The sequence below is a fragment of the Enterobacter sp. ku-bf2 genome (assembly GCF_001742765.1).
In the GTDB taxonomy this organism is placed as follows: Bacteria; Pseudomonadota; Gammaproteobacteria; order Enterobacterales; family Enterobacteriaceae; genus Enterobacter; species Enterobacter quasiroggenkampii.
This window is the reverse complement of record NZ_MDVW01000001.1, coordinates 1,362,532-1,419,457: the sequence shown is the minus strand read 5'-3', so window position 1 is coordinate 1,419,457 and position 56,926 is coordinate 1,362,532. Positions and strand designations below refer to the sequence as shown.

The following is a 56,926-nucleotide window of genomic DNA, read 5'->3' as shown; positions in this document are numbered from 1 at the left end:
ATCTCACCGGCGCCTTCCGTATCGGACGCGGTGATCAGCGGGGTAGACACCCAGAAATAACCCTGCTCATCGAAGAAACGATGCAGCGCCTGCGCCAGCGTATGACGTACGCGAGCAACCGCACCAATCAGGTTGGTACGTGGACGCAGGTGCGCCACTTCACGCAGATACTCAATGCTGTGACGTTTAGCCGCCATCGGATAGGTATCCGGATCTTCAACCCAGCCGGTGACTTCAATGGCAGAAGCCTGAATTTCGAAACTCTGACCCTGACCCGGGGATGCCACGACCACGCCGGTGACAATAACGGAACAGCCCGTCGTCAGGTGCAGAACGTCATCATTGTAATTGGGCAGAGAATTATTAATGACGGCCTGTACAGGATCAAAGCAGGAACCGTCATAGACGGCAAGGAAGGAGATGCCAGCTTTAGAATCTCGGCGGGTACGCACCCATCCGCGCACGGTGACTTCCTGGTCAACGGCGACACGGCCCTGGAGTACGTCGGCTACAGGCACAACGCTCATAATATTCTCTCTGTTAATAGTCGGAAAAAATAAACACTTGTCCACCCTTATGGGGGGATATCTATGTTACCTGCCATCCGCTATCAGACAAGTAAATTTCGCAGTCAAAAGAGAAGAATTGAGAAATAAATAAGAAGAGGGGAGCCATGACGGCTCCCTTAAGCGCTTAACTGGCTTTTTTGATCTGGGGAAGATCGAAGGCTTTGCGCAATGCGCGGACAAACGCCTTGTCATGGCAGATGGTTTTGCCCGGGCTGTCGGAGAGTTTCGCCACCGGCTTGCCGTTACATTCCACCAGCTTTATCACGATATTCAGAGGTTTTACCTGAGGAATGTCGCAGGTTAACCGGGTACCAATCCCGAAGCTCAGGTTCACTCTGGCGTTGAAATGGCGATAGAGTTCGACGGCTTTTGCCAGATCGAGGTTATCGGAGAAGACCAGCACCTTGCTCATCGGGTCAATGCCCAGTTTCTCGTAATGGGCAATGGCCTTCTCGCCCCACTCAATCGGATCCCCTGAATCGTGGCGTAGTCCCTGATAACGCTCCGCAAATTCAGGTCCAAAGTCGCGCAGGAAGGCATCCATCGTAATACAGTCGGTGAGGGCGATCCCGAGTTGATTCGGGTACTCCTCAAGCCATGCAGCCAGTGCCGCGCGCTGGCTGTTTGCCAGGTCAGGACTGATCTGCTGATGCGCCTGGAACCACTCGTGTGCCTGGGTACCCATTGGCGTCAGGTTGAGGCGACGGGCCAGATCGTAGTTACTGGTGCCCACGAACCATGGCTCCTGTTGCAGACGTTTAACGATGGCCTCCTGGACGTCGCGCGAAAAACGGCGACGGGTGCCAAAGTCCATCAGGCGGAAGCGGGACATGTCCAGCCCTGCGGTCAGCGTGGAGAAGTCAGCGAGCTTATTTTCCAGCGAGGCGACCGCCTGCGCTACGCCCGTTTCCGGTGAGCGATAGCGGTGAGCCAGTTCACTGATCACCGCCAGAAGCGGCACTTCCCACATGATCACTTCCCGCCACGGACCTTCAAGGCGAATATCCAGCTTGCCGTTATCGTTAACCACGGTGACCTGCTCCGGTCTATAGCGGAAATCGCGCAGCCAGTTCAGGTAGTCGGCTTTGAAGAAAGGCAGGCCAGAAAGCCACTGATATTCCTCGTCCTGCAGCGTCAGATGCTGCATAGCATTGACCTGTTCACGAATGGCGTCTGCGTAGATACCGAGCAAGTCGTCGCCACGGCAGCGGAATTCCGCCGCGACATGAACGTCATAGTAATGGTGGAAAACGGCTTGCTGCATATGCAGTTTATACGCGTCGGTATCCAGCAACGTATGCAGAACTGGAGAAGCGAATTGAGTCATAGGTGCGCAGTAGCATCCTCTCACAGGAGCGTTTAGTACAATAAACAACTCCGGAGTATACCTTGTTTAGTGATTTATTGAACCCCGATCACAACATAAGCGCGTTTTATGGTCGAGGGCATTTTGTGCCCCGTGTTATACAAATGTAGCAAAAAAAGGTGTTGACCCTGAAAAGATGAACATTCTGCATAGCGCGTTTTGCGCAACAGGAATATATTGAAACGTTACTCGACAAACGATGCATAAGGTTTTCTATGACACAACAGCCACAAGCCAAATACCGCCACGACTACCGTGCGCCGGATTATCTGATTAGCGAAATCGATCTGACTTTTGACCTGGATGCCACTAAAACCGTTGTCACGGCGGTGAGTCAGGTGACGCGCCACAGCGCAACTGCCGTGCCGCTGCGTCTGGATGGCGAAGACCTGACGCTGGTCTCCCTGCATATTAATGATGAAGCCTGGCCGGACTATAAAGAAGAAAACAACCAGCTGGTCATCGACAACCTGCCGGATCAGTTTACGCTGCGCATCGTGAATGAAATCAGCCCGGCCGCCAATACCGCGCTGGAAGGGCTGTACCAGTCTGGCGTGGCGCTGTGTACCCAGTGTGAAGCGGAAGGGTTCCGCCACATTACCTGGTATCTCGACCGCCCGGATGTCCTGGCGCGCTTCACCACTAAAATCATCGCCGATAAAACCCTGTATCCCTTCCTGCTCTCCAACGGCAACCGCGTAGGTGAAGGCGAACTGGAGAATGGCCGTCACTGGGTTCAGTGGCAGGATCCGTTCCCAAAACCGTGCTACCTGTTTGCGCTGGTGGCGGGCGATTTCGACGTGCTGCGCGACACCTTCAAAACGCGCTCAGGCCGCGAGGTGGCGCTGGAGCTGTTTGTTGACCGTGGTAACCTGGACCGCGCGCCGTGGGCGATGACCTCGCTCATCAACTCCATGAAGTGGGACGAAGAGCGCTTCGGCCTCGAATATGACCTCGACATCTATATGATCGTCGCCGTTGATTTCTTCAACATGGGCGCAATGGAAAACAAAGGCCTGAACGTCTTTAACTCCAAATACGTGCTGGCGCGCACCGATACCGCCACCGATAAAGATTATCTCGATATCGAACGCGTCATCGGCCACGAATATTTCCACAACTGGACCGGTAATCGCGTCACCTGCCGCGACTGGTTCCAGCTGAGCCTGAAAGAGGGCCTGACCGTCTTCCGTGACCAGGAGTTCAGCTCCGATCTGGGGTCACGCGCGGTGAACCGCATCAACAACGTGCGAACCATGCGCGGCCTGCAGTTTGCGGAAGATGCCAGCCCAATGGCGCATCCAATCCGCCCGGATAAAGTCATCGAAATGAACAACTTCTACACCCTGACGGTGTATGAGAAAGGCGCTGAAATTATCCGCATGATCCACACTCTGCTGGGTGAAGAGAACTTCCAGAAAGGGATGCAGCTCTACTTCGAGCGTCATGACGGCAGCGCGGCCACCTGCGACGATTTTGTGCAGGCAATGGAAGATGCCTCTAATGTCGATCTTTCCCACTTCCGCCGCTGGTACAGCCAGGCCGGTACGCCGATTGTTACCGTCAAAGACGATTACAATCCAGAAACCGAGCAGTACACCCTGACCATCAGCCAGCGCACGCCGCCGACGGCAGAGCAGGAAGAGAAATACCCGCTGCATATTCCGTTCAGCATTGAGCTGTACGATAACGAAGGCAAAGTCATTCCACTGCAGAAGGGTGGCCACCCGGTACACCACGTGCTGAACGTGACCCAGGCCGAGCAGACCTTTATCTTCGATAACGTCTATTTCCAGCCGGTGCCTGCGCTGCTGTGTGAATTTTCCGCGCCGGTGAAGCTGGAGTACAAGTGGAGCGATCAGCAACTGACGTTCCTGATGCGTCACGCGCGTAACGACTTCTCCCGCTGGGATGCCGCACAAAGCCTGCTGGCGACCTACATCAAGCTCAACGTAAACCGTCATCAGCAGGGCCAGCCGCTGTCGCTGCCCGTTCACGTAGCTGACGCGTTCCGCGCGGTCCTGCTGGATGAGAAAATTGACCCGGCGCTCGCCGCTGAAATTCTGACCCTGCCGTCAGCAACGGAAATCGCGGAGTTGTTCGAGATTATCGATCCGATCGCGATCGTGGCGGTGCGTGAAGCGCTGACCCGTACGCTGGCTGCTGAGCTGGCGGACGAGTTCCTCGCCATTTATAACGCCAACAAGCTTGACGCTTATCGCGTTGAGCACGCGGACATCGGTAAACGTTCTCTGCGCAACACCTGCCTGCGCTATCTGGCGTTTGGTGAAACCGAGCTGGCGAACACCCTGGTGAGCAAGCAGTATCACGAAGCGGATAACATGACCGACGCGCTGGCCGCGCTGGGCGCAAGCGTTGCCGCCGAACTGCCATGCCGCGATGCGCTGATGCAGGAGTACGACGACAAGTGGCATCAGGATGGCCTGGTGATGGACAAGTGGTTCATCCTGCAGGCGACCAGCCCGGCGGCCGATGCGCTCAGCAACGTGCGCAGCCTGCTGAAGCATCGCTCCTTTACCCTGAGCAACCCAAACCGCGTGCGTTCGCTGATTGGCGCGTTTGCCAGCAGCAACCCGGCCGCGTTCCACGCCGAAGACGGCAGCGGTTATCAGTTCATGGTGGAAATGCTGACCGAGCTGAACAGCCGTAACCCGCAGGTGGCGTCGCGTCTGATTGAGCCGCTGATCCGTCTGAAACGCTACGATGCGAAGCGTCAGGCGAAGATGCGTGCCGCGCTTGAGCAGCTGAAAGGGCTGGAAAACCTGTCTGGCGATCTGTACGAGAAGATTGCTAAAGCCTTAGCGTGATGTAGAAAAAAAAGCCCGGTGGGCAGGTAAACGCAAAACGGCAACCTCGGTTGCCGTTTTTAGTGTTTCCTTCCTCTCCCCGTGGGAGAGGGCCGGAGTGAGGGTGTCAGACATTAGCCTTAACTCGCCGCAACTCCGTTTCCCCTCGCTTCATCACCCGATCCAATACCTCAGCCTCCAGCTCCGCCAGTCTTGCCGAACCCACGCGACGAGGCCGCGGAAGATCCACCGTCAGATCCAGACCGATTTTCCCTTCCTCTATTAACAGCACCCGGTCGGCCATTGCGACGGCTTCACTCACGTCATGCGTCACCAGCAGTACCGTAAAGCCGTGCGCCTGCCAGAGGGATTCAATCAAATCCTGCATTTCGATTCGCGTCAGGGCGTCGAGCGCGCCCAGCGGTTCATCGAGCAACAGCAGGCCCGGACGGTGAATTAACGCCCGCGCCAGCGCCACGCGCTGCTTCTGTCCACCCGAAAGGGCAGCAGGCCACTCATCGGCGCGATTTTCCAGCCCAACGGCGGCCAGCGCCTGGCGGGCTTCATCCCGCCAGCTGCCCTTAAGGCCGAGCCCGACATTATCGATAACCGTTTTCCACGGCAGCAGCCGCGCGTCCTGGAACATCATGCGGGTATCGTCCTGAATATTCGCAAGCGGCGTTGTCCCTGCCAGAATGTCGCCGCCGTTGGGGGCTTCCAGTCCGGCCAGCAGCCGTAGCAGCGTACTCTTGCCGCCGCCGCTGCGTCCGACAACGGCCACAAACTGTCCGGCGGGAATATGCAGATCCAGCCCGTTAAGAATGGTGTTTTCGCCGTAGCGTTTGGTGACGCCGTTCAGCAGTAACGGGGTCCCCTGATTCAGTCGTGCCGTATTCATGCTTTCGCCTCCTGAAGGGTATAGGCCGGGTTCCAGCGCAGCCAGCTGCGCTCCAGCCACTGGGCGCTGACGTCAGCGAGTTTGCCGAGCAGGGCATAAAGAATAATGGCAACCACCACCACGTCCGTTTGCAGGAATTCACGGGCGTTCATCGCCAGGTAGCCAATCCCGGAGTTAGCTGAGATGGTTTCCGCCACAATCAGCGTCAGCCACATCAGGCCGAGCGCAAAACGCACGCCGACCATAATGGAGGGCAGGGCGCCCGGCAGAATCACATGAATAAAGAGGGAAAAACCCGATAAGCCGTAGCTGCGCGCCATCTCCACCAGACCACGATCGATATTGCGGATGCCGTGCCAGGTATTGATGTAAATCGGGAACAGCGTGCCCAGCGCCACAAGGAAGATCTTGGCACTCTCATCAATTCCAAACCACAAAATGACCAGCGGGATCAGCGCCAGATGCGGCACATTACGCAGCATCTGGATGGAGGTATCCAGCAGCCGTTCACCCCAGCGTGAAAGGCCGCTGATCAGGCCCAGGACCAGCCCGATGCTGCCGCCGATGGAAAACCCGATCACGGCGCGCCAGGAGCTGATCGCCAGGTGCTGCCACAGTTCTCCGCTAACGCTCAGCGACCAGAACGCTTCTACAACGCCCTCCGGAGAGGGCAGAATGCGGCTCGACAGCCAGCCGGTAGACGATGCGAGCTGCCAGAGCGCCACAATGCCGACGGGTAAAAACCACGGCGCGGCGCGCAGCAGCCATTTTTGTGAGGTGGCAGACATGGTCACTCCTTAGCTCTGTGCGGCTTTGCGTGGAATGAATTCGTTCGCCACGGCTTCGCCCTGAAGCTGAAGCCGCTGCGGCTGCGGCACCTCCGGAATGGCGACATCCAGGTGCGGGAACAGCAGTTCGCCCACCTTGTACGCCTCTTCCAGATGCGGATAACCGGAGAGAATAAAGCTGTCGATGCCCAGTTCGGCGTATTCATTGATACGCGCGGCCACGGTCGGGCCGTCGCCGACCAGTGCTGTGCCTGCACCGCCGCGCACCAGACCGACGCCCGCCCACAGGTTCGGGCTGATCTCCAGGTTCTCGCGCTTGCCATTGTGCAGGGACGCCATCCGGTGCTGCCCGACGGAGTCGGTTTTGGCAAATGCGGCCTGGGCTCTGGCGATCGTTTCATCATCCAGATGGGAGATCAGGCGGTCCGCCGCCTGCCAGGCTTCTGCATTGGTCTCGCGCACAATCACATGCAGACGGATACCGAAGCGCACCTTGCGGCCATGGGCGGCCGCCTTTGCGCGAACCTGGGCAATTTTTTCTTTTACCAGTTCAGGCGGTTCGCCCCAGGTCAGATAGAGATCGACCTGCTCTGCGGCCAGATCCTGCGCCACATCCGACGACCCGCCAAAATAGAGCGGCGGGCGCGGCTGCTGCACCGGCGGAAAGTAGAGCTTCGCGTCGCGAACGTGAATATGCTTGCCTTCAAAGGTGACGGTTTCCCCTTCCAGCAGACGTCGCCAGACGCGGGTGAACTCGGCGGAGGCTTCGTAGCGTTCGGTATGGTCGAGGAACACACCGTCGCCCGCCAGCTCCTGCGGATCGCTGCCCGTCACCAGGTTAAACAGGGCGCGGCCGTTGGACAGTCGGTCCAGCGTTGCCGCCTGACGTGCCGCCACGGTAGGAGAGACGACGCTCGGGCGTAACGCCACCAGGAACTTCAGACGCTGGGTGACCGGGATCATCGATGCGGCGACCAGCCACGCATCTTCACATGACCGTCCGGTCGGGATCAGCACCCCGGTGAAGCCGATTCGGTCCGCCGCCTGTGCAATCTGCTGCAGGTAGCCATGGTCAACCGGGCGTGAACCCTCTTCTGTGCCAAGATAGTGTCCATCACCGTGGGTGGGTAAAAACCAGAAAAGATTCAGACTCATGATTTAGCTCCTTCTTTGCCTGCGGGTTGCCAGATGCGTTCGCGAATAGTGACCTGTTTTGGAACCAGGTGGTTTTGATAGAAGAGGTCGGCCGTTTGCTGCTGAAGCGCGGCGACGTGCGCGTCAACGGGCGTAATGGTGGTCGGCGGACGGTGGTTGAGATAGCTCGCGATCACCGGCTCAGGTAAGCCCATGGTTTTCGCCAGCAGGGCAATGCTCTCCTGACGCTGGCTCTGAGTCAGGGCATCGGCCTGGGTAAAGGTATCCAGCACGCCCTGAATAAATGCGCCGTTCTTTTCCGCATAAGGGCGCGCGGCCAGATAGAACGAGCCGGTTTGCTTCAGCGTGGTACCGTCTTTCAGCACGCGAACGCCGCCCTGCAGTAATGCGGCGGAGTAGTACGGATCCCAGATGGCCCAGGCATCAACGTTCTTCTGCTGGAACGCGGCGCGCGCGTCGGCAGGCGTCAGGTAAACAGGCTGAATGTCAGTGAACTTGAGCCCGGCCTCTTGCAGGGCACGCAGCAACAGGTTGTGTGAGCTGGAACCTTTCTGGAATGCGACCTTATGGCCTTTGAGATCGGCGACGCTTTTGATATCGCTGTTTTCAGGCACCAGGATCACCTCGGCCTTCGGCTTGGGCGGCTCAACGCCTACATAGACGAGGTCCGCTCCCGCCGCCTGGGCAAATATCGGCGGAATATCGCCCGTGCTGCCGAGATCGATACTCCCCACGTTAAGGGCCTCCAGCATCTGCGGGCCGGCAGGGAACTCCACCCAGGAGAATTTGGTGTCCGGGAAGCGTTTTTCCAGAAGCTGGTGGCTTTTTGCCAGCACCATGCTGACGCTGCCTTTCTGATAGCCTATACGTAAGCTTTCCGGAGCCGTTTCTGCGGCATGGGCCAGCGAGGTAAATGCCATCAAACCGGCCAGTCCGATGCGGGTTAAGATTTTAAACATGGGCGACTCCTTGAGGCTGACCAAACGCCGGGGCCTGGATATCCCGGCGATGCAGGGCATGCCAGAAGGTTTCCAGAGCGTTATCGAGGCGGGTTTGCAGGTTGGGCGTAAAGTGGGGTTTGTGCTGATAGTCGATAACCTGTGAGTCATCGGCGAAAACGCCGTGGAGGATCTCCTGCGCTTTCAGCGCGTTCAGCACCGGCTTCAGGGCATAATCCACGGCCAGTAAATGGGCAACCGTACCGCCCGTTGCCAGCGGCAGCACCACCTTTCCGTCCAGCGCGCGTTCCGGAAGCAGATCGAGCAGGGTTTTGAGCGCCCCGGAAAAAGAGGCTTTATAAATCGGCGTTGCCACGATCAGGCCGTCCGCGCCGTTAAGTTGCTCAATAAGGGTTTTCAGGGCGGGGCTGTCGAAACGGGCGTAGAGCAAATCTTCAGGTTCGAAGTTATGCAGGTTCCAGTGGCACACTTCCACATCCAGAGCATTCAGTTTTTCACGGGCATATTCCAGCAGGGCGCTGGAGCGCGACGGGAATCGTGGACTTCCGGCCAGGGTAATGACGCGCATACTTCCTCCTTATAACTAATTGTTTGCTTTTATCTAACATTCATAACAATTTTAAGGAGTGTGACACCGCGCGTTTATTCCACTAAATGATTTATCTGCAATTAAAATGCGAAAAAGTGCATAAGAAATAGGCGGGGAGGTAAACGATTGCGTTTTGCGCTGATTTTTTGCCGCAGGTCAATTCCCTTTCGCGCCGGGATCGCCCATAATCCCCTCCCGGTTTGCACACCGGGAATCCAGGAGAGTTCATGTACTACCCCTTCGTTCGTAAAGCCCTTTTCCAGCTCGACCCTGAGCGCGCTCATGAATTGACATTCCAGCAATTACGTCGTATTACCGGAACGCCTCTGGCCGCGCTGGTGCGCCAGCATGTGCCGGTAAAACCTGTGCAGTGCATGGGGCTGACCTTTAAAAATCCGCTGGGTCTGGCGGCCGGTCTGGACAAAAACGGCGAGTGCATTGATGCCCTGGGCGCGATGGGCTTTGGCTCCATTGAAATCGGCACCGTTACCCCGCGCCCGCAGCCGGGAAATGACAAGCCGCGCCTGTTCCGACTGGTGGAAGCCGAAGGGCTGATCAACCGCATGGGCTTCAATAACCACGGTGTTGATCACCTCGTCGAGAACGTTAAAAAAGCCCACTTTGACGGAATTCTGGGCATCAATATCGGCAAAAATAAAGACACGCCGGTCGAGCAGGGTAAAGATGACTATCTGATTTGTATGGAAAAAGTCTACGCCTATGCCGGTTATATTGCGGTGAATATTTCGTCTCCCAATACCCCGGGGCTGCGATCCTTACAATATGGTGAGGCGCTGGACGATCTTCTGAGTGCCATTAAAAATAAACAAAATGAACTCCAGTCGATCCATCATAAATATGTTCCGGTCGCGGTTAAGATCGCGCCGGATCTTTCTTCCGAAGAATTGATCCAGGTTGCCGACAGTTTAGTTCGTCATAATATTGATGGTGTGATTGCGACCAATACCACCCTCGATCGCTCCCTCGTGCAGGGAATGAAAAACTGTGACGAAGCGGGTGGGTTAAGCGGCCGTCCGGTGCAATTAAAAAGCACCGAAATTATTCGTGCTCTGTCTGCGGAATTAAATGGCCGTCTGCCGATTATTGGCGTCGGTGGCATTGACTCGGTGATTGCTGCGCGCGAGAAGATGGCAGCGGGTGCGTCACTGGTGCAAATCTATTCCGGCTTTATTTTTAAAGGGCCGTCGCTGATTAAAGAAATCGTTACTCATATCTAATCTTTTCTCCTAATCAGACAACCAGGGCTTTATTTCCAGCCCTGGTTGTTTTATATTCCGTCACTGTTGCTTATTTAGACATTATAGTCTTTTATTAATGGTGTTATAAACGAAGCGGCGATCAGGACATTTTTAGTACAGGACGTTTCGGGGACGGGAGAGAAACATGCGAATTAAACCTGACGATAACTGGCGCTGGTATTTTTGCGACGAGCATGACCGAATGATGCTCGACTTAGCCAATGGCATGTTGTTTCGCTCTCGTTTTGCCCGCCGAATGTTAACCCCGGACGCCTTTTCCCCGTCAGGCTTTTGCGTTGATGACGCTGCGCTGTATTTCTCCTTTGAGGAAAAATGTCGCGATCTGGTGCTCTCGAAAGAGCAGCGTGCCGAGCTGGTATTAAATGCGCTGGTGGCTATCCGTTTCCTGAAACCGCAAATGCCAAAGAGCTGGCATTTCCTGCCGCACGGCATGAACTGGACCCCGGCAACGGGTGATGCGGCCAGCGTCAATCTGAGCGATACCGCAGAAGAGGTGAGCCTGCTGGTGGTGGAGCCCGGCGAAAATGCCGCGCTCTGTTTGCTGGCCCAGCCCGGCGTGACGATTGCCGGGCGGACAATGCAGCTTGGAGATGCCATTAAGGTTATGAACGACAGGCTGAAGCCCCAGCTTCGCGTGGATGCCTTCAGCCTCGAGCAGGCGGTTTAAGCTTCCAGCTGTACGGACGTTTTCGGGACGCAGCTACAGCACAGAATTGTGCCGTCATTTCCAATTGCCGATTTTTTCAACGCACTCACTTCGCCATCCACCAGCCTGATGCGGCAGCATCCGCAAATTCCCGCGCGACAGGAGTAGGGGATGCGGATCCCTGCTTGTTCCAGCTGCTCAAGCAATACCTGCTGGTTATTACCCCGGATCACGTTGCCCTGCCAGTGAATCTCTACCGCAGCGGCGACGTTTGTCTCAACGTCGACAAACTCCTCTTCCTGACCCGAGCCGTAAACCCTTGCTGGCCCACGGGCGAGCACTTCTACCTCATCACCGACGCGGATCGCGCCGCTGGAGCGCGGGATCAGGTTCTGGCCGAAATCGACATCACCGTTATCCTGCGCGGTGCGGAATGACTGCAGCGTCTTCAACGGTTCGCCGGAAGGGTGCTTCTGGCCTTTCTCCGGGCTGACCGTCGTGAAAATGCAGCGGCTGCACGGCTTCACCACGTCAAAAATGACGCTGCCAATGCGGATCACTTTCCAGGTATCTTCGTCCCAGGCCTCTGCACCCGTCACCACCAGATTCGGACGGAACTGTTCCATCTGAACGCTGGCTTTGCAGCGGCCTTGTAAATCACGCAGCGAGGCTTCGTTGGTCAGCAGGAACGGGAAGCCATCGGCGAAGGAGAGAGGAACGGCGTCGTGGCGCTTCACGCGACGCGTCAGTTCAGGCCCAACCCAGCGCAGCTGCACGTCACGGGAAAAGAAGCCGCTCAGCCAGCGGTTAATCTCATCCGGGGCGATGCGCGCGGTAAAATGGTTACCCCACACTTCCGTAGGCGCATCGACGGGCGCAAAATCAGCAAAGCGAATCACCGCGCTGGAACCGTCCGGCGCGGTAAGGTGCAAACCGTCGTGAAGCGGGGAAGGGGTAAAGCGAACCATCTGAGGGAACTGGCGTGCGGTAATGAACGTACCGTCAGGCTCGGTGACCATAAAAATACGATCGAAGGCAAATCCGCTCATGTCGGCCAGCGCGTGAGAGACACCGATGCCGCGCATGGATTTCACCGGATGAATAAAAAGCCTGGATAACGTCGCCACTGCACACTCCCTCGAATGAAAATAAGCCTTCAACTTTATGACATACACGCCATATTAGCTATAATGCGCGACAATTTTCTAAGAGTAAAAGTGACGATATGAATTCTCTGTTTGCCAGTACGGCCCGTGGGCTGGAAGAGCTGTTAAAAACTGAACTGGAAAGCCTGGGCGCGCAAGAGTGCCAGGTGGTTCAGGGTGGTGTCCATTTTGAGGGCGACACGCGGCTTATTTACCAGAGCCTGATGTGGAGCCGCCTGGCGTCGCGCATCATGCTGCCGATGAAGGAGTGCAAGGTCTATAGCGACCTTGATCTCTATACCGGCGTACAGATGATCGACTGGACAGAGATCTTCACCCCGAATGCCACCTTTGCGGTGCATTTCAACGGCGTGAACGACGAGATCCGCAACAGCCAGTACGGTGCCCTGCGCGTAAAAGACGCCATTGTGGACTGCTTCACGCGTAAAAATAAGGAACGTCCCAACGTCGATCGTGAAAACCCCGATCTGCGTATTAACGTCTGGCTGAACGGCGACACGGCGAGTATCTCCCTCGATCTGAGCGGCGCGGGCCTGCACCTGCGCGGCTACCGCGATCGTACCGGCATGGCACCCATCAAAGAGACCCTGGCGGCCGCGATTGTGATGCGCTCCGGCTGGCAGCCGGGCACGCCGCTGCTCGACCCGATGTGTGGTTCCGGTACCCTGTTGATTGAAGCGGCCATGCTGGCCACCGACCGCGCGCCGGGACTGCACCGCGGCCAGTGGGGCTTCAAGGGCTGGGCGCAGCACGATGAAGCGCTCTGGAAAGAGGTCAAAGACGACGCGCAGACCCGCGCGCGGAAGGGGCTGGCGGAATATACCTCTCATTTCTACGGCTCCGATAGCGACCCTCGCGTCATTGAGCGTGCGCGCAGCAACGCCCGCCGTGCCGGTATCGGCGAGCTGGTCACCTTTGAAGTGAAAGACGTGGCGAACCTGACCAACCCGCTGCCAAAAGGCCCGTACGGTACCGTCATCAGCAACCCGCCATACGGCGAACGTCTCGATAGCGAACCGGCGCTGATTGCCCTGCACAGCCTGCTGGGCCGCAATATGAAGGACCACTTCGGCGGCTGGAACCTGTCTCTGTTCAGCGCCTCGCCGGAACTGCTGAGCTGCCTGCAGCTGCGTGTCGATCGCCAGTTTAAAGCGAAAAACGGCCCGCTGGACTGCGTGCAGAAAAACTACCATCTGGCGGAGAAGGCGGCCGACAGCAAGCCGTCCGGCGTGGCGGAAGATTACGCCAACCGCCTGCGCAAGAACCTGAAGAAATTTGAGAAGTGGGCGAAGCAGGAGGGCATTGAATGCTATCGCCTGTACGATGCCGACCTGCCGGAATACAACGTGGCGGTTGACCGCTACGCGGACTGGGTGGTGATTCAGGAATATGCGCCGCCAAAAACCATTGATGCGCAAAAAGCGCGTCAGCGCATGCTGGACGTCATTGCCGCCACCATCGCCGTGCTGGGTATTGCGCCAAACAAGCTGGTGCTGAAAACGCGTGAACGTCAGAAAGGCAAAAACCAGTACCAGAAGATGGGCGAGAAGGGCGACTTTATCGAAGTGGGCGAATACAACGCGCGCCTGTGGGTCAACCTGACCGACTATCTGGATACCGGTCTGTTCCTCGACCACCGTATCGCTCGACGCATGCTGGGCCAGATGAGTAAAGGCAAGGACTTCCTGAATCTCTTCTCCTATACCGGCAGCGCCAGCGTGCATGCCGGTCTGGGCGGCGCGCGCAGCACCACCACGGTGGATATGTCCCGTACCTATCTGGAGTGGGCGGAGCGCAACCTGCGTCTTAACGGCTTAACCGGACGTCAGCATCGCCTGATGCAGGCTGACGTGCTGGGCTGGCTGCGCGATACCGACGAGCAGTTTGATCTGATCTTTATCGATCCGCCGACCTTCTCCAACTCCAAGCGTATGGAAGATAGCTTTGATGTACAACGCGATCACCTGCGCCTGATGACCGACCTGAAGCGCCTGCTGCGCAAAGGCGGCACCATTATGTTCTCGAACAACAAACGCGGCTTCCGTATGGATCATGACGGCTTAGCAGCCCTGGGACTGAAAGCACAAGAAATCAGCCAAAAAACGCTGTCTCAGGACTTTGCCCGTAACCGTCAAATCCATAACTGCTGGTTGATTACCGCGGTCTGAAAGGAAAAATAAATGTCTTTAATTAGTATGCACGGCGCGTGGCTCTCTTTCAGCGACTCACCGCTTCTCGACAATGCAGAACTGCACATCGAAGATAACGAGCGCGTCTGTCTGGTGGGCCGTAACGGCGCGGGTAAATCCACGCTGATGAAAATCCTTAACCGCGAACAGGGGCTGGATGACGGGCGTATTGTTTACGAGCAGGATCTGATTGTCTCCCGCCTGCAGCAGGATCCACCGCGTCACGTGACCGGCAGCGTTTACGATTTCGTGGCGGAAGGGATCTCCGAGCAGGCTGAATACCTGAAGCGCTATCACGAGATATCGCATCTGGTGATGACCGATCCGAGCGACAAAAACCTCAACGAACTGGCGAAAGTGCAGGAGATGCTCGATCACCACGGTCTGTGGCAGCTTGAAAACCGCATTAATGAAGTACTGGCGCAGCTCGGCCTGGAACCCGATATGGAGCTGTCGGCGCTCTCCGGCGGCTGGCTGCGTAAAGCGGCCCTGGGCCGTGCGCTGGTCAGCGGGCCGAAGGTGCTGCTGCTGGACGAACCGACCAACCACCTGGATATCGAAGCGATCGACTGGCTGGAAGGTTTCCTGAAAACCTTCAGCGGCACCATCATCTTTATCTCGCATGACCGTTCGTTTATTCGCAATATGGCGACGCGCATTGTCGACCTCGACCGCGGCAAGCTGGTGACCTATCCCGGCGATTACGATACGTATCTGCTGGAGAAAGAAGAAAACCTGCGCGTGGAAGAGCTGCAGAATGCCGAGTTCGACCGCAAGCTGGCGCAGGAAGAGGTCTGGATCCGCCAGGGCATCAAAGCCCGCCGTACCCGTAACGAAGGCCGCGTGCGTGCCCTGAAGGCGATGCGTCGCGAGCGCAGCGAACGCCGTGAAGTGATGGGCAGCGCCAAAATGCAGGTGGAAGAGGCGTCCCGTTCCGGCAAGATTGTCTTTGAAATGGAAAACGTCAACTATCAGGTTGACGGTAAAGTGCTGGTCAACGATTTCTCCGCGCAGGTCCAGCGCGGCGACAAAATCGCCCTGATTGGCCCGAACGGCTGCGGTAAAACCACGCTGCTGAAGCTGATGTTGGGCCAGCTGCAGGCCGACAGCGGACGTATTCACTGCGGAACCAAGCTGGAGGTCGCCTACTTCGACCAGCACCGCGCGGAGCTGGATCCGGACCGTACGGTGATGGACAACCTCGCCGAAGGTAAGCAGGAAGTGATGGTGAACGGCAAGCCGCGCCACGTGCTGGGCTACCTGCAGGACTTCCTGTTCCATCCGAAACGCGCCATGACGCCGGTGCGTGCGCTGTCCGGCGGTGAGCGAAACCGTCTTCTGCTGGCGCGCCTGTTCCTGAAGCCAAGCAACCTGCTGATCCTCGATGAACCGACGAACGACCTGGATGTCGAAACGCTGGAATTACTCGAAGAGCTGATTGACGGCTATCAGGGCACCGTGATGCTGGTCAGCCACGATCGTCAGTTCGTTGATAACACCGTGACCGAGTGCTGGATCTTCGAAGGTGAAGGGCGAATTGGTCAATATGTCGGCGGTTATCACGATGCAAAAGGGCAGCAGGCACAGTCGCTGGCGACGAAGCAGTCAAAGTCCAAAATAAGTTCTGAACCTGCTGTAACAAAAGCAGAAACTGTCAAGAAAACCTCGGCTAAACTAAGCTATAACCTGCAGCGCGAACTGGAGGGGCTACCGCAGCGTCTTGAAGAGCTGGAGGCCGCGCTTGAGGATCTGCAAACACAGGTTGCTGATGCGTCATTCTTTACTCAATCGCATGACTATACTCAGAAAGTACTGTCAGAACTGTCCGCGGCTGAAAAAGCCCTGGAAGAAGCATTTGAGCGCTGGGAGTACCTTGAGTCTCTGAAAAACGGCGCATAAACAGGGATAACATATGTGTGACCAGCACCATGCCGACAGGCATATTTTATGCTCGCAATGCGATATGCTCGTGGCGTTGCCAGAGCTTGGTCACGGACATAAAGCCCTGTGTCCACGTTGCGGTGCGACGTTGACAACCGAGTGGGACGCGCCGCGGCAGCGTCCCACTGCTTACGCTCTGGCAGCCTTGTTTATGCTGCTGCTCTCCAATCTCTTCCCCTTCATCTATATGAAGGTGGGGGGGATCACCAGCCAGGTGGATTTGCTTGAAATCCCGGGCGTGATGTTCTCGGAAGATTACGCCAGCCTGGGGACCTTTTTTCTCCTGTTTGTCCAGATAGTCCCGGCTTTTTGCCTGGTCGTCATCCTTTTGCTGGTGAACCGCGTCAGGATGCCGGCACCGCTGAAAATCCGACTGGCGCGTATTCTTTTTCAGCTCAAAAGCTGGGGGATGGCCGAGATCTTTCTGGCGGGGATTCTGGTCAGCTTCGTGAAGCTGATGGCGTACGGGGACGTGGGGATTGGCAGCAGCTTTATTCCCTGGTGTCTGTACTGCGTTCTGCAGCTGCGCGCCTTCCAGTGTGTGGACAGGCGCTGGGCGTGGGACGATATCGCGCCAGCGCCGACGCTTGCACAGACGGTGAAGGTCGGGGTGCCCGGCATTCGCCAGGGGCTTCGCTCGTGCCCGTGCTGTACCGCCGTGCTGCCCGCCGATCTCGACGTCTGTCCGCGCTGCGAAACAAAGGGGCACGTACGCCGTAAAAATAGCCTGCAGTGGACGATGGCGCTGCTGGTCACGTCCGTCATGCTGTATCTGCCAGCCAATATTTTGCCAATCATGATCACCGATTTGCTCGGCGACAAAATGCCCTCGACGATCCTCGCCGGGGTGATACTGCTCTGGGGCGAAGGTTCCTATCCGGTCGCTGGCGTCATCTTTATCGCCAGTATTATGGTGCCCACCTTAAAAATGATCGCCATCGCCTGGCTCTGTTGGGATGCGAAAGGGCATGGGAAACGCGATAGCGAACGCATGCACCTGATTTATGAAGTGGTCGAGTTTGTCGGACGCTGGTCAATGATTGACGTGTTTGTCATCGCCGTTCTCTCTGCGCTGGTGCGGATGGGCGGTTTGATGAGTATTTATCCTGCGATGGGGGCTTTAATGTTTGCACTGGTCGTGATCATGACCATGTTTGCGGCCATGACCTTCGACCCTCGTTTATCGTGGGATCGTGAGCCTGAATCAAGCCATGAGGAAGAGTAAGAGCATGGAAAATAAGAGTGGAGAGGCGAAAGTGCAGAAGGTCAAAAACTGGTCTCCGGTGTGGATTTTTCCCATCGTGACTGCGCTGATCGGTGCCTGGATCCTGTTTTATCATTACAGTCATCAGGGACCGGAAGTGACGCTGATAACCACCAATGCCGAGGGGATTGAGGGCGGTAAAACGACCATCAAAAGCCGTAGCGTGGATGTGGGCGTGGTCGAAAGCGCAACCCTGACGGACGATTTAACCCATGTGGAGATTAAGGCGCGCCTTAATGCCGGCATGGAAAAACTACTGCACGGCGATTCCGTTTTCTGGGTCGTCAAGCCGCAGGTGGGGCGCGAAGGGATCAGCGGCTTAGGGACGCTGCTTTCGGGCGCCTACATTGAGCTGCAGCCCGGCGCTAAGGGTAACCAGCCAGCCAAATACCAGCTCCTGGACTCACCGCCGCTTGCGCCGCCTGATGCCAAGGGTATCCGCGTGATCCTCGACAGTAAAAAAGCAGGTCAGCTCACGGCGGGCGACCCGGTTCTGTTCCGCGGCTACCGGGTCGGGTCGGTTGAGAAAAGCACGTTTGATCCGCAGAAACGCGCGATCAGCTATCAGCTCTTCATCAATGCGCCAAACGATCGCCTGGTCACCAGCAACGTCCGTTTCTGGAAAGACAGCGGGATCGCGGTGGATCTGACTTCGGCAGGTATGCGCGTTGAAATGGGTTCGCTGACCACGCTGTTTGGCGGCGGCGTGAGTTTTGATGTGCCAGAAGGCCTGGATTTGGGCCAGCCGGTTGCAGAGAACACCGCTTTCCGTCTCTTTGACGATCAAAAAAGCATTCAGGATGCGCTCTATACCGATCACGTTGACTTCCTGATGTTCTTTAAAGACTCCGTTCGCGGCCTGCAGCCGGGGGCGCCCGTTGAGTTCCGCGGTATTCGCCTCGGTACGGTTGGGCAAGTGCCGTTCTTCGTCCCGGGTCTGAGCCAGATGCTGGATGATGACTATCGCATTCCGGTGCTGATCCGCATTGAGCCGGAGCGTCTGCTAAACCAGATTGGCGAAAATCAGGATATTGCAGCCCATATCTCTCAGCTGATGGAACGCGGTTTGCGCGGGTCGCTGAAAACCGGCAACCTGGTCACCGGTGCGCTGTATGTGGATATGGACTTCTACCCGAAAGCACCGCCGATTACCGGTATCCGTGAATTCGGTGGCTATAAGATCATCCCAACGGTGAGCAGCGGCCTGGCGCAGATCCAGCAGCGTCTGATGGAGACGCTGGATAAGATCAACAATCTGCCACTGAATCCGATGATTGAAGCGGCGACCGGGTCGTTACATCAGAGTCAGGAGACAATGCAGCGCCTGCAAACCACGCTGGATAACATCAACAAGATCACGGCGAGCCAGAGCATGCAGCAGCTGCCGCAGGACATGCAGAAAACGCTGCGTGAGCTGAACCGCAGTATGCAGGGCTTCCAGCCGGGTTCAGCAGCCTATAACAAGATGGTGGCAGATATGCAGCGTCTTGATCAGGTCCTGCGTGAACTGCAGCCTGTTCTGAAAACGCTCAACGAGAAGAGCAACGCGCTGGTGTTCGAAGCGAAAGATAAAAAGGATCCTGAGCCGAAGAGGGCAAAAGAATGAAAAAGTGGCTATTGATGGTTGGCGCTCTGCTGTTAACGGCGTGCAGTTCAGGGGTAGAGAATAAAAGCTACTATCAGCTGCCTGTGGCGACCCACAGCGGCGGGCAAAGCACGGCGAGTCAGGGAAACCGTCAGCTGTGGGTTGAACAGGTTGCCGTGCCGGATTATCTGGCAGGAAACGGCGTGGTCTATCAGACCAGCGACGTTAAATATGTGATTGCGACCAACAACCTGTGGGCCAGCCCGCTGGATCAGCAGCTGCGCAACACGCTGGTGGCCAATCTGGGTAGCCAGCTTCCGGGCTGGGTTGTCGCGTCGCAGCCGCTGGGTAACGATCAGGATACGCTGAACGTCACCGTAACGGGCTTCCACGGCCGCTATGACGGTGCAGTGGTGATCAGCGGGGAGTGGTTGCTGAATCATCAGGGGCAGCTGATTAAGCGTCCTTTCCATCTGGAGCTGAAGCAGCAGAAGGATGGCTATGACGAAATGGTGAAAGTCCTGGCTCAGGGTTGGGCGCAGGAGTCGGCCAGTATCGCGAGAGAGATTTCCCGGCTGCCATAAGTAAAATTCATCATCAAAAACCGCAATCGGTCTGTTGCTGATTGCGGTTTTTTTTCGTTTTCACTTCAGGTTGTTACTTGTGCCACGTCACAATTTTTGTACAAATGATCTTCCAGGTAGCTCACAAATATGACACCCGTATGAATTTTGAACATTGACGATGCGACTAATTCGGGGTATTCGTTATCTGTGCCTGTGCAGATAGTGCAGACACTGTTTTCTTTCCACCAGACAAAAGAATGAGGGAAACGAGGCATGAAGAGACAGAAACGAGATCGCCTGGAACGGGCTCATCAACGTGGTTATCAGGCCGGCATCGCTGGACGTTCTAAAGAAATGTGTCCTTATCAGACGATAAATCAAAGGTCACAATGGCTTGGAGGCTGGCGAGAAGCCATCGGCGACAGGGCACTCATAGCCTGATAACGTCTCTTTTAAAAAAGAAACCTCCGCAATGCGGAGGTTTCGCCTTTCCGGGGGTGCAAAAAGCACGATCAGAACGCGGACGTGTCCTGGAACAGGCCAACCTTGAGGTCGCTTGCGCTATAGATCAGACGACCGTCGACCAGCACTTCGCCATCTGCCAGGCCCATAATCAGGCGGCGGTTAACGATGCGCTTGAAGTGAATACGATAGGTCACTTTCTTCGCTGTAGGCAGAACCTGGCCGGTGAATTTTACTTCGCCTACGCCCAGCGCGCGGCCTTTACCTTCACCACCCAGCCAGCCCAGATAGAAGCCAACCAGCTGCCACATCGCATCCAGACCCAGACAGCCAGGCATTACCGGATCGCCGATAAAGTGGCAACCGAAGAACCACAGGTCCGGGTTGATATCGAGTTCTGCTTCTACGTAACCCTTATCGAAGTTGCCGCCGGTTTCGGTCATTTTCACGACACGGTCCATCATCAGCATGTTCGGGGCCGGTAACTGTGGGCCTTTCGCGCCAAACAGTTCACCGCGACCAGAGGCAAGAAGATCTTCTTTTGTATAGGATTCGCGTTTATCTACCATGTTCTCAGTAAGCCTTATTTTAGTGAAGGACGCAGGATAGCTAACACGTGTACGCTGAACAAGTCCGATCAGTTCGAACTAAACCAGCCCAGCCAGCGTAACGGCCATGGATAACGATGACGAGCATCCTGCTGTGTCGCCTGAGCAATACGCTCCTGGATAGTCTGCATCAGGGTGGTTTGCCCTTCGCCATCCCATACCAGGTTTGTCAGTAAGGGTAGTGCATCCTCAATCCCTTCGATGGCCCAGATAGCGAACTGCTCTTGTTCAACCGCATCCAGGATCTCCTGACTGAGGCTTAAATGGCGTGCGTTGGGAGCCGGAATAATCACACCCTGCTTGCCGTTTAAACCGCGCTGCTGACAGATTGAGAAGAAGCCTTCAATTTTCTCGTTGAGACCACCCACAGGCTGCGCACGACCAAATTGATCCACCGAACCGGTGATCGCAATGTTCTGATTGATGGGCACTTCCGCCAGGGCGCTAATTAAGGCGCACAGTTCAGCCATAGAGGCGCTATCGCCATCCACTTCGCTGTAGGACTGCTCAAAGGTCAGCGAGGCGGAGAAGGGGATCTGTTGCTCAAGCTGCAGTTCAGACATCAAAAACGCCTGCATGATCATCATGCCTTTGGCGTGAATGTTTCCGCCCAGCTCGGCTTTGCGTTCGATATCGGTAAACTCGCCATCGCCAATATGCACAACGCAGCTGATACGAGACGGCTCCCCAAACGCGCGCGGATGGCCAGGAAATTCAATCACCGACAGGGCGTTAATCTGCCCGACGCGTTCGCCTTCGGTTTCCACCAGAATTTGTTCCAGCAGAATTTCATCCTGCATACGGTCAGCAAGATAGCCTTCTCGCCACTCTCGCTGAGCCAGCATCTGGGTGAGTTGTTCTCCGGTGAACGCACCGTTACCGCTAATCACACCTACTTCACGCAGCTGCTTGCCGATCCAGAGCGGGCAGAGTGGCAGCGTTTCCTGGTCACCGGTATAGCGCACCGCTTCGCGGATCAGGCCTGGCCACGCGTCAGCCGCAGGCGTTGGCAGCGCAAAACGTTCGGCAACGGCCATCACCCACTGACACCACTGCGCCATATCGTCGGCATCGGCAATCTGGATATTGTCTTCGTATTCGCTATATACCGCCTGCTCAGCCAGTTCCGGCTCCATTTCCTGGAAGTCCGCCAGCGATTCACGATCGCCCGTCAGCACGACGGTTAACGACAGCGGCATAGACGGAACAGAGACGGGCAGAGGACGGGACTCATCGTAGCCGACCCAGTCGAAACGCTGCTGGTGCACGATGGTTTTCAGACGCATCCACAGCAGCGGCTGCGAGAGCAGGGTACGCAGTGAGATAATCAGAACACCGCCATTTGCGCGATGTACCAGCCCCGGCTGCAGCGAAAGCTCGCCGTTAAACTGGCGCAGACAACCAAAGAGTTGTTCTGCCTCGACCCAGTTCGCGGTAATCACCTCGCCCTTGGCGGCAAAACGACCGTCGGCCTGTGCCGCCGGTTCGAAAGTGACATCATGTCCCGTAATACGATACTGGCCGCCAAAAACGGCATTCGCTTCCGGCTTTAACTGACGCACGGCATCCCCGAACAACGTCAGGTATTCCGCTTCTTCCGGGGCTTTGAGCAGCATAAAAGGCGCAGTTGCCCATGGGCTTAATGCCTGCTCCAGCGCGTAATGCAAACGGGGCTGCGTATCGCTAAGGATGAATTCGTGTTCTTTTGCGAGATCTGGCTGTGCAAACAGTTCCTGATAACTTTCGGTATCCGGAACAAGGTCACGCCATGCAAGTTTCGTAATGGTCAAAGTTGATGTTTTTTAGTCAGATGTAAAAGCGTGGAGTATACCGTAAGCGGGGGGCTGTACCCAAGCAGGATTGGGGATTTCGACAGGGTGATTGGCTGCATTCACTCACAGGATATGATTTCTTTTCAGCAGATTGCTAAAAAACTGATATTCTGAACAGAGTTACGTGGTAACACTGAGATCGCAATGAAATATCAACAACTGGAAAATCTCGAAAGCGGCTGGAAATGGAAGTACCTGGTCAAAAAGCACCGTGAAGGGGAGCTGATCACCTGCTACATCGAAGCCAGCGCTGCACAAGAAGCCGTGGATATTTTGCTGACCCTCGAAAATGAACCGGTACAGGTTAACGGCTGGATTGAGAAACACATCAATCCTGCCTTGTTAAACCGGATGAAGCAAACTATCCGTGCGCGACGCAAACGGCATTTTAATGCTGAGCATCAGCACACGCGCAAAAAATCAATCGACCTGGAATTTGTTGTCTGGCAGCGCCTGGCCGGGCTGGCACAACGACGGGGCAAAACGCTGTCGGAAACCATCGTGCAGCTGATTGAGGATGCAGAACATAAAGAGAAATACGCCAACCAGATGTCGACACTGAAGAACGACCTTCAGGCGCTGTTGGGTAAAAAGTAGATTTTTTTACTTTTCTTCAGACAATAAAAAAACCCCGCATTGCGGGGTTTTTTTTATAAGACGATARCTTATGCCGCTGGCTGAGTTACAACGTCTTTGATGCCTTTAACTTCGATCTCTACGCGACGATCTGGAGCCAGGCAGTCGATCAGTGCAGCGCGAGCTTTCACGTTGTCACAGGTGTTGCCAGTAACTGGGTTAGATTCGCCCATACCACGTGGGGAGATCTTGTTAGCTGGGATACCTTTAGAGATCAGGTAATCAACAACAGACTGAGCACGTTTCTCAGACAGTTTCTGGTTGTAAGCGTCAGAACCGATACGGTCGGTGAAGCCCAGAACCACTACAGAACCGTCTTTAGGATCCAGGTTGCTCAGCTGGGTGTACAGCTGATCCAGTGCCTGCTGGCCTTCTGGTTTCAGAGTCGCTTTGTTGAAGTTGAACAGAACGTCAGACTTCAGAGTGAAGTGCTTGGTCTGTACTTCTGGAGCTGGAGCCGGCGCTGGAGCAACAACTGGTGCTGCTTCTTCCTGCTGGCCGAAACGGTAGGAAACACCTACGCTCAGCATGCCGTTGTCTGGACGAACACCAACGGTGTTGCCGTCGCCGATGTTGTTAACCCACTGGTATTCCAGACGGGTAGCGATGTCACGGGTCATAGCCCACTCAACGCCACCAGCGAATACTGGGGAAACACCGGTGTCATGGTCGTCGCCAGCGATGCTGTTGCTGGAGTCAGCGCGCCATACCATGCCGCCCAGACGGGTGTACACGTCCAGATCGTCAGTTACTGGGTAACCCAGTTTAGCGGTCAGCTGAACGCCCTGTGCTTTGAAAGCGCCGTTTACGGTGTCGCCTTTGTATGGCATACGACCTAACCAGTCGTAACCCATTTCAAAACCAACATACGGGTTAACCTGATAGCCACCGAACGCACCTGCACCAAGCTGGCTCTCGTGAGTTGGGCCATCATTGTTCAGGCTGCTGTTGTACCAGCCAGTGTCGTGGAACTGAGACCAGCCCAGTTTACCACCTGCATACCAGGTATTATCTTTCGGAGCGGCCTGCGCTACGGTAGCGAAGCCAGCCAGTGCCACTGCAATCGCGATAGCTGTCTTTTTCATTTTTTGCGCCTCGTTATCATCCAAAATTCGCCATGAAAGTCTCAAGAGAGAATCACGGTTAAATCCTTCACCGGGGGGCGTGGTCAAATATAAATCTACCGATATCTTCGGCTTAGGCCGAGCACCCCTGGCGATGTAAAGTCTACAACGTAGCTGAAAACTTACAAGTGTGAAGTCCGTCAGGCATATGAAAAAAAAAGTTCCGTATACCGATTATTTAACATTTTTCGAACGAATTTTGTGCAATAAAATTAAGGAGAACCGCACCAGACAAGCCTTGCCGCAATTTTGAGGTCGGGAACTAAAACCTCATCTTGCGGTCAAAAAAAATTCCAGGAAAAATCTTAATTTCACTCAATGATACAAATTTGAGTGAATTTTTAGCCCAGAAAGTTGTCCTCTGCGGTAAGAATCCGATCGAACCGGACGCATAATGAACCCGATCGCATTCCCTTCTTCAGCAGCTTCAGTCAGGCGGAAATGTTCCTCTTCCGTCAACTCTTCCGGTAACCAGCCAATCACCACGCTGTAATTCCCTGTGCGTAACGCGCGGATCATCGACTCAACGGTATCGCAAGGCGAGAGCTGATTAATCTGCATGACCTTGGTCAGCGGAAGGCCAGCGGACTGAACCCACTCGCGGCTCAGCTTTTGCTGTGGCGTGAGCCAAAGCTGCCAGCGCGATTGCTGACCAAGCTGTTGTAATAACGGCAGTAACAGAAGTTGCGTTAACAAGGGCTGGTCTTCACGATAAACCACTTCACTGATAAGCCCTGTGGAAACACGCTCGACGGAATTCTGCGCGACATTGCCTGCGGCAGAAGAGAGAGAGATTGCGCGATTTGCATAGCCTGAAGTGTGCATATTCATTCCAGCCCTGTAGTTACTGTATGGATATACAGTAACCCCTGTATGCCCAAAGATCAACCTCATTTTCGGAAAGCGACTCGCAAAATTCATTCAATCTTGATGCCCCTCGAAAAATCATCTTGCTCAACGACAATAAGTTGCCTATTTTCCTGCTAACGGATCCGCTAGTAAGAAATTTTGTTGTTAGTCTATGATTCTGAAGGGAAATATCATGAAAAAGATATCTTATGAACGGATTTATAAATCCCAGGAATACCTGTCCCCGTTGGGCGAGATTCATCATCGCGCGCTGTTTGGCGGCTACACCCTGGCGGTGGATGATGCGGTCTTTGCCATGGTGTCCGATGGCGAACTTTATCTTCGTGCGTGTGAGGAGAGTGCAAAATACTGTGTAAAAAACGCCTCCTCCTTTTTGACGTTGATGAAGCGAGGCAGACCGGTGCTGCTCAACTATTATCGTGTGGATGACGGATTATGGCAGGACAGGGAGCGGTTGCTTCAGCTCTCCTCGTTTGCGCTCAGTGCAGCAAGGAAAGAGCGCTACCAGCGTCATCAACGAAACCGTCTTAAGGATCTGCCGAACCTGACCTTTCAGCTTGAAGTCTTGCTCTTTGAAGCCGGTATCACCAATGAAGAAACGCTGCGGGCGCTGGGCGCCAGAGCGAGCTGGCTGAAGATGCGGGCAAAGAATAAAGCGCTCAGTATTAAAGTTCTCTTTGCGCTGGAAGGGGCTATCGAAGGGCTGCATGAGGCGGCACTCCCGGCAGGCATCCGCCGGGAGCTGACGGAGTGGTTTAATGCGCTGCCTGAGCCACAGGAGAGTCGTTCCTCCAGGTAGCGATGTGCTGTTGCAGCCGGCAAATTTCAGGCAGCAGAGCGATAAGCAGGCCTATCTGCTGAAGAACCAGCGGCGCTTTGCTGTCGTTTCCCGGATCAAGATGCGCAATGCGTTGAGCCAGTTCATCCAGAGCCTGTTGCACACGCGGTTCATCGGCTGGGCGGTGATGCAGTGCATCATCGACATAGCAGACGGCGTCATCAAGAAGGTTGAGAATTCCCGGGTTGGTGAGCTTCTCACGGTGGGCCCCCAGCGTCGAAATATAGCTGGTGAACGTATGGTTAAGGCAAAGCAGGCGAAACGCGGTCTCACGAATCTCAGCCGTGGCGCGCGGCTCCGTTGACATGTTAGACACAACGGAGGCCAGTTCAGCATCACTGTTATGCGCGTCGCGACGTGCTATCCGGTAAGCCAGACGGTTATCACGGCCCTGGTGATACTGCTCCAGAATAGCGTCAAGGTAACGACAGTTGGCATTCATCGCCCTGTCTACCACGCGCGGCAAATTGCGAAAACGCCAGTCCGGCCAGATAAAGCTGACCGCGGCCCAGGCGATCGCGCAGCCAATCAGCGTATCAATCACGCGGGGCAGGGCGACTTCAAACCCTTCACCCAACAGATTAAAGCAGAGCAGCACCAGCAGAGTGATGAACATGGTGGCATGGGCGTACTGCACGTTGCGAAACGCGAAAAACAGCACGCCGGTGATCACGATCAGAATCAGCTGCCCTTCGACGGAAGGCACGAAATAGAGCACTGGTAGGCCGATTGCGACGCCGACCAGCGTGCCGATAATGCGCAGCGCAAGACGGTGCCGGGTGGCGTTATAGTTCGGCTGACAGACGAACAGGCTGGTCAGCAGGATCCAGTAGCCATGATGCAGCCCGGTTATCTGGATAAAGGCATACCCCACGCAGAGCACCAGCGACATTCTCACCGCGTGGCGGAAGAGAGCCGACTCCGGGGTAAAGTTGCGGCTCAGGCGAAGCCACATATCGCTAAAACTGTGCACGCTGTCATCAGCAAGCTGATTGTCCACTTCACTGCCCGGAAGCGCCATCGCCTGCTCGGACTCAATGGTCGCCAGCTGTGCGTCAATCGCCCGCAGGTTGTTCAGCAGAAAGCCCAGCGCTTTGATATGTTCCGGTGACGTTCCGCTGGCCTGAACGCGGTCGAGCGCGGCGTCAAGATGGCTGAAGACGCGTTCAAAACGTGGGTCATGCTGATAGGGCGTGCGCAGCAGAATGGAGCGCGAGAGCTGCTGGCACGCCTGGGACTGCATGGACAGCAGGCGCTGGAAGCGGAACATCACGTCGCTATAGCGGAACTTCTCGCGCAGGGCGGCATATTGAACGTGCGAGGAGCTGGCACGTTCATGAATGTCCTGAGCGGCAAAATAGTAGTGTAAGGTTCTTCGCGTTCCGCGCTGACCGCGATCGCCGCGCAGACGGGTCAGCAGAGAGGCTTTTGTCTGGTTAAGGGTGGCGACCAGTTGGCCATTTGCCAGCGCCAGATCGTAGAGCGGCGCCTGGCTTTCTTCCTCGATATCCGGGTCGAACAGCCGGGATTTCAGTTCCAGATAGTGGGCTAGCTGCTCAAAGCTGCGGGCAAGGTTGTCCTGCAGAGGGCGGACCGGGAAGAGCAGATGACCGGTTAAGGTCAGCAGGTTATACCAGATGGCACCGAGCAACAGCAGAACCGGCTGCTGGTACCACTGGTCGTAGAGGGATGCGCCCAGCATGGTGTAGATGGCGATCAGCAGGGCGCCAAACGCGATAGTGGCATAGCGCTGCCCAAGGCCGCCCAGCAAAATAAACCCGCTGGTTGAGAGCGTCAGACCCAGGGCAAACAGCCAGGGCCAGGGGAAAAGTAACTCAACGGATGCTGATGCAATAAAAAAGCAGATGAGCGTGATGACAAGGTTACGTAAACGCCCGGCCAGACGATCGTCCAGGTCCGCCAGCGCCCCGGCCACGACGCCCAGCGTGAGTGGGATGGTGAGCTTGACATCATTCAGCCACCAGGGCAGGGCAACCGTGCCGCAAAGCGCGATAAATATCCTGACGTTATAAAGCCAGGTGCTGTTCCAGGTATAACGGCGAAGCAGTGGGCTTAGCATAAACGCGGCCAGTCCTTAGTTACTGAAAACGACGACGCGCATTGGCTTCACGCGCCGCCTGGGCCACTTCGACCGGAACAACCCTGCGCCCGACGGGCCAAAGAGCGATCGCGGCGATCTTAAAGTTCGCGATCCCCACCGGAATACCAATAATCGTGATGCACTGCGCAATACCGGCAAAAATATGCATGATGCAGAGCCACCAGCCGAAGAAAATCAGCCACAGAATGTTCAGCAGGGTTCCGCCCGTATTCATCAGGGCGTTTTTGTTCTCCGGATTCAGCTCGTCAACGTGGATGGCTTCATTCCCGTAGGGGACGAAGGAGAGTTTTGTGATTTCCCAGCAGGAGCGGGTCAGGGGGAGCGTAAAAATCAGGACGATGCTCACCAGCGTGGCAAAAAGCCAGGAAAGGGTGGTGGCAAAACCGCCCAGCACAAAATTCAACACATTCAGAACGGTACGCATAAACCCTCACTTCCTTTCGATAAAATTAACGCCCAATGATTGTAACGTTTTTTTAGGCTGGAGCACCTTAAAACTGGCAGTTACACTGTCAGGTAAATTATCTCTTCGTGGATTTGGCGGAACATGGAACTGAAAGCAACGTCGTTAGGCAAACGTCTGGCGCAACACCCATACGACCGGGTGGTTCTCCTTAATGCCGGGGTGAAAGTCTCCGGAGAACGCCACGAATACCTTATTCCGTTTAATCAGCTTCTGGCTATCCACTGCAAACGCGGGCTGGTGTGGGGCGAACTGGAGTTCGTACTGCCTGACGATAAAGTCGTGCGTCTTCACGGCACCGAGTGGGCAGAAACCCAACGTTTTCATCATCACCTGAACGCGCTCTGGCAGCGGTGGAGTCAGGATATGAGCGTGATTGCCGCCGGGGTGCTTCAGAAGGTGCTGGACGATATCGCGCAAAGCAACGCGCAGCATTCTTGGCTCACCCGTCAGCAGACCGCCGGGCTACAGCAAAAAATCCGGCAGGCACTCTCGGCGCTGCCGATCTCCGTGACGCGTCTCGAGGAGTTTGACAACTGTCGCGACGCTTGGCGCCAGTGCCAGGCCTGGTTGAATGATAAGGATAAAAGCCGGCTCGCCCATAATCAGGCCTGGACGGACGCCATGCTCACCCAATACGCCGACTTTTTCAGTACGGTGGAGTCTTCGCCGCTCAACCCAGCCCAGGCGCGCGCGGTGGTTAACGGCGAGCAGTCGCTGCTGGTGCTGGCGGGGGCCGGTAGCGGTAAAACGTCGGTGCTGGTGGCCCGTGCCGGCTGGCTGCTGACCACCGGGGAAGCGGTCGCCGATCAAATTCTGCTTCTGGCCTTTGGTCGCAAGGCGGCCCAGGAGATGGACGAACGGATCCAGGAACGTCTGCATACCCGGGATATCACGGCCAGAACCTTCCATGCCCTTGCCCTGCATATTATTCAGCAGGGCAGTAAAAAAGTGCCTGCTATCAGTAAGCTGGAAAACGACGCGCAGGCGCGTCAGGCGCTGTTTATCAAAACGTGGCGCCAGCAGTGCAGTGAGAAAAAGGTGCAGGCGAAAGGATGGCGTCAGTGGCTCGAGGAGGAGCTCAACTGGGACGTGCCGGAAGGCAGCTTCTGGCAGGATGACAAACTGGCGCGTCGGCTGGGTTCACGGCTTGACCGCTGGGTCAGCCTGATGCGAATGCACGGTGGAACGCAGGCAGAGATGATTGAAAGCGCGCCGGAGGCGATCCGCGATCTGTTTTCGAAGCGGGTCAAGCTGATGGCACCGCTGCTGAAGGCCTGGAAAACCGCGCTGAAAGCGGAAAATGCCGTTGATTTTTCCGGCCTGATCCATCAGGCCATCATCATTCTTGAGAAGGGGCGTTTTGTCAGCCCGTGGAAGCATATTCTGGTGGATGAGTTCCAGGACATTTCTCCGCAGCGCGCAGCATTGCTCTCAGCGCTGCGGGCGCAAAATAAGCATACCTCGCTGTTTGCGGTGGGGGATGACTGGCAGGCCATCTATCGCTTCAGCGGGGCACAGCTTTCGCTGACGACCGCATTCCACCACTATTTTGGCGAAGGCGATCGCAGCGATCTGGACACGACCTACCGCTTCAATTCACGGATTGGTGAAATCGCCAACCGCTTTATCCAGCAGAACCCGCATCAGCTGGCAAAACCGCTCAATAGCCTGCGGCAAGGGGATAAAAAAGCCGTGACCCTGCTGGCGGACGATCAGCTGGAACCGCTGCTGGACAAGCTCAGCGGTTACGCCAAGCCCGATGAGCGTATCCTGGTGCTGGCGCGTTACCATCACCTCAAACCCGAGGCGCTGGAAAAAGCGGCCACCCGCTGGCCGAAACTGCAGCTTGAATTTATGACGATTCACGCCAGCAAAGGGCAGCAGGCCGACTATGTGATTGTCATGGGGCTGAAAGAGGGCAGCGACGGTTTCCCGGCTCCGGCCCGCGAGTCGGTCATGGAGCAGGCCTTGCTGCCGGTGCCGGAAGACTTCCCGGATGCCGAAGAGCGGCGTTTGCTGTATGTGGCCATGACCCGCGCGCGCCATCGCGTGTGGCTGCTGTTCAATAAAGAGGAGCCATCCGTGTTTGTCGATATTTTGAAGAGTATTGATGTGCCGGTGGCGCGGAAGCCTTAACGAAGACGGGCAAGGATGGTTAGGCCGGGTAAGGCGTAGCCGCCACCCGGCAAAAAAAGCTACTTCAATCTCTCTGAAAGATAACGCTGATAGTCCGGAATAAGGATATCTACCGGTGAGTTAAACTGCTGCGATTCGATGATGAAATCCGCCGTCGAGAGGTTTGTCGCCACCGGAATATTCCACACCGTCGCCAGACGCAGCAGGGCTTTGACATCCGGGTCGTGCGGAACCGCGTTCAGCGGATCCCAGAAGAAGATCAGCACATCAATCTTCCCTTCGGAGATCTGCGCGCCGACCTGCTGATCGCCACCCATCGGGCCGCTCAGCATGGCGTTCACCTCCAGACCCGTTTCGCGCTGGATCAGGTTACCGGTGGTGCCGGTTGCCGACAGGGCGTGCTTTTCCAGCAAAGACTGATGGCGGCGAACCCAGTTAAGCAGCATTTGTTTACAGTGATCGTGCGCCACCAGAGCAATGTGTTTGCGTTCCGGGAGCGTGCGTGTTGTCAGTTCCATAATCATATCCATCAGGTTAACTGCCTACACGATGACGGGAACCGTTTGACGCTGCAAGAGAAAGGCGTAAAAAATGTGGCTTATGATGAAGGTTGTTGTTTTGCCCACTGTAAAAACCGGGCCCGCGTGTCGGCATCGGCCTGCTGGAACCAGAATTTAAGGCGTTGTTCCGTCAGGGTCTGGGACTGGGGAGGAATGACGTCCAGTTCTGAGACGCCGGAAAGCAGCGTACTGTCGTCAGCCATCATGGTGGCAAACTGAGGAAGCGACGCGCGTTTCCCCGCTTTGTTATAGGTCTGCGTCGCGGCCTCGTAGTCCGGACCTTTCGGTGAGGTCGTCAGCGCCAGAATATCCAGCTTCACCGGAATCGGCATCGCATCCCCGTCCAGCAGTTCAATGCGGGGAGACGCGTCGAAAGCCGCCGATTCCTTCTCGGTTTCAAGACGAGGCAGGGTAATGTTGACCTGACTGATTTGCCGGGTATTAAAGCTGACAATCAGCGGCGGGGAGATATACATCCTTTGCTCGTGATTCGCCAGACCGATCGATTTTTCCACCCGGAATACCAGCTGATGCGGCCCGTTATCCAATTCGATGCTGTCCGCACCGCGCAATAAGGAACTGGAGACCTTTTTTCCGTCCAGTACCAGGAGATCAATATCGGTAGAGAGCCGGAGCGTGGTAGCAAAAACGCAGACCGGCATCACTAACGCAATCAGAGCAGTGGCAATACCGGTTTTCATAGAAGGCTCCCGTCAGAAATCCTGTCGCCGCATTAATGTATCTAAATTTTTCGAGAATCATGTTTACTAACATATAGACATATTTCGCCGTTTTGCCCTCATGCGTCGGTATGGGATGGATGGTTGAGATGTGCGGTTTGGCGTACACTTTTAAAAAAGCCAGGAGAAAAACCATGAAAGAGAACGATATTGCCGAGATTCTGACATCCACGCGTACCATTGCGCTGGTGGGCGCGAGCGATAAACCCGATCGTCCAAGCTATCGGGTGATGAAATACCTTCTCGATCAGGGCTACCACGTCATCCCGGTCTCGCCAAAAGTGGCGGGGAAAACCTTACTGGGCCAGCAGGGTTATGCCACGCTCGCTGACGTGCCGGAAAAAATTGATATGGTTGATGTCTTCCGAAACTCCGAGGCGGCGTGGGAAGTGGCGCAGGACGCTATTGCCGTCGGGGCGAAAACGCTGTGGATGCAGCTGGGCGTGATTAATGAGCAGGCTGCGGTGCTGGCGCGGGATGCGGGGTTAAAGGTCGTCATGGATCGCTGTCCGGCGATCGATATCCCCCGTCTGGGGCTGGCGAAGTAATAAAAAAAAGCCCGTTCATCGGGCTTTTTTTACACGCTTAGTTCCGCAGGCGCGGAGCCTGTAACTGTTTGCGGATAGTCTGAGCAAGTTCATCCATAGTGGGTTGCTCCGGATGCTCTTCCTGCAGCTCGCTGCTTAGCTGCGCTTCAGCAAGATAGGTGTGAACGGGTTGTCCATCATCCCCCTCCATCACCACATGGTACCAGGGCGCGGCGCGAAGCTCTGCGTTCACCGCCAGTTCGTCTGCTGACGGTTCATCAAGGGAATACTCCGGGTCGATATCCACGACCACACCCAAATACCCGAGCAAAGTGTGGCGGACCTGCTGGCCGATACCGAATTTGCTGGCAATCATAGTCACCTCCCGGGAAATACGACTTACACGTTATGTGCGGGCAATATTTCTCTTTTCAAGTTACATGACGCGACAGGCAAACCCTTTCAGATACAGTCCTTCCGGGTAGGTAGCAATCACGGGGTGATCGGCTGCCTGACGGAACTGCTCTATAAATTGTACATCACGGCCAGCATCTATTGCGGCATCGGCGATGATTTTCTGAAATAAATCTGTGGTCATCAGGCCGGAGCAGGAGAAGGTGAGCAGAACCCCGCCCGGGTTCAGCAGCTGGATGGCCAGCATGTTAATATCTTTATACCCGCGGCAGGCGCCCATCAGCTGGCTTTTGTTCTCCACAAACTTTGGCGGATCCATCACGATGACGTCGAACTTCTCGCCCTGATCGCGGTATTTACGCAGCAGCTTGAAGACGTCGTCGCGTATAAATTCGGCTTTGCTCAGATCCAGCTTGTTCAGCTCGACGTTTTGTTTAGCCACGTCCAGCGCTTCCTGCGAGGTATCCACGCTAACCACCTGGGCACAGCCGCCCATCAGCGCCGAAACGGCGAAACCACCGGTGTAGGAGAAGCAGTTCAGCACGCGCTTGTCGGCAACGTACTGACGCGTAGCCAGGCGGCTGTCGCGCTGGTCAAGGTAGTAACCCGTTTTATGCCCGCCCTGAATATCTACCAGCAGCTTCATGCCGTGTTCTTCAATCGGCAGCAGGGCAGGCGGCAGCTCACCCGTGACCGGGCCCTGCGTCAGCTCCATGCCCTCTTTTTTGCGCACCGCCACGTCGCTGCGGTCGTAAATAGCACATTCCGGGAACAGGGTTTGCAGGGCGCTAATCAGCGCGGCACGCTGGTATTCCGCCCCGGCGCTCAGGAGCTGTAGCACCAGGAAGTGGCCGAAGCGATCGATGGTCACGCCCGGCAGACCGTCGGACTCACCGGCAATCAGGCGATAGCTGTCCAGCCCGTCGCGTTTTGCCAGCCACTCACGCCACTGCTGCGCCTGCTGCAGACGACGCACGAAGAAGTCGATGTCGATGGTTTCGTCTTTATCGAAGGTCCAGACGCGGGCACGGATCTGGGACGCTGGCGAGTAGGCGCCTCGCGCTAACCATTTCCCCTGGTGGTCCACGATATCAATGGTTTCACCGAGGCTGGCTTTGCCTTCCATACGGGCAACCGCGCCGGAAAAGACCCAGGGATGACGGCGCAGTAATGATTTCTCGCGCCCTTTGGCTAACACTAAACGTACACTCATAATTTGCTGTTCTGTCGATTTCAGGGAAATGGCGCGTAGAGTAGCACATCAAAACGGATCAGAGCTTGTTGAAATCATTTTCTGTTGTTCCTGATCGCGTCGCACATAAAATAATCAAAGCGATGGAGTAATTAAGCTCGTTACCGTTAAAAAGCCGGAGGGAATCAAAATGGATATTGCGTTACTAAATAAGGGAAGAAACAGGGCATGGTCTGAGACCATGGTTAATCTGGAGGCGCGTAAGCTCGTTGATACAGCCAACCAGTTATCAGCCTTCTACCTTCAGGACGGGCTTTGTCGTATCAAGTTTGTAGAAGAAATAAAACAGGTCGTTGAAAAGGAGTTTGCAACAGCGCGTCGTGCCAGAACAGATGAAGAATGTATGGTTTGCATCAAGAATCTTCGAGCTGAAACGGAAAATCTTCGTGAGCAAGAGCATCTGCTAAGAACCCGCGCCGCGCAGCTTTATGCAAAAGTCGAGTTTGTCAGGGAAAATAATAAAATTGTCGGATATGTCATTTCGGCAGTGAATGTTGTGCTATCAGGCGTCGTTTTGTTTGGTGGATTTGTGATGTTATCCACTATGGGGCCGATAGGCATGTTTGCAGGAGCTGTCCTTATTGCTGATGGAATTAACGGGTTGACCCGGGAAGTACTCAACTTTGATCTACCAGCAGGACAAAAACCTTCACAGGGAATGATTGCTGATACCGTTATGGAAACAGCTCAGTTTATGGGGTTCAGTCCCAACTCAGGATTGGCTTTTTATAACGGTGTTACTCTTGGTGCCAGTGTCTATAGTATCGCTGGACTAGCCCGAAAAACGGGAGCGTGGAGATTGTTTCGATGGCTTCCACACGATTACTATCGCAAAGTCAGTACGATGGGCGCGCCTAAACTCACGATGAAGATTGTCGGATATGGCGTTAAAGCCAAGGTCATTTTTGATCTGATAACAACAGATAACGGAATCCGTTAATCTCTGGTGCTTTTTCGGTAACGCCAGGATTTATACGACAGTACAGGAGGCTGTGCGAGAGTCATAATGCTTACCCCTATGATAATCGCCAGCCCCCACGCCAATGCTTTGAGAGGTGAACTGAAAACGACAAGTATAATCAGGATCGTGAAGCATACACTGGCTACCCAAAGTAAGGTATTAAATCGACGGGCGAGATCGTAAATCGCCTTTTCAAGCGTTCCACCGTATCTCTCAACGTTATTTTTTATCTTCTGCAAGTCAGACAGTGTGAAACCAGAACGCAACAGAGCTTCATCAGTGACATTCATATCGTTTTCCTTTCACGCAAAAAATCCCATTTACTGTTTGTACACGTACATACTCACGGTGCGTAGAGTAGCACATTCAGCAAGGCGCAATCATCTGCGGATGCCGTTGAGCGTTTCGGCACAAAATCAAATCGCTTAGGCACATTGAGGCATTGTTGCGTGCTTTATCTTAGGGCTTCCGGTTCAGCAAAGGAAATACCCATGAAAAAGCGCAGTGTCATCACAATAGCCGCTCTGACGGCAATGAGTTTTCAGGTTTTCGCAGCAACGTCTTTCAGCGTGACCAGCCGGGATATCTCCGGCGATCGGCGGTTAGCGTCACCGCAGGTGTTTGAGGGATTTGGCTGCCATGGTGGGAATACCTCAGCGCAGCTGGCGTGGACAAATCCGCCAGCCGGTACGAAAAGTTTTGCCATTACGGTCTATGACCCGGATGCGCCTACCGGCAGCGGCTGGTGGCACTGGACCGTAGCCAACATTCCCGCGAAGACAATGACGCTGCCCGCTGGTGCCGGTAACTCAAATGGCGAAAAATTACCTGCTGGTGCTGTGCAGGGGCGTAATGATTTCGGTTATTCTGGATTCGGCGGCGCATGTCCCCCTGCCGGGGACAAGCCTCACCGCTATCAGATGACCGTCTGGGCGCTGGACGTGGATAAACTGCCCGTCGACAAAAATGCCAGCGGCGCGCTGGTCGGTTTTATGCTCAATAGTCACGTTCTTGCAAAGGCTCAGTTAACAGCAACCTACAGCAGATAAGGATGGCGGGGTGCAGGAGTTCCATTTTCGACATAAACATCTCACGGCGGGTGAAGTGAGTGCCAGCAAAATGCATCGCCTGCACCAGGTTAAGCTCTTTTTCCCGGCCATTTGCCATATCACTCAAGGCAGTAAGGTGATTGTGCAGGACGACAACCGCCTGGTGGCAACCCGGGATGAGCTCATCATTATTCCTGCCAATACGGCGATGGAGATCATTAATCAGCCTGCAAACGGTCTGTTTCACTCGGACTTGCTGATGTTATCGCCGGAAATTGTTGCCGAGTTTAAAGCGCATTACCTGAAATCATGGCCGCGCACGACGCTGCATTCGCTCTGCGCTCCGCTGAGCGAGGGGCTGGCGTTTATGTGGGATAACATGCTGCACGCCGTGCGTCAGGAGTTACCGGAGGCGCTGCAAAAACATCAGGCCTTCGGTCTGTTGCTGGCATTGCTGCATGACGGCGTGGCAGGTCCGCTGCTTATTGAGCGAAACAATAACCTGACCGAGCAGGTGCGACAGTTCATCATGCTGTCGCCCGCCAGAGCCTGGACCGCGCAGGATGTCGCCAGCCGTCTCGCATTAAGCGTGCCGACGCTGCGCAGGCGGTTACGCGAGGAGTCACAGAGTTTTCGCCAGATTGTGGAGGAGGTGAGGATGGGCGTTGCGCTGTCACAGTTACAGTCAACCCGATTACCGATCGGCGAAATCGCATTACAATGTGGGTATCTGTCCAGCTCTCGTTTCACCGCCCGTTTTCGGCAACACTACGGCTGTTTACCGAAAACGCTACGTTAAGGAGAAGAAGAATGTCTAAAGTCTGCACTATTGCCTGGGTTCACGGCGTCGTTCAGGGCGTCGGGTTTCGCTACAGCACGCAGCGCGAGGCTGTTCAGCTTGGGCTAACGGGATACGCGCGCAACATGGATGACGGCAGCGTTGAAGTGGTCGCCTGCGGCGAAGCGGAGCAGGTCGACAAGCTGGTGGCGTGGCTGAAAGCGGGCGGGCCGCGCAGCGCGCGGGTTGATAAGGTACTAACGGAACCGCATCAACCCGGTCGGGAGTACGTTAACTTCGGTATTCGCTACTAAATGCACTTCACCGGTTTAGGCAGGCCGGCAATTTTGGTGGCCTGTTTTGCCGGGCCTTTTGGGAACAGACGATACAGATAGCGGCTGTTGCCTTTCTCTTCACCGAACTTATTGGCCATCGCCTTGACCAGCATGCGGATGGCCGGAGAGGTGTTGAATTCAAGGTAGAACTCGCGGACAAAACGCACCACTTCCCAGTGTTCGGGGGAGAGGGTAATGCCTTCGTTTTCCGCAATTTTCTCCGCCAGCGGTTCGCTCCAGAGCGTCGTATCTTTCAGATAGCCTTCGCTATCGGTCTCAATTTCCTGGCCTGCAAAAATGAACATAATCTTCTGTCGTAGGTGAAAAATCGGCGACAGTGTAGCAAAAAAGCGGGCTCAGGATAAACCGTGACCTACAGGAGCAGCTGAAGCAGGTTGTTGGCATTGAGCTTCTTCAGCGCGTTGCATTTATGGGTTGAAACCTGTTTCTCCGACATGTGCGTCACGATGGCAATGTGGCGGACCGGCAACCCGGTCAGCATCAGATCGAGCACGTTGAATTCAGGAACGGTCAGACAACAGTCCAGGCTTCGAACGCGGCGCGGCTCTTTTGCCAGCAAATACGCCGCATCGGCAACGGCGATCCTGTCGTCGATGATATAAAGCGTTAGCGTACCGAAACGCTTGCGTAAATGCGTCGCCAGCGCCCACCCCTTTTCGTTGCAGACCAGATAAAGGCTGCCTTTCCAGCGGGCGGCTTCCAGCCTGAGCAAAATGTTGATCAGCGCCTGATGCGTCGCCGCCACGGAAAAACGGCAGCGGACGACCACCACGCGACGGGTAAGCAGCGTTGGCTGCCATTGTACGGTATCGCTTATGACCTCTGGCTGGACGCCCCGACGCAGCAGCGCATAGCGCAACCCTTCGGCGTAAAATCGATTATTGTCGAGAATGGCGTAACTCACGGTGACCTCGTTATAACGTGCTGGGCGTATAGATAACGCGCAGCGTGCCGGTATAGTCGCCTGCGTTTTTGCTGCTGGCAGCAAACGCAGGCGTTTTCAGGATAATCGGCGCAGGAATGCACAGTACGCTTTCGCGTCCGCCCGGCAGCACGACCTGACGCAGATACTGCGGATCGTTAGTGCCCTGCCAGACCAGGGTTTTACCGTTCGCGACCGTTTCGGTTGCGCCTGTGATGGGATTAGTGACGGAGACCCGATAATCGAGTCGATCCCGCGCGTCGGTCTGGCTTCCACCGCGCCGCCGGATAGAAAACGCCCCTTCGGCACGCCCATCTGAGGGAAGCCCGTCATCCTCAAAGCGCAGATAGGCGCGGGTGCTGGTGCTGTTTTTGCCGTCGTACAGGCACATATCCAGCGTGTTTTCCCCCTGGATCTCGCTGCCCCCGGGGCGCCCCGGGAAGTTGGTCAGGTTGAGGTTAACGATGGGCGTGGAGTGCGGAAAGGCCGGCAGATAGATCTGCTGGTTTCCTGGGTCGACCACCTCAATGCGAATATTGGCCTGCCATTTGGCGATGGTGAGATAGCCAGGACAGCCGACATTCACGTCATTGAAGTTCCCGCCGCAGTCGGCGCTTCCCCACTGGCGCAGGTTCTGCTTCAGCGTGGCGGTCCAGATCCCCGGCAGGGCGAGCTTATCCAGTTCGCTTTTCACGATATAGAAATCGAAGTAGGGCTCTCTGTTCCACGCCGGGAGGTCGACCGTTCCTCCGGTCACGAAGCTGGCGAAAATAAACACTCTGTTGTTGATAAACATGTAGTGATCGCCATACACCTTGATATCCACCGTCTTGCTGGTGAGGGCATGCGTAAAACGCAAGTTGATGGCATAAGGCGCAGCTGGGTTCGCCGAGAACCAGACCGGGGCGTTCATGCAGGCGCCGTTCGTGGTGTCAGTCCGGGACTCACAGGTCAGGGTGTTACGCCCCCACTTTTGCGGATCGGCGGGGTCATAACCACCCGATTCATGAAACCAGATGTCAAAACGCGCAGGCGGTGCCATACGATCGAAACTGATCCCAACGCTGGAGTTTCGTCCCGCGGGGGCGCCCGCCAGCGTCTGGCCGGCCCACAGGCTTAATAACAGTAAAATAAAGAGGCACTTAATCACATCATTTCCCTTTAGTGAGGCTATCGGTGTTCATGGCAGTCGGGCCAGCAGGGACCGACCGTCCGGCCAGCATCAGCTGCGCCTGCTGCTGGACGGCATCCGGCAGGGCGGAGAAGGTTAATTCCTTACAGGGAATCGAACCGACGTAACGCACGACGTCGCGCATACTCTTCACGTTCAGCGCACACTGATAAAATTGCTGCTGACGCACCAGGTAGAGGTTATGCAGCAGGGCGTCGCTTTGCGCGCTAAACCCGCCGTTGCCAAGGTCGCTCCAGCCGTTCACGTTCAGCGGCACGCCGCCGATAAACGGCGAATGGTGCTCGTCGGTTAACTGGCCAAGCCAGGTGTAGCTTGCGGTCGTTTGCACGTCCCGGCGCAGCAGTTTGCCTGGCACCATAAACAGCGTTCTGCTGCCTGACCCTTGCGTGATTTCACTGCTGGCTCCCCGGGAGACGTCCAGCGATTCGTTAATCGTCAACGTCGTCTGCTGATAGCCCGGTACCGCGAAAAGCGCGCGGCTGTTGCCCGGAATGTCTGCGCTGCCGCCGTTATCCAGCGACACGGCGACGCGCGGATCCTGAGCATCTTCCGGCGTCGCCACGTTCACCGCGACGGCGGAAGCAGGGCGGCCGTCGCTCCAGCGGCCCAGCCACAGGCCAGAACGGGACAGCGCGAGCGTTGAGCTGTAGTTGCCGCTGCTGCTCAGCGTATGGCGGCGGTCCTGACGATCCCAGGCGTCGCTGACCGTCAGGCTTCCGTTGCCATATCGTCCGCCCTGGCGCGTATAGGCTGAGGTATTCAGCGAGTCGCTGTTAATGCCCGACGCGCTGAGGCCATACTCATTTTCACCGCGGGCATCGGCATACCAGTTATGCGCCACGCTGTAGCTCAGCTGGTTTTTTTCACGCTGCTGATGCTGCCATGTCGCGCCCAAAGAGGTGTAGCTTGAGGCATCGCCCTGACGGTTATGCGCCATGGACAGGCTCACGCTCAGGTAGCCGCCTTTATCCCTGCCTTCGCGGGCGTCATCGTTACGCATAAACAGGTTAATGCTGCTGTTAATGTTCAGGCCTCGGGTGCTAAAGGCATTGCTCAGGCCAGCCTGCCAGGCCCGCGTGCGCGAGCGGGTCATATAGACCGATTCCCACGGCAGACCCGCATCGTGGCGATCGTCACTGTCCGGCAGCTCCCGGCGTGAAACGTACCGGCCTTCGTTGCGGTTATCCGAATACCCCAGGCTCGCATACCAGGCGCCGACCGGGACGGAGAACATCACCGAGAGGGTGCGATAACAGCCATTCACGGCGTCAAATCCCGCGCTTTGGGTGTTGCAGTTTTCAGCGGATAACGCGTTGCGATAGACGCTCAAAGAAAAACCGTCGTTGTAGCTGATTTGCTGAATATTGCCGCGCTGGCCTTCGCTGCCGTAGAGGTAGCTAAACCGGGTACTCAGCACGCCATCGATCGGGCCCGCGTTGAAGCCCCGGCTCCAGTCGAGCGCGTTCTCCAGGAAACGCTGGTTTTTCTTGAACGTTGCCCCGCTGGTCAGCGCCAGCGTCGGGGTCACGGGTAGACGAACGCCCACCTGCGCAACCGCGCGGCGTTCTTCGTTTTGATCGCTGTTGTCGGTTTCGCCCGCCTGCAGGAACCACTCGACGCGGTCGAATGGCGTAATGCCGGTTCGGGTAAACGGCACCTGCTCGGTGCGCGTCAGCCGGTTATTTTCATAGATGGAGAGCGTCACGGTGTAGCTCCCGTCCGGGAAAGAACGCGTGTCCAGGGTTTGCGCCCCGGCATTCAGATAGAAGCTCGCCAGTAGCTGATTTCCCCGGCGGGCATCGATACGCGCGTCATGGGAAAGCAGCACGGTAACAGGGGTTCCCTTCGACTGCTGAACCGGGTTCATCCATGCCCGTGTTGAACCCGTGCGCAGGCCGCGAATTTTGCCCAGCGGCAGCTGGCTGAGGTTGATATTTCCGCCAGCGTTACTGAACAGATCGCGGGTATCCATCTCACCTAACTGGACATAGTACTGACGCAGGATATCCTGGCGGAACCAGGCGTTGTTGACGGTGACCTCCTGCTGCTGCTGGTGCCGTGAACGCTGCCCCAGCCAGGTCCAGTCGAGATTCACGTAGCCGTCCTGGGTGAGCGCCAGCGCGCCGTTGCCCTGCACGGTTGCCGACTGATAATCCCTGTCGGCAACGAAGTTAATGTTCTGCTGATGGATCAGCGCATTTTCGGTGCCCTGAGTGGGCTGATACCATTGATTCTCTGCCGTCTGCTTAGGTAGAAATTTCTTGTCCAGGAACAGGTTAATGCGGGCGTTATTCTCGTCATAAATAATGGCCGCGCGGTCGGTATTGATGTAATCACAGCCCGTTGCGGAGCCGTTGCTGCTGCAGGCCTGGTTGCCGTTACGGGCAAGCGGAACGGCCAGCGCGGCAGACACGGTGGCAACGAGGGATGGGTCGTCATTAAACCGGCGTTTGATGGCCGCTACCACGGTTTCAGGTGCGACAAAGCTGACCGTTTCAAGCGTGATATCCGTTTCAAAAAGGCCAAGCGCCTCGCCGTAGAGGTTCACCTCAGTCCACAGGCGCTGCGTCTTCGCCAGGTCTTCAAAACCTGGCGGGACGGCCATCCCTGCGCAGGCGAGTTGGATGGAAGCGGGTAACAAAGCAACAAAGAGGAGGGTATTTCTGTGAAACGCCATGAACGAGCCTCGACATCATCCTGACGTCAGAGGGTGAGCACCCTCTGACGTTATTCCTTAGGTGCTGTGGTGTTACGCACCGCCTTCCGTGGTCGTCGCCTGCGTCAGCATCAGGCTGACAACGCCGCTGTACTGACCGGTTTTCAGAATGCCTTTGGTGGTCTGGGAAATGGTCAGCGGCAGTACCGCTGAACCATTTTCAATGCTCCCCGGGAACAGTTCGGCGCCTGTATATTCCACATCTGCGGTAGAGAGGGTTTTATCACCCAGAATCACCGTCATTGGGATGGTCTCAGCACCGTCGGCATTCGCCAGCTTCGCGGCGCTTACCAGACGGACTTTTACGTTGCTGGTCGCGGAGTTAGACCACACCTTGGTATTCAGGCGGTAGCTTTCCAGGCCACGGCCAGGCAGGTACTGCATATCGATGCTTGCCGGCAGCGGCGTGTTATCGGCCTGGGTCATATCCAGCTGTGAATCAACGCTGGCGTTGACGGTAATATCTTTTTGAATCGCCAGCGCGTTAACGGACGTGGTCATCGCGGCAACAATCATCAGAGGTTTAAAATACTTACGCATTGATATCTCCATATTTACAAATGAGCACCCTGGCTCTTTAAACAAACCCTTTGGGGTCTTTACGGTAACGTCGTGTTATTGCACGACGGGTAAATCAGCTTCTTCAGCGGTTTTATTCAGCCAGTTGAAGTAGCGGAATTTATATTTCTGGCCTTGTGCCTTCGCGAGCGTTTTTAATTTCCGTTCGGTATCCGGATAAATCGTCGCGTCTTCTTTAATCCATCTGCACGACGAATCCGCATCACAAATACCGATCTCTCTCAGCGGCACGCGCAACGTGCCATTGTTTTTTAACGTTCCCCTCTGAGGGTCAATCGACAGCGAAACCACGCTTTTTTCCGGTGCGAGATGGATCAGGGCGCCCCAGATTACATTGACGCCCAGTCTTGCCGTCGCAGCAGGGCTTTCTGCCTTGCCCGGAATAATGCTGTCAGGCTGCTTGACCCCTTCAAAATAGACGCGCCAGGTCGTCTCTTTTTCCGGGGGCGTAAGCGATACCAGGCGAACCACGCGCATTGCGCCTGCCGCAAGGGCGAATTTTTCCGGCGTGACAACAACGCCACCCTCTTTCCACGACGCCACATCAATCTCTTTTTCCAGGGCCGTGCCGGGATTAAGAATTTTCTTTTGCCTCACCCGAATGAACTGAATATCATCCGTTTTTGACGCCACCTTAATTTGCGCCGCACCGGACTTATCCACGTTAAGTTCCATGGGATACACGCTCATATTGGCCAGTGCCATTTCCGGGAAAAATGGCAATGACAGCGCGGCGACATAAAAGGCGGTTGTGACGCTCACTCTTTTTTTCTGTTTCACGATCAAGTCTGCCTGCTCTGAGTTTAAAGGCGGCGCGTTAACACCAGGACACCGTCTGCTTTCGTATCGCTTCAGGGCAGGGAAACTTTAACCAGAACAGCGGTTTGTGAAAATTTGTATTAATTAACTCGTTATATACAGTTTTTTATCCTGATTTTCTGGCTTTAAGGTTGTATAGTTAAGCGAAAATACCGCGACCAGGGATGGAGAGAAAATTCCTTCTGATGAAAAAATAAGCAAGTCAGGAGGGGGTTTTCATGTCGATGTACCAGGGATTAAAAAGCATGCGGTAACAGCCGAGAATAAAAGATGTTTTTTATATGCAATAATTCGTTGTTATTTGATCCTGAAGCACATGCAATAAGTCTTGTTGGGCAACCGGAATCTGTATTAACGCTTTCGGCCCCCGCCGTTCGTCTTTTACAGGAATTTATTAAGCACAAAGGGCACGACCTGAGTCGGGAGGAATTGATTACCCGCGTGTGGGAGGAGTTTGGCTTTACGCCATCGGGAAATAATCTCAATAAAGCGGTGAGCGAATTACGTAAAAGCTTCCAGGCACTGGGAGAGGGGTACGAATTTATCGTAACCGTACCCCGTTATGGGTTTCGTTTTGAGGCCGATGTGATTTTTCAGCCCGGAGAGCGTATTCAACCCGCCGAACCGCAGCCTCAGTCTGCAGCGAAAGTGGAAAAGCCACAACGCGCTTCCCTGAAACGATGGGGGATGACGGCCGTATTGATTATTGCTGCATTGGGGGCGAGCTTCTACTTTAGCCGGCAGCAGGGGATATTCGTTCCGGCGAAACTCATGCCGGTTAAGGAGAAAATCGCGCATTGTCGTCTCTGGATTATCAACGATCACGGAAGACCGCTGGTGTTATCGAAATTAGCGGCGCAGCTGGCGGCCAATAACGTGGCGTGCGAACGAGAGGAGTACGACATTTATTATTTCAGTGCCCGTTTTTCTATTGCCGCCGCAGATGAGGTGTTCATTGGCGCCTGCCCGGTCAGTCAATCCAGCCTGTGCAAAACCATCCGTTATAAAAGCGGGGCACAAAAATGAAAATAAAACTTCTTTTTGGGCTGGGTGGTGCATTGGTCGGCAGTGCCCTGGCGCTGTTTTACTATTCCGGCTGTGTGTTTAAAAAGGATGTGCTGGCCTGCAGCACCGAATTTAACTTTACGCGCAATGAGGGAAAATCCAGCGAAGTGAAGGTCAATACCGTTGCCCAGTTCTATTTTCATCGGGACGGTACCGGAGTGACCACCTATAAAGGCGCGGCAAGGGCTGACGGGCAAAATCTGATCGTTGACAGGGACGTGGACTTTACCTGGCAGCAGCGGGACGATGATAACGTCATTGTGTTGAGCTACACCGAAACCTGGCGTCGACACAACGACAATACGCCCGACGCCCAGTGGGGGAGCTTTGCCAGTCCGACCGCACGCTACTATCTCACCATCTCTGAACTCTCGCCTTCCGTGTGGCTGATTCAGGACCGGCGCTATCCGACCTATATTTGCCGGGGTGAGTAGGGCATAAAAAAAAAGGAGAATGCCGGGGCATTCTCCTTTTTCATATCCGTTGTGCTTAATCGCGGCTGGCGAAGCCCAGGATGCTCAACAGGCTGACGAAGATGTTGTACAGCGACACATACAGGCTCACGGTGGCGCGAATATAGTTCGTCTCACCGCCGCGAATGATGTTGCTGGTTTCAAACAGGATCGCGCCGGAAGAAATCAGAATAAACACGGCGCTGATCGCCAGATGCAGGGCAGGCAGTTGCAGGAAGATGTTGGCCACCATACCCACCAGCACCACCACAACCCCCGCCATCAGCATGCCGCCGAGGAAGGACATGTCCTTACGGGTGGTCAGCACGTAGGCCGAGCAGCAGAAGAACACCAGTGCGGTACCGCCCAGCGCCATGCCGATAAGGTCACCCATACCGGCAGACAGATACGCGTTCAGCATCGGTCCCAGGATGTAGCCCAGGAAGCCGGTGAAGGCAAACGCGGACAGAATACCGACCGGTTTGTCAGCGGTTTTGTAGGTCAGGAACATCAGGCCATACATGCCCACCAGGGTCAGGATCAGCCCCGGAGACGGCAGCATCAGCACGGTGCTGGCGGTGGCGGTGATCGCGGAAAACGCCAGCGTCAGGCTGAGCATGAAATAGGTATTGCGCAGCACCTTGTGGGTGCTGAGTAGCGATGTGCGGTCGCGTGAGGAAGTAATTATACGATCCATGAGTCACTCTCTTATGACAGATGTAATTAACGGAAAGAATAGGAAACGGCGCGTCACTCTCAAAGTGGTTTTACCCATCTTTACTCAGCAGGTTAGCGCGGGAGCTGGTTGTTTCTTCTGCATAAATACGTTTCACCAGTATGAACAGCGGTTTGACGCGATTAATCAGATCAACCTCTTATAGGTTACTGAAAATTATTGCGTTATTACCATAAGGCCGCTAAGAGTTATTTCCGGATCGTCACAAAAACAGACAATAAGGCGAAGGAAATGAAACCACAAACACGCACGCGCTTTACGCTCTCTTTGTTAACCGCCGGGATCCTGTGCGCCAGCACGGCAGCCTGGGCGGCTAACGTGCCGGCAGGAACGCAGCTGGCCGATAAGCAGGAACTGGTCAGGAACAACGGTAATGAGCCCGCTTCGCTCGACCCGCATAAAGTCGAAAGCGACGTCGAATTCAATATTATCAGTGATTTATTCGACGGGCTGGTCAGCGTTTCCCCGTCGGGTGAAGTTCAGCCACGGCTGGCGGAAAAATGGGAGAACAAGGACAACACCGTCTGGACGTTCCATTTGCGTCCGGGCATTACCTGGAGCGACGGCACTGCAATCACCGCGGAAGATGTGGTCTGGAGCTGGCAGCGTCTGGTTGATCCTAAAACCGCTTCACCGTATGCCAGCTATCCAGGCAACATGCACATCGTAAATGGTGCGGATATCGCCCAGGGGAAAAAAGCGCCCGATACGCTGGGCGTGAAAGCCATTAACGACACCACGCTGGAAGTGACATTGACTCAGCCTAATGCGGCATTCCTCGCGATGCTGGCGCACCCGTCGCTGGTGCCGGTGGATAAAGTGCTGATTGGCCGCTTTGGCGACAAGTGGACCAAGCCTGAACATATCGTGACCAGTGGGGCCTATAAGCTATCCCAGTGGGTGGTCAACGAACGCATCGTGGCGGAGCGCAACCCGCGCTACTGGGATAATGACCATACCGTGATTAACAAGGTGACCTATCTGCCTATCACCTCCGAGGCCGCGGATGTGAACCGCTATAAAGCGGGTGAAATTGATATTGTCTACACGGTGCCGATCAACCAGTTCGCGCAGCTCAAGAAAACCCTGGGCAGCCAGCTGGATGTCTCTCCGCAACTGGCGACCTATTACTACGAATTCAATACCACCCGGCCGCCGTTCAACGACGCCCGCGTGCGTAAGGCGCTGAACATGGCGCTCGATAAAGACATCATTGCCGGGAAAGTCTTAGGGCAGGGGCAGCGCCCGGCGTGGCTCATCAGCCAGCCGGATATCGGCGGCGTTAAGCTTCAGAATCCAGACTACGCCAGTTGGCCGCAGGACAAGCGCATCGCTGAGGCGAAAAAACTGCTCAACGAGGCCGGGTACAACGAAAGCCACCCTCTGAGCTTCAACCTGCTCTATAACACTTCTGAATCGCACCAGCGTATCGCGATTGCGGCCAGCTCTATGTGGAAGAAAAACCTCGGCGTGGAGGCGAAGCTGCAAAATCAGGAGTGGAAAACCATGCTGGATACCATGCACACCCACAACTTTGACGCGGTGCGTTACGCCTGGATTGCCGACTACGACGATGCGGCGACCTTCCTGAACACCTTCCGCACCGGCGACAGCGAAAACACCAGCCAGTACAGCAATCCGGAATATGACCAGGCGCTGGTGAATGCCGCAAAAGCCAAAACAACGGAAGAGCGGGGTAAGTTCTACCAGCAGGCGGAAGATCTGCTGGGACGCGATGTGCCCGCCATTCCGGTTTATCACTACGTCCGTACGCACCTGGTTAAACCGTGGGTGGGCGGATTTACGCCGGATAAGCTGGGGTACTATTACACGAAAGACATGTACATCAAGAAACACTAAGCCTGTGCTGATAAAATCGTCGATGTGTTGTCAGTTCAACCGATTAAACACGTTTTGACTATTTTTACAGCGAACGATTGCTGGCACTCTTTACAGCACGCGGTGAGGTGTTTATAGTTCGCCTCACTCAGGAAGTGTGGCCGAGCGGTTGAAGGCACCGGTCTTGAAAACCGGCGACCCGAAAGGGTTCCAGAGTTCGAATCTCTGCGCTTCCGCCAGATATAAACCCCAGGTTACTTGTTAACCTGGGGTTTTCTTTTGCCTTAACGCAGGTTTGTTCTTCACCAGATTCTGGCCATTCCTTCGCTTGCCGGGCGAACGAGCGTAAAACCAAATTTAGTATAAAGCTCAGGCACATCGGCCATTAAGCAAACGTACGCTCCTTTACAGGCGTGGTTATCCAGCCAGGCAACAAGCGTTTCCATAATGACTCTGCCCAGTCCTTTCCCCTGATGAAGCGGATCAACCGCGACGTCGACGATATCAAAATTCAACGCACCATCCCCTACGATGCGCCCCATACCGACCGGTTTTCCCTGAAACACTATATGCATTCCATAGCAGCTGCCGGGCAGCGCTTTTCGGGCGGCCTCCAGCGGGCGAGGGCTAAGACCCGAGATTTCGCGCAGCCGGCAAAACGCTTCTGCAGTGGGGACGGTTTCAACCACGGTATAGTTATCAGGCATAAGAAGAGCTCCAGTCGGTGTTCAGTAAAGGGCTTCAGTCTGGCAGTAAAATTGACGAAAGACGATTTTACGGACCGATCCCGTTCACACTTTTAACCTCTCACTATTCCCCTGTAAAAAACTGGCGTTATCATTCACCCCGTAAATACCTTTTCATCGCTTACCGAGGCTTTGATGCTGGAGAATGTTTTCATCAGATAATCAGCTTCCCGCCCTTTTCAGGACGGACTGGTTATCGCTGCGCTTAAACCTTACGCACGCACCTGCGGGTGTGGGCACGTTTTTACGCATGATGATTACACAGGTTTTCCAGTATGAATTTATCCCGTCAGGAACAACGTACCTTACACGTTCTCGCCAAAGGTGGACGTATTGTGCACGTCCGCGACAGTTCTGGCCGCGTCACGTCCGTTGAGTGCTATACCCGTGAAGGGCTGGTGCTGAGCGACTGCACGCTCAGCGTCTTCAAAAAACTCCGCACCAAAAAGCTGATCCGATCCGTGAACGGGCAACCTTATCGGATCAACACCACCGGGCTGAACAACGTTCGCGCCCAGCTGGATAATCGCTAAGCAGAATAAACAACGCCACCCTCGGGTGGCGTTCATGCATTTAATGGAATATCGTAGCGGAATGTAGGCCGGGTAAGCGCAGCGCCACCCGGCAAGAAACGCGGCGTTATGAGCGAATAAAAGCCAGAATGTCCGCGTTGATAGTATCCGCATGGGTGGTATGCATCCCGTGCGGGAAGCCCGGATAAATTTTCAGCACGCTGTTCGCCAACAGCTTGTCTTGGAGAAGGGCGGCATTTTTATACGGTACAACCTGATCGTCATCGCCCTGCAACACCAGAACGGGAACCGTGATGGTTTTCAAATCTTCCGTCTGGTCGGTCTCTGAAAACGCCTTAATCCCCTCATAGTGGGCTTTGGCGCTTCCGATCATACCCTGTCGCCACCAGTTCTGGATCGTACCCTGCGAAACCTCGGCGCCATCGCGATTAAAACCGTAGAAAGGACCGCTGGCAACGTCGAGATAAAACTGGGCGCGGTTAGCCGCCAGCGCTTTGCGGAAGCCGTCGAAGACCTCGATGGGCGTTCCGCCGGGATTCGTCTCCGTTTTGACCATCAGAGGCGGGACGGCGCTCACGAGCACCGCTTTGGCGACGCGCCCCTGCGGTTGTCCATACCGCGCAACATAGCGGGCGACCTGGCCGCCGCCGGTGGAGTGACCGACATGCACGGCATTGTGCAGATCCAGGCTTTCAACCACGGCTGACGCATCGGCCGCATAATGATCCATATCGTGGCCTTCACTCACCTGGTCCGATCGTCCATGTCCGCGGCGATCGATAGCGATAACGCGATAGCCTTCTGCAAGGAAGAAGAGCATCTGGTTATCCCAGTCATCGGCACTCAACGGCCAGCCGTGGTGGAAGACAATGGGCTGGGCCTCTTTTGGGCCCCAGTCTTTGTAGTAAATATTGACGCCGTCTTTCGTGGTTACGAATGCCATACCGCAGACTCCTCTGTTAAGAACAACACGACCCCTAAAGTGTAGGAGAAATCACAAAAGCGGTTGGTTTAATTCCGGTGAAGGATATTCATTTTGCGTCTGGGCTCTGGCGCGATGCGCCAGAGCCTTCAGGACAGGATTAACAGCAGAGGCGTTTAGCGGTTTTCTTCAATATAGCGGGCCAGGTCCGCCGGGGTTTTCAGCACCGTCGCCACGTCTGTCGGCGGGATCATGCAGCCGTAAACGTCCTGTACTTCCAGGACCATATCGACCGCCAGGATGGAGTCGAGAATGTCGGATTCAATCAGTTCATCGTGAAAGCCCACCTTACGGGATAACACTTTTTCGAACAGGGCGAGAATTTCTTGTTCCATAATTTTTCCTGGGGTCATTAATTTGTGCGGGCGTAAGCGTCCAGCAGCTTGCGGTCAATTTTGCCGTTAGGATTCAGCGGCAAAGCGTCTTTTACGATAATTTGTGAAGGCACCATATAGTGGGGAACCACCTTCGATAGCGAGGTTTTGATGGTATCCGGCGCCAGCTCTGTCACGCAGAACGCGGCAATGCGCAGCACGCTGCCGCAGGATTTCATCAGCGGCAGAACCACCGCTTCGTTGATGCCGGACATCGCCAGCAGGCGGTTTTCGATCTCGTTAATTTCAATACGGTAGCCATTCAGTTTGACCTGGCTGTCGTTGCGGCCCTGACAGTAGATGAGCCCCGCTTCATAACCCAGATCGCCGGTCCGGTAGCCGCGAAACGCCTCGTTTTCCCGATGAAGTAATTTCGCCGCGTTCTCCTGCGGCAGGCCGAGGTAGCCGCGCATGACATTTTTCCCCCAGATGATCAGCTCGCCTTCAGCGGAAATTTCCATTCTGCTCTCAGGCATCATGACCCCCACCGGCAGCACGGCGCTGTCGCTGTTCAGGATCGCATCCGTGATCTCGACGACGGTTGTTGCGATGGTCGCTTCCGTTGGGCCATAGGAGTTAATAATTTTGGCCTGCGGGAAACGGCGGCGCAGCTGTTTGACCAGCGCTTTATTCAACACTTCACCAATGAAGATAAAGACGCTCAGCGCAGGCAAATACTCGCTGTTGAACTGCGGGGAAAGCAGCTGCTGATACGCAAAAGAGGGGGTGGAAACCCAGGCGGAGACGGCGTTGCTTTTCAGTCGCTCCAGCCAGTTCTCTTTCTGAATATCGTCTTTGGCGTTCAGCACGATGTGTCCACCCATCGCCAGATTCGCCAGCAAAGGGATCAGGGAGAGGTCAAAACTGAACACCGCGTGGTTCATCAGCACCGGTTTTTCCGGCAGCGAAAAGTCCTGGCTGACCCATTTCATGAAGTGCCACACGCTTTCACGCCCAATCTGCACACCTTTAGGCTTGCCGGTGCTGCCTGAGGTAAACATGATATAGGCCAGATCCTGCTCCTCCAGCACCTTGCCCGGTTCACCGGTGGCGATGAACTGCCGGGTCACGACGTCGTAATAGTAAGGGGCGCTGGCCAGATGGCAGATCTCCCGCAGGCGCTCCTGCGGGTAAATGCAGTCCACCGGAATGTACGGAATGTTGTGTAGCAGGCAGCTATAAATCGCCACGGCGAACTCGGCCTGCTGGTGTCCGTACAAGACGACCGGCGTACCGGCAACAGGCTGGCAACGCTGATAGCGCTGAGCCCAGTCCGTCACGGCAGCGGAAAGCTGCAGCCAGCTTAAGGCTTCGTCGCTGCCGCTGATGGCCAGCTGCTGCGGGGAGGCGGGATCGTATAATGCCGCACGCAAGAAATTCTGCAGTTCCTGAAGATCGGAGTGATTTTTCATAGAGGTGACATTCCACTAAAGATGTAAAGGGAGCCCGCGGCGCTTCCCAGCGTCAGAATGCGTCCCAAAAACGCAACAGCCGGATACTGCAACCCGCGGTGTAACGCCGGGCTGCGTTTGGCTGACCACAGCAGCATGTTGTGAGCGACAGAGATGGCGCCAAACAGCGCGCCGCTGATGACGTAATGGCGTTCCAGGCCATTCCATGCCCCCATGCAAAACAGGGTGCAAAAAATACCGATATTTTGCGCCAGCGTTTTGTTCTGACGGAAAAAGTTGAACTTCATCAGGTTCATATAAACGGGCATAAAGACCACATCGCGCAGCCATTCAGACAGGCTAATGTGGAAGCGGCGCCAGAAGTCCTGCGGATTCTTTGCCAGAAGCGGCATATTGAAGTTTGCCGGAATATTCAACCCAAACAGGCGGCCCGCACCGATGGTCATATTGCTGTAGCCCGCAAAATCAAAGTAGAGGTAGGCGCTATAGGCAATCGACATCACCACGCCCACGGTCAGCGTAAACGGCTTATGGCTCCAGGGCTGCACGACAAGTGAATCAACCAGCATGGCAAACAGGAACTTCTGGACAATGCCGGTAATGATTTGCTCCAGCGCCACTAAAAACTGTTCGCGGTTAAGGGCAAAGACGGGCTTGCTGACGTCGCTCATCCATGTCCGCCAGCGATACATTGGGCCCGCCAGAATAATAAAGGGCATAAACAGATAGCAGAAATAATGCAGGAAATTCTGCCCTTCTTTTTTACTGCGATAGAGCAGCACGTCCACCGCGCGGAACGTCATAAAAGAGAGGCCGATCATGCCGAGATGATGATTAAGGTGCAATTTCACCAAAAATAAAGGCAGCAGCGTTAACACAATCGCCTGCCATGTTTTTAACCATCCTTTTTCTTTTAACGTGGCGACAAGGTAAAAACTGAAAAAAACGACCGCGGGAACACGGTAATCACCCTGAAAAATATAGCCCCAGCCTAATGCGGCGAGGACGGATAACGCCGATAAATACGTCAGGCGATGACGTAATACGCGATTGACCAGCGCAAACGCCAGGGCGGATGAAAATAAATAGACAAAAAACATGCCTGAGCTATACATCATTCGGCCTCAGAACTTTTGATATTCAAAATGCAGCTGCATACTCATGCTGTCATCGACAGAGGTCCACGCGACGATGGTGATCGCCAGCAGGAGATAAAGGAAAAAAAGACGGATCGCGATTTTCATTATTTAAAGCTCTGTGCAATAAAGCGAATCATAGGAACCCAGGCCAGCTCGGAAGGGTGCAAACGATCCCAGTTCCAGCCATTCTGATAAGGCATGGCGTACATATCTAAATAGGGGATCTGGTTCGCTTCCAGAATGGTTTGAATTTGCTTATCAACCGGGCGGAAGGTATCGGTATTGTAAAGCGCCCAGGGGTTAACCGGGTCGACGATAGCAATCACCTGCACGTGACGGTCTTTCAGCAGCTGGACGGTTTTTCTGAACGCGGCGATTTGCGCAGGTACGACCGGCGTGTCATCCCACTGTTGTCGCGTACCGTCCTCCTCGTAAATCGTTTTGTCCATCCACAGGGTGGCCGCGCTCTGCTGGCGTTTTTTATTTAACTCGCGGGCATTCGCCAGCTCTTTATCCCAGTCTGGGGCAATATGGGTGGTTGGCTGCGGCGGCCACGGCTGTACCGTCCGGGGCGTAACGTTGAGCAGCGCCAGCCAGTCGTTTTTTATCATGGTGCAGACGTTGGCAAACTGGAAACTCACCTCGTCCCATATCAGATCGGGGTGCCAGCCAAAGACACGCATTTGACCAAAGGTTAAATGGCTTATTTCTTTACTATCAATATGTTTTAAATAATTGACTAATATTGGGCGCGCCTGCGGATCCTTCATCAAAGGATTAAAAATAGAGCCCGGGAAATTATCGGCGTAGATAGCAGGTGGCAGACCTTTTGAGTAAAAGCTGTCAGGTGCCAGAAGCAAAACAACTTTACTGTTTGCGTTAAGGCTATTTTTAAAACGTGAGAACAGTAAAAACTGCGTTTCGTCATCGACAAACGCATCGCCATACGCCACGACGGGTTTGTGTAATTGCTTATTAAAATAATTATAGACAGCGTAATGTTCATCTTCTGAGGTCGCTACCTCAGACGCACCAATGAAGAATATCGCATTCCCTTCTAAAGCATGAGAAATAGTGGCAATTTTTTCCGCTTGTTCTTTAGGCGTGCCCGCCATTGATTTAATCAGCGGCTGGAAGGCGAGCGGTGGATCGAAGCTCGTCACCAGCGGGTGAATACAAAGGAACAAAATGGCCAGGGTTGCCATCAGGATATGTAAGCAAAGCGTATTTTTGATTTTCATCATCAACCCGTAACACTGCATGGCAGTAATGTCTAAAATCTGCGGGAATTCAGATTTATAACAATTACACTACAAATGACCGTCTATTTTTGTGGCATTCTATACCAGAGCGATTTAAAAGGATGAGCGTTGCTATGTTACGGTATGTACAAGGTCGTGGAGAGTGACGTGAGGTCAGCGTGCGGGTGACTTTTTGCGCAGTCAAACGCGTGTGGGGAAAAATAGAAAAATTCCTGCTTTACAAGGCGCTAATAGATGTTTATAGTGCGCCTCACTTTGGAAGCGTGGCCGAGCGGTTGAAGGCACCGGTCTTGAAAACCGGCGACCCGAAAGGGTTCTAGAGTTCGAATCTCTACGCTTCCGCCAAATTCGAAACCCAGGTCGTTATGCGACCTGGGTTTTTTTGTGCATAAAACCTCCGGCCAGGCTGGAGGTTCAGCAAACCTGTCCAAAATCGCCCTGAGAGAGAATCCTGGTGCAGCGGATACTGCGCCGATACTGCAGTGGCGTCTGACGCATCATCTTTTTAAAGCAGGTAATGAAATAGGTCACCTCGCTAAACCCGACTGCCAGGGCAATAGCGTCAACAGGCTCATCGCTGTACCGTAACAGCTCGCAGCTGCTTTTTATTCGCCGGGTCAGCAAATATTCGTGGATGGTACCGCCGGTCTGCTGGCGGAAAATGCGTGAGGTATAGCTGCGTGAAAGCCCCAGGTCGTGGGCTAACTGGTCGAGCGAAAACTTGCTGGCATAGTGGGCTTCGACCCAGCTCATAATCCGCGAGGCGACGGTCTGCTGGCGCGGCGGGTAGGGCTGCGGCTGCTCGGGCAGAAACGTCATGAGTTGCATCATCAGAAAGGCCACCTCGCAGGCCTCGGTCTGCTCGTTGCCCTCCAGGCGCTGAAACTGTTCAAGGATCCGCTCGATAAACGCCGCGTGATTGCTGAGATCGTAAATCTGTGCTGGCAGATTGCTGGCGGCCAGCGCGGCGAACCGGGCCTGATGGCGCGGGAAGGCGCCGAGCGCACTTTCGACGACCGATTGCTCAATGTGCATGGTCGTGCGGTGATAGGGGTTCTTATCGCTATGATCGACCTGCACTTTGTGCAAACGGAAGGGCGGGAAGATAAAGAGTCGCCCCGGACGGGCGGTGTAGTGCTGGTTATCCACCACCACGATGCCGTAGCCGCTGGAGATATAGAGCAATTCAACGCATTGATGCCAGTGGTAGTAAATCGCACTGGTGGTGTACATGCGGTTAAAAGAAATGGCCTGCCGATCGAGCGTAATGCGTTCCAGTAGTTGCGTTTCACCCATATTACCTCCAGAACAACAGATTTAAATTTTTAGGCCATCATTTGTAATTTATCCCCCTCGCGTTCGACAAAATCCAGAAAAAATGAAATGGCGGTTTAATTTTGTGAGTCTGCTCACTCAGCGCCAGGAATAAAAGCAGTTACTCTTCATTCAGACGTCGCACTCGTGGCTTTAAAAAAGCCTAATAACAATAACTTATCTCTACCCTCGTGTAATGCGGGAGGACCCTGTGCAACCTGAAAATATTCATCTGGATAATCCACTGACAAGCCGTGAAGAGGTGCTACGGCTGGTCAACGACATGCTGAACGCGGTGGCGCCCTGGTTTAAAAAAGACGCCAGCCGCATTGATTTAGCGAACTTTACCGCTCACTACGGTCAGCAGGTGGCGAGCATGGAAACGTTTTCCCGCCTGCTGTGGGGCGTGACGCCGCTGTTGGCTGGCGGCAGCGAGCCGCAGCACTTCTCATTCTATTTACAGGCGATAAAAAACGGCACCGATCCGCAGCATGCCGATTACTGGGGCGATGTCGGGCCTTACGATCAGCGAATCGTCGAGATGGCAGCCTACGGGCTGCTGCTGGCGCTGGCGGGTGAAACCGTACTGGCACACTTCACTGAGACGGAGAAAGAGCATTTATGGCGCTGGCTAAAGCAGTGCGAGACCCAGGAAATCCCCGATAACAACTGGCACTTCTTCCCGATTCTGGTGCAGGTCGGCTTCCATTATTGCGGCATGCCGACCAACCCGCAGGCGCTGGAAGATCATTTTGCTGCCATGGAGCACTACTACCTCGGCGATGGCTGGTATTCCGATGGTCCGGGACGGCCGCGCGACTATTACATCTCGATGGGCTTCCATTTCTATGGCCTGATTTACGCGAAGCTCATGGCCGGAGTCGATCCGAAGCGCTGTGCAACGCTGCGTGACCGGGCCGCGCGTTTCTCCACTGACTTCATCCATTTCTTTGCCGAAGACGGCGCGGCAATCCCGTTTGGCCGTAGCCTGACCTACCGCTTTGCCGAGGCGGCGTTCTGGAGTGCGGCGGCCTTCGCCGGGCTGGAAGTCTTTTCGCCCGGCGTGATGAAGGGCATCGTCCTGCGTCATCTGCGCTGGTGGCTGAAGCAGCCGATATTCGACCGCGACGGCGTACTGAGCGTCGGTTACAGCTATCCGAACCTGGCGATGGCGGAAGACTACAACGCGCCGGGGTCGCCGTACTGGGGCCTGAAGACCCTGCTGGTGCTGGCATTAGATGAGGGCGATGCCTTCTGGCAGGCGGCTGAGCTGCCGCTGCCGCCGTTGCCCGCGCAGCACACGATAGCCCACGCGGATCAGGTGGTGGTACATCAGGCCGACCAC

The 56,926-nt window shown here is 55.1% G+C and carries 55 protein-coding genes and 2 tRNA genes (2 of these 57 running past the window's edge); 24 read left to right on the top strand and 33 right to left on the bottom strand.

Annotated features, from left to right (window positions below):
• Positions 1–527, bottom strand: the start of a protein-coding gene (gene asnS / locus BFG58_RS06850) for an asparagine--tRNA ligase (protein WP_023615887.1). Its footprint begins 874 nt before the window's first position; only the first 527 of its 1,401 coding nucleotides appear in the window; the start codon lies at positions 525–527; its stop codon lies beyond the left edge, outside the window.
• 166 nt (positions 528–693) lie between these two features.
• Complete coding sequence (pncB, locus tag BFG58_RS06845) at positions 694–1,896, bottom strand: nicotinate phosphoribosyltransferase (RefSeq protein WP_048027215.1); 1,203 nt, start codon at positions 1,894–1,896, stop codon at positions 694–696.
• A 254-nt stretch (positions 1,897–2,150) separates the two neighbouring features.
• Here pncB and pepN point away from each other — a divergent pair, with 254 nt between their 5' ends.
• Positions 2,151–4,763, top strand: coding sequence for an aminopeptidase N (gene pepN, locus BFG58_RS06840; protein WP_069719501.1), 2,613 nt, complete (start codon positions 2,151–2,153; stop codon positions 4,761–4,763).
• A 106-nt stretch (positions 4,764–4,869) separates the two neighbouring features.
• Here pepN and ssuB read toward each other — a convergent pair whose 3' ends face one another.
• From ssuB to ssuE, 5 genes are read right to left on the bottom strand one after another with little or no spacing between them, the layout of a single operon-like run.
• Positions 4,870–5,640, bottom strand: coding sequence for an aliphatic sulfonates ABC transporter ATP-binding protein (ssuB, locus tag BFG58_RS06835; protein WP_045908373.1), 771 nt, complete (start codon positions 5,638–5,640; stop codon positions 4,870–4,872).
• Positions 5,637–6,428: an aliphatic sulfonate ABC transporter permease SsuC gene (gene ssuC / locus BFG58_RS06830; protein ID WP_023311016.1), complete on the bottom strand. Its 792-nt coding sequence runs from the start codon at positions 6,426–6,428 to the stop codon at positions 5,637–5,639. The genes ssuB and ssuC overlap by 4 nt, the downstream gene beginning before the upstream one ends.
• Before the next feature lie 9 nt (positions 6,429–6,437).
• A complete protein-coding gene (ssuD, locus tag BFG58_RS06825; protein WP_069719500.1) occupies positions 6,438–7,583 on the bottom strand; it encodes an FMNH2-dependent alkanesulfonate monooxygenase in 1,146 nt (381 codons plus the stop codon).
• Entirely contained in the window at positions 7,580–8,542 is a 963-nt protein-coding gene (locus BFG58_RS06820; protein WP_048027225.1) for a sulfonate ABC transporter substrate-binding protein, read from the bottom strand. Before BFG58_RS06820 ends, ssuD begins: the two co-directional genes overlap by 4 nt.
• Positions 8,535–9,110: an NADPH-dependent FMN reductase gene (gene ssuE / locus BFG58_RS06815; RefSeq protein ID WP_008499940.1), complete on the bottom strand. Its 576-nt coding sequence runs from the start codon at positions 9,108–9,110 to the stop codon at positions 8,535–8,537. Before ssuE ends, BFG58_RS06820 begins: the two co-directional genes overlap by 8 nt.
• A gap of 248 nt (positions 9,111–9,358) precedes the next feature.
• Between ssuE and pyrD the strand changes: the two genes are divergently transcribed.
• Positions 9,359–10,369, top strand: a complete 1,011-nt coding sequence (gene pyrD / locus BFG58_RS06810) for a quinone-dependent dihydroorotate dehydrogenase (RefSeq protein WP_045908370.1) — start codon at positions 9,359–9,361, stop codon at positions 10,367–10,369.
• Positions 10,370–10,535: 166 nt separating this feature from the next.
• Positions 10,536–11,078 (top strand): cell division protein ZapC, encoded by a 543-nt coding sequence (gene zapC / locus BFG58_RS06805; protein ID WP_032651189.1) that lies wholly within the window; start codon positions 10,536–10,538, stop codon positions 11,076–11,078.
• Here zapC and BFG58_RS06800 read toward each other — a convergent pair.
• Positions 11,075–12,184, bottom strand: a complete 1,110-nt coding sequence (locus BFG58_RS06800) for a YcbX family protein (protein ID WP_045908369.1) — start codon at positions 12,182–12,184, stop codon at positions 11,075–11,077. The two genes, zapC and BFG58_RS06800, sit on opposite strands and share 4 nt — an antisense overlap.
• Before the next feature lie 98 nt (positions 12,185–12,282).
• On the opposite strand from BFG58_RS06800, the gene rlmKL reads away from it, so the two are divergent.
• From rlmKL to rmf, 6 genes are all read left to right on the top strand, one after another.
• Positions 12,283–14,391: a bifunctional 23S rRNA (guanine(2069)-N(7))-methyltransferase RlmK/23S rRNA (guanine(2445)-N(2))-methyltransferase RlmL gene (gene rlmKL / locus BFG58_RS06795; protein WP_069719499.1), complete on the top strand. Its 2,109-nt coding sequence runs from the start codon at positions 12,283–12,285 to the stop codon at positions 14,389–14,391.
• Positions 14,392–14,403: 12 nt separating this feature from the next.
• The gene (locus BFG58_RS06790) at positions 14,404–16,311 is read left to right on the top strand and encodes an ABC transporter ATP-binding protein (protein ID WP_032639317.1); all 1,908 of its coding nucleotides are present in this window, start codon (positions 14,404–14,406) and stop codon (positions 16,309–16,311) included.
• Positions 16,312–16,324: 13 nt separating this feature from the next.
• Positions 16,325–17,578: a membrane integrity-associated transporter subunit PqiA gene (pqiA, locus tag BFG58_RS06785; protein WP_008499934.1), complete on the top strand. Its 1,254-nt coding sequence runs from the start codon at positions 16,325–16,327 to the stop codon at positions 17,576–17,578.
• A 4-nt stretch (positions 17,579–17,582) separates the two neighbouring features.
• Positions 17,583–19,223 carry an intermembrane transport protein PqiB gene (gene pqiB, locus BFG58_RS06780; RefSeq protein WP_024907768.1) on the top strand — a complete coding sequence of 547 codons (1,641 nt, stop codon included), beginning with the start codon at positions 17,583–17,585 and terminating at the stop codon, positions 19,221–19,223.
• A complete protein-coding gene (pqiC, locus tag BFG58_RS06775) occupies positions 19,220–19,786 on the top strand; it encodes a membrane integrity-associated transporter subunit PqiC (RefSeq protein ID WP_045908366.1) in 567 nt (188 codons plus the stop codon). Before pqiB ends, pqiC begins: the two co-directional genes overlap by 4 nt.
• Positions 19,787–20,041: 255 nt before the next feature.
• The gene (rmf, locus tag BFG58_RS06770) at positions 20,042–20,209 is read left to right on the top strand and encodes a ribosome modulation factor (protein ID WP_013097261.1); all 168 of its coding nucleotides are present in this window, start codon (positions 20,042–20,044) and stop codon (positions 20,207–20,209) included.
• Between the two features lie 71 nt (positions 20,210–20,280).
• Here rmf and fabA read toward each other — a convergent pair whose 3' ends face one another.
• Positions 20,281–20,799: a 3-hydroxyacyl-[acyl-carrier-protein] dehydratase FabA gene (gene fabA, locus BFG58_RS06765; RefSeq protein ID WP_008499931.1), complete on the bottom strand. Its 519-nt coding sequence runs from the start codon at positions 20,797–20,799 to the stop codon at positions 20,281–20,283.
• Between the two features lie 68 nt (positions 20,800–20,867).
• The gene (locus tag BFG58_RS06760; protein ID WP_069719498.1) at positions 20,868–22,628 is read right to left on the bottom strand and encodes a Lon protease family protein; all 1,761 of its coding nucleotides are present in this window, start codon (positions 22,626–22,628) and stop codon (positions 20,868–20,870) included.
• Between the two features lie 186 nt (positions 22,629–22,814).
• On the opposite strand from BFG58_RS06760, the gene matP reads away from it, so the two are divergent.
• Positions 22,815–23,267: a macrodomain Ter protein MatP gene (gene matP / locus BFG58_RS06755; RefSeq protein ID WP_008499929.1), complete on the top strand. Its 453-nt coding sequence runs from the start codon at positions 22,815–22,817 to the stop codon at positions 23,265–23,267.
• A gap of 68 nt (positions 23,268–23,335) precedes the next feature.
• Here the strand turns inward: matP and ompA are convergent, their stop codons facing one another.
• Both ompA and sulA read right to left on the bottom strand, forming a co-directional pair.
• Positions 23,336–24,391 (bottom strand): porin OmpA, encoded by a 1,056-nt coding sequence (gene ompA / locus BFG58_RS06750; protein WP_008499928.1) that lies wholly within the window; start codon positions 24,389–24,391, stop codon positions 23,336–23,338.
• Positions 24,392–24,745: 354 nt separating this feature from the next.
• The gene (gene sulA, locus BFG58_RS06745; RefSeq protein ID WP_032637628.1) at positions 24,746–25,255 is read right to left on the bottom strand and encodes an SOS-induced cell division inhibitor SulA; all 510 of its coding nucleotides are present in this window, start codon (positions 25,253–25,255) and stop codon (positions 24,746–24,748) included.
• Positions 25,256–25,472: 217 nt separating this feature from the next.
• Here sulA and BFG58_RS06740 point away from each other — a divergent pair, with 217 nt between their 5' ends.
• Entirely contained in the window at positions 25,473–26,099 is a 627-nt protein-coding gene (locus BFG58_RS06740; protein ID WP_023618860.1) for a TfoX/Sxy family DNA transformation protein, read from the top strand.
• Here the strand turns inward: BFG58_RS06740 and yccS are convergent.
• Both yccS and BFG58_RS06730 read right to left on the bottom strand, forming a co-directional pair.
• Positions 26,056–28,218: a YccS family putative transporter gene (gene yccS, locus BFG58_RS06735; protein WP_069719497.1), complete on the bottom strand. Its 2,163-nt coding sequence runs from the start codon at positions 28,216–28,218 to the stop codon at positions 26,056–26,058. The genes BFG58_RS06740 and yccS overlap by 44 nt on opposite strands.
• A 19-nt stretch (positions 28,219–28,237) precedes the next feature.
• Entirely contained in the window at positions 28,238–28,684 is a 447-nt protein-coding gene (locus BFG58_RS06730; RefSeq protein ID WP_023343701.1) for a YccF domain-containing protein, read from the bottom strand.
• 123 nt (positions 28,685–28,807) lie between these two features.
• Between BFG58_RS06730 and helD the strand changes: the two genes are divergently transcribed.
• Positions 28,808–30,862: a DNA helicase IV gene (gene helD / locus BFG58_RS06725; RefSeq protein WP_069719496.1), complete on the top strand. Its 2,055-nt coding sequence runs from the start codon at positions 28,808–28,810 to the stop codon at positions 30,860–30,862.
• 59 nt (positions 30,863–30,921) lie between these two features.
• Here helD and mgsA read toward each other — a convergent pair whose 3' ends face one another.
• On the bottom strand, positions 30,922–31,380 hold the full coding sequence (gene mgsA / locus BFG58_RS06720; protein ID WP_069719495.1) for a methylglyoxal synthase: 459 nt from the start codon (positions 31,378–31,380) through the stop codon (positions 30,922–30,924).
• An 80-nt stretch (positions 31,381–31,460) separates the two neighbouring features.
• Positions 31,461–32,123, bottom strand: a complete 663-nt coding sequence (locus BFG58_RS06715) for a DUF2057 family protein (RefSeq protein ID WP_045908361.1) — start codon at positions 32,121–32,123, stop codon at positions 31,461–31,463.
• 173 nt (positions 32,124–32,296) lie between these two features.
• On the opposite strand from BFG58_RS06715, the gene BFG58_RS06710 reads away from it, so the two are divergent.
• Positions 32,297–32,710: a CoA-binding protein gene (locus BFG58_RS06710; protein WP_028012609.1), complete on the top strand. Its 414-nt coding sequence runs from the start codon at positions 32,297–32,299 to the stop codon at positions 32,708–32,710.
• Between the two features lie 37 nt (positions 32,711–32,747).
• On the opposite strand, the gene hspQ is transcribed toward BFG58_RS06710, so the two are convergent.
• Both hspQ and rlmI read right to left on the bottom strand, forming a co-directional pair.
• The gene (hspQ, locus tag BFG58_RS06705; protein ID WP_008499919.1) at positions 32,748–33,065 is read right to left on the bottom strand and encodes a heat shock protein HspQ; all 318 of its coding nucleotides are present in this window, start codon (positions 33,063–33,065) and stop codon (positions 32,748–32,750) included.
• 60 nt (positions 33,066–33,125) lie between these two features.
• Positions 33,126–34,316 (bottom strand): 23S rRNA (cytosine(1962)-C(5))-methyltransferase RlmI, encoded by a 1,191-nt coding sequence (gene rlmI, locus BFG58_RS06700; RefSeq protein ID WP_069719494.1) that lies wholly within the window; start codon positions 34,314–34,316, stop codon positions 33,126–33,128.
• A 169-nt stretch (positions 34,317–34,485) separates the two neighbouring features.
• Between rlmI and BFG58_RS06695 the strand changes: the two genes are divergently transcribed.
• Entirely contained in the window at positions 34,486–35,295 is an 810-nt protein-coding gene (locus BFG58_RS06695; RefSeq protein WP_048222367.1) for a DUF4225 domain-containing protein, read from the top strand.
• Here the strand turns inward: BFG58_RS06695 and BFG58_RS06690 are convergent.
• The gene (locus BFG58_RS06690; RefSeq protein WP_069719493.1) at positions 35,292–35,606 is read right to left on the bottom strand and encodes a hypothetical protein; all 315 of its coding nucleotides are present in this window, start codon (positions 35,604–35,606) and stop codon (positions 35,292–35,294) included. The two genes, BFG58_RS06695 and BFG58_RS06690, sit on opposite strands and share 4 nt — an antisense overlap.
• A gap of 201 nt (positions 35,607–35,807) precedes the next feature.
• On the opposite strand from BFG58_RS06690, the gene BFG58_RS06685 reads away from it, so the two are divergent.
• From BFG58_RS06685 to yccX, 3 genes are read left to right on the top strand one after another with little or no spacing between them, the layout of a single operon-like run.
• Positions 35,808–36,365, top strand: a complete 558-nt coding sequence (locus BFG58_RS06685; protein ID WP_069719492.1) for a kinase inhibitor — start codon at positions 35,808–35,810, stop codon at positions 36,363–36,365.
• Between the two features lie 10 nt (positions 36,366–36,375).
• Positions 36,376–37,164 (top strand): AraC family transcriptional regulator, encoded by a 789-nt coding sequence (locus BFG58_RS06680; protein ID WP_069719491.1) that lies wholly within the window; start codon positions 36,376–36,378, stop codon positions 37,162–37,164.
• 11 nt (positions 37,165–37,175) lie between these two features.
• The gene (gene yccX, locus BFG58_RS06675; protein ID WP_023617863.1) at positions 37,176–37,457 is read left to right on the top strand and encodes an acylphosphatase; all 282 of its coding nucleotides are present in this window, start codon (positions 37,176–37,178) and stop codon (positions 37,455–37,457) included.
• On the opposite strand, the gene tusE is transcribed toward yccX, so the two are convergent.
• The 6 genes from tusE to BFG58_RS06645 form a co-directional block, all read right to left on the bottom strand.
• The gene (tusE, locus tag BFG58_RS06670) at positions 37,454–37,783 is read right to left on the bottom strand and encodes a sulfurtransferase TusE (protein WP_008499913.1); all 330 of its coding nucleotides are present in this window, start codon (positions 37,781–37,783) and stop codon (positions 37,454–37,456) included. The genes yccX and tusE overlap by 4 nt on opposite strands.
• Positions 37,784–37,851: 68 nt before the next feature.
• On the bottom strand, positions 37,852–38,403 hold the full coding sequence (locus tag BFG58_RS06665) for a LuxR C-terminal-related transcriptional regulator (protein WP_023617861.1): 552 nt from the start codon (positions 38,401–38,403) through the stop codon (positions 37,852–37,854).
• Between the two features lie 10 nt (positions 38,404–38,413).
• Positions 38,414–39,571, bottom strand: coding sequence for a CfaE/CblD family pilus tip adhesin (locus tag BFG58_RS06660; RefSeq protein WP_069719490.1), 1,158 nt, complete (start codon positions 39,569–39,571; stop codon positions 38,414–38,416).
• A 1-nt stretch (position 39,572) separates the two neighbouring features.
• Positions 39,573–42,290, bottom strand: coding sequence for a TcfC E-set like domain-containing protein (locus tag BFG58_RS06655; RefSeq protein ID WP_069719489.1), 2,718 nt, complete (start codon positions 42,288–42,290; stop codon positions 39,573–39,575).
• A gap of 72 nt (positions 42,291–42,362) precedes the next feature.
• Positions 42,363–42,869 (bottom strand): CS1 type fimbrial major subunit, encoded by a 507-nt coding sequence (locus BFG58_RS06650; RefSeq protein WP_045908356.1) that lies wholly within the window; start codon positions 42,867–42,869, stop codon positions 42,363–42,365.
• Between the two features lie 75 nt (positions 42,870–42,944).
• Entirely contained in the window at positions 42,945–43,688 is a 744-nt protein-coding gene (locus BFG58_RS06645; protein WP_048027623.1) for a fimbrial protein, read from the bottom strand.
• A 309-nt stretch (positions 43,689–43,997) separates the two neighbouring features.
• Between BFG58_RS06645 and BFG58_RS06640 the strand changes: the two genes are divergently transcribed.
• Positions 43,998–44,753, top strand: coding sequence for a winged helix-turn-helix domain-containing protein (locus BFG58_RS06640; RefSeq protein ID WP_048027267.1), 756 nt, complete (start codon positions 43,998–44,000; stop codon positions 44,751–44,753).
• Positions 44,750–45,226 (top strand): hypothetical protein, encoded by a 477-nt coding sequence (locus BFG58_RS06635; protein WP_069719488.1) that lies wholly within the window; start codon positions 44,750–44,752, stop codon positions 45,224–45,226. Before BFG58_RS06640 ends, BFG58_RS06635 begins: the two co-directional genes overlap by 4 nt.
• Positions 45,227–45,281: 55 nt before the next feature.
• Here the strand turns inward: BFG58_RS06635 and yccA are convergent, their stop codons facing one another.
• Positions 45,282–45,941 (bottom strand): FtsH protease modulator YccA, encoded by a 660-nt coding sequence (yccA, locus tag BFG58_RS06630; RefSeq protein ID WP_023335168.1) that lies wholly within the window; start codon positions 45,939–45,941, stop codon positions 45,282–45,284.
• Positions 45,942–46,211: 270 nt separating this feature from the next.
• Here yccA and BFG58_RS06620 point away from each other — a divergent pair, with 270 nt between their 5' ends.
• Positions 46,212–47,840 (top strand): ABC transporter substrate-binding protein, encoded by a 1,629-nt coding sequence (locus tag BFG58_RS06620; RefSeq protein ID WP_069719487.1) that lies wholly within the window; start codon positions 46,212–46,214, stop codon positions 47,838–47,840.
• 130 nt (positions 47,841–47,970) lie between these two features.
• A tRNA-Ser gene (locus BFG58_RS06615) sits at positions 47,971–48,058 on the top strand.
• A gap of 63 nt (positions 48,059–48,121) precedes the next feature.
• On the opposite strand, the gene BFG58_RS06610 is transcribed toward BFG58_RS06615, so the two are convergent.
• Entirely contained in the window at positions 48,122–48,526 is a 405-nt protein-coding gene (locus BFG58_RS06610; protein WP_048027271.1) for a GNAT family N-acetyltransferase, read from the bottom strand.
• Between the two features lie 314 nt (positions 48,527–48,840).
• Here BFG58_RS06610 and BFG58_RS06605 point away from each other — a divergent pair, with 314 nt between their 5' ends.
• Entirely contained in the window at positions 48,841–49,098 is a 258-nt protein-coding gene (locus tag BFG58_RS06605) for a YjhX family toxin (protein WP_021240841.1), read from the top strand.
• Between the two features lie 106 nt (positions 49,099–49,204).
• On the opposite strand, the gene BFG58_RS06600 is transcribed toward BFG58_RS06605, so the two are convergent.
• The 5 genes from BFG58_RS06600 to BFG58_RS06580 form a co-directional block, all read right to left on the bottom strand.
• On the bottom strand, positions 49,205–50,041 hold the full coding sequence (locus BFG58_RS06600) for an alpha/beta fold hydrolase (RefSeq protein WP_045908349.1): 837 nt from the start codon (positions 50,039–50,041) through the stop codon (positions 49,205–49,207).
• A gap of 155 nt (positions 50,042–50,196) precedes the next feature.
• Positions 50,197–50,415, bottom strand: a complete 219-nt coding sequence (locus tag BFG58_RS06595) for an acyl carrier protein (RefSeq protein ID WP_008499867.1) — start codon at positions 50,413–50,415, stop codon at positions 50,197–50,199.
• 17 nt (positions 50,416–50,432) lie between these two features.
• A complete protein-coding gene (locus BFG58_RS06590; RefSeq protein ID WP_069719486.1) occupies positions 50,433–51,866 on the bottom strand; it encodes an AMP-binding protein in 1,434 nt (477 codons plus the stop codon).
• Positions 51,863–52,981, bottom strand: coding sequence for an MBOAT family O-acyltransferase (locus BFG58_RS06585; protein ID WP_069719485.1), 1,119 nt, complete (start codon positions 52,979–52,981; stop codon positions 51,863–51,865). Before BFG58_RS06585 ends, BFG58_RS06590 begins: the two co-directional genes overlap by 4 nt.
• Positions 52,982–53,109: 128 nt before the next feature.
• A complete protein-coding gene (locus tag BFG58_RS06580; protein WP_069719484.1) occupies positions 53,110–54,246 on the bottom strand; it encodes a D-alanyl-lipoteichoic acid biosynthesis protein DltD in 1,137 nt (378 codons plus the stop codon).
• Between the two features lie 278 nt (positions 54,247–54,524).
• Between BFG58_RS06580 and BFG58_RS06575 the strand changes: the two genes are divergently transcribed.
• Positions 54,525–54,612, top strand: a tRNA-Ser gene (locus tag BFG58_RS06575).
• A gap of 69 nt (positions 54,613–54,681) precedes the next feature.
• Here the strand turns inward: BFG58_RS06575 and BFG58_RS06570 are convergent.
• On the bottom strand, positions 54,682–55,563 hold the full coding sequence (locus BFG58_RS06570; RefSeq protein WP_048222395.1) for an AraC family transcriptional regulator: 882 nt from the start codon (positions 55,561–55,563) through the stop codon (positions 54,682–54,684).
• Between the two features lie 229 nt (positions 55,564–55,792).
• On the opposite strand from BFG58_RS06570, the gene BFG58_RS06565 reads away from it, so the two are divergent.
• A protein-coding gene (locus BFG58_RS06565; protein ID WP_069719483.1) for a DUF2264 domain-containing protein crosses the window boundary here: on the top strand, positions 55,793–56,926 show its 5' portion. Its footprint extends 705 nt past the window's final position; only the first 1,134 of its 1,839 coding nucleotides appear in the window; the start codon lies at positions 55,793–55,795; its stop codon lies beyond the right edge, outside the window.

Bases quoted from the DNA above. Each gene is read 5' to 3' on its own strand.
- BFG58_RS06715 (WP_045908361.1), bottom strand. From the start codon at position 32,123: ATGAAAACCGGTATTGCCACTGCTCTGATTGCGTTAGTGATGCCGGTC.
- BFG58_RS06595 (WP_008499867.1), bottom strand. From the start codon at position 50,415: ATGGAACAAGAAATTCTCGCCCTGTTCGAAAAAGTGTTATCCCGTAAG.
- yccX (WP_023617863.1), top strand. From the start codon at position 37,176: ATGTCTAAAGTCTGCACTATTGCCTGGGTTCACGGCGTCGTTCAGGGC.
- BFG58_RS06695 (WP_048222367.1), top strand. From the start codon at position 34,486: ATGGATATTGCGTTACTAAATAAGGGAAGAAACAGGGCATGGTCTGAG.
- BFG58_RS06790 (WP_032639317.1), top strand. From the start codon at position 14,404: ATGTCTTTAATTAGTATGCACGGCGCGTGGCTCTCTTTCAGCGACTCA.
- BFG58_RS06605 (WP_021240841.1), top strand. From the start codon at position 48,841: ATGAATTTATCCCGTCAGGAACAACGTACCTTACACGTTCTCGCCAAA.
- BFG58_RS06730 (WP_023343701.1), bottom strand. From the start codon at position 28,684: ATGCGTACCGTTCTGAATGTGTTGAATTTTGTGCTGGGCGGTTTTGCC.
- BFG58_RS06590 (WP_069719486.1), bottom strand. From the start codon at position 51,866: ATGAAAAATCACTCCGATCTTCAGGAACTGCAGAATTTCTTGCGTGCG.
- helD (WP_069719496.1), top strand. From the start codon at position 28,808: ATGGAACTGAAAGCAACGTCGTTAGGCAAACGTCTGGCGCAACACCCA.
- BFG58_RS06650 (WP_045908356.1), bottom strand. From the start codon at position 42,869: ATGCGTAAGTATTTTAAACCTCTGATGATTGTTGCCGCGATGACCACG.
- BFG58_RS06685 (WP_069719492.1), top strand. From the start codon at position 35,808: ATGAAAAAGCGCAGTGTCATCACAATAGCCGCTCTGACGGCAATGAGT.
- BFG58_RS06580 (WP_069719484.1), bottom strand. From the start codon at position 54,246: ATGAAAATCAAAAATACGCTTTGCTTACATATCCTGATGGCAACCCTG.
- fabA (WP_008499931.1), bottom strand. From the start codon at position 20,799: ATGGTAGATAAACGCGAATCCTATACAAAAGAAGATCTTCTTGCCTCT.
- BFG58_RS06585 (WP_069719485.1), bottom strand. From the start codon at position 52,981: ATGTATAGCTCAGGCATGTTTTTTGTCTATTTATTTTCATCCGCCCTG.
- ssuE (WP_008499940.1), bottom strand. From the start codon at position 9,110: ATGCGCGTCATTACCCTGGCCGGAAGTCCACGATTCCCGTCGCGCTCC.
- pyrD (WP_045908370.1), top strand. From the start codon at position 9,359: ATGTACTACCCCTTCGTTCGTAAAGCCCTTTTCCAGCTCGACCCTGAG.
- yccA (WP_023335168.1), bottom strand. From the start codon at position 45,941: ATGGATCGTATAATTACTTCCTCACGCGACCGCACATCGCTACTCAGC.
- rlmI (WP_069719494.1), bottom strand. From the start codon at position 34,316: ATGAGTGTACGTTTAGTGTTAGCCAAAGGGCGCGAGAAATCATTACTG.
- hspQ (WP_008499919.1), bottom strand. From the start codon at position 33,065: ATGATTGCCAGCAAATTCGGTATCGGCCAGCAGGTCCGCCACACTTTG.
- rlmKL (WP_069719499.1), top strand. From the start codon at position 12,283: ATGAATTCTCTGTTTGCCAGTACGGCCCGTGGGCTGGAAGAGCTGTTA.
- BFG58_RS06640 (WP_048027267.1), top strand. From the start codon at position 43,998: ATGTTTTTTATATGCAATAATTCGTTGTTATTTGATCCTGAAGCACAT.
- tusE (WP_008499913.1), bottom strand. From the start codon at position 37,783: ATGTTCATTTTTGCAGGCCAGGAAATTGAGACCGATAGCGAAGGCTAT.
- BFG58_RS06600 (WP_045908349.1), bottom strand. From the start codon at position 50,041: ATGGCATTCGTAACCACGAAAGACGGCGTCAATATTTACTACAAAGAC.
- pepN (WP_069719501.1), top strand. From the start codon at position 2,151: ATGACACAACAGCCACAAGCCAAATACCGCCACGACTACCGTGCGCCG.
- BFG58_RS06710 (WP_028012609.1), top strand. From the start codon at position 32,297: ATGAAAGAGAACGATATTGCCGAGATTCTGACATCCACGCGTACCATT.
- yccS (WP_069719497.1), bottom strand. From the start codon at position 28,218: ATGCTAAGCCCACTGCTTCGCCGTTATACCTGGAACAGCACCTGGCTT.
- BFG58_RS06635 (WP_069719488.1), top strand. From the start codon at position 44,750: ATGAAAATAAAACTTCTTTTTGGGCTGGGTGGTGCATTGGTCGGCAGT.
- pqiB (WP_024907768.1), top strand. From the start codon at position 17,583: ATGGAAAATAAGAGTGGAGAGGCGAAAGTGCAGAAGGTCAAAAACTGG.
- mgsA (WP_069719495.1), bottom strand. From the start codon at position 31,380: ATGGAACTGACAACACGCACGCTCCCGGAACGCAAACACATTGCTCTG.
- ssuC (WP_023311016.1), bottom strand. From the start codon at position 6,428: ATGTCTGCCACCTCACAAAAATGGCTGCTGCGCGCCGCGCCGTGGTTT.
- BFG58_RS06655 (WP_069719489.1), bottom strand. From the start codon at position 42,290: ATGGCGTTTCACAGAAATACCCTCCTCTTTGTTGCTTTGTTACCCGCT.
- ssuB (WP_045908373.1), bottom strand. From the start codon at position 5,640: ATGAATACGGCACGACTGAATCAGGGGACCCCGTTACTGCTGAACGGC.
- pqiA (WP_008499934.1), top strand. From the start codon at position 16,325: ATGTGTGACCAGCACCATGCCGACAGGCATATTTTATGCTCGCAATGC.
- rmf (WP_013097261.1), top strand. From the start codon at position 20,042: ATGAAGAGACAGAAACGAGATCGCCTGGAACGGGCTCATCAACGTGGT.
- BFG58_RS06740 (WP_023618860.1), top strand. From the start codon at position 25,473: ATGAAAAAGATATCTTATGAACGGATTTATAAATCCCAGGAATACCTG.
- zapC (WP_032651189.1), top strand. From the start codon at position 10,536: ATGCGAATTAAACCTGACGATAACTGGCGCTGGTATTTTTGCGACGAG.
- BFG58_RS06570 (WP_048222395.1), bottom strand. From the start codon at position 55,563: ATGGGTGAAACGCAACTACTGGAACGCATTACGCTCGATCGGCAGGCC.
- BFG58_RS06620 (WP_069719487.1), top strand. From the start codon at position 46,212: ATGAAACCACAAACACGCACGCGCTTTACGCTCTCTTTGTTAACCGCC.
- sulA (WP_032637628.1), bottom strand. From the start codon at position 25,255: ATGCACACTTCAGGCTATGCAAATCGCGCAATCTCTCTCTCTTCTGCC.
- ompA (WP_008499928.1), bottom strand. From the start codon at position 24,391: ATGAAAAAGACAGCTATCGCGATTGCAGTGGCACTGGCTGGCTTCGCT.
- ssuD (WP_069719500.1), bottom strand. From the start codon at position 7,583: ATGAGTCTGAATCTTTTCTGGTTTTTACCCACCCACGGTGATGGACAC.
- BFG58_RS06690 (WP_069719493.1), bottom strand. From the start codon at position 35,606: ATGAATGTCACTGATGAAGCTCTGTTGCGTTCTGGTTTCACACTGTCT.
- BFG58_RS06820 (WP_048027225.1), bottom strand. From the start codon at position 8,542: ATGTTTAAAATCTTAACCCGCATCGGACTGGCCGGTTTGATGGCATTT.
- pncB (WP_048027215.1), bottom strand. From the start codon at position 1,896: ATGACTCAATTCGCTTCTCCAGTTCTGCATACGTTGCTGGATACCGAC.
- BFG58_RS06610 (WP_048027271.1), bottom strand. From the start codon at position 48,526: ATGCCTGATAACTATACCGTGGTTGAAACCGTCCCCACTGCAGAAGCG.
- pqiC (WP_045908366.1), top strand. From the start codon at position 19,220: ATGAAAAAGTGGCTATTGATGGTTGGCGCTCTGCTGTTAACGGCGTGC.
- matP (WP_008499929.1), top strand. From the start codon at position 22,815: ATGAAATATCAACAACTGGAAAATCTCGAAAGCGGCTGGAAATGGAAG.